The organism is Lactovum odontotermitis (assembly GCF_054658595.1).
Genome location: NZ_BAAGGQ010000018.1, coordinates 1 through 42,407, shown reverse-complemented (window position 1 = coordinate 42,407; position 42,407 = coordinate 1). Strand labels below are relative to the sequence as shown.

At 46.5% G+C, this 42,407-nt stretch carries 36 protein-coding genes and 1 tRNA gene; 30 read left to right on the top strand and 7 right to left on the bottom strand.

Going from position 1 to position 42,407, the window contains the following annotated elements; translation table 11 throughout:
• Positions 1-141: 141 nt before the first annotated feature.
• From ACYQ2E_RS09440 to ACYQ2E_RS09390, 11 genes are all read left to right on the top strand, one after another.
• Positions 142-1,626, top strand: a complete 1,485-nt coding sequence (locus ACYQ2E_RS09440; protein WP_460017818.1) for a glycosyltransferase — start codon at positions 142-144, stop codon at positions 1,624-1,626.
• A gap of 9 nt (positions 1,627-1,635) precedes the next feature.
• The gene (locus ACYQ2E_RS09435) at positions 1,636-3,261 is read left to right on the top strand and encodes a glycosyltransferase family 4 protein (RefSeq protein WP_460017817.1); all 1,626 of its coding nucleotides are present in this window, start codon (positions 1,636-1,638) and stop codon (positions 3,259-3,261) included.
• Positions 3,262-3,299: 38 nt separating this feature from the next.
• Entirely contained in the window at positions 3,300-4,916 is a 1,617-nt protein-coding gene (locus ACYQ2E_RS09430) for an O-linked N-acetylglucosamine transferase, SPINDLY family protein (protein WP_460017816.1), read from the top strand.
• A gap of 14 nt (positions 4,917-4,930) precedes the next feature.
• On the top strand, positions 4,931-6,619 hold the full coding sequence (locus ACYQ2E_RS09425) for an O-linked N-acetylglucosamine transferase, SPINDLY family protein (protein WP_460017815.1): 1,689 nt from the start codon (positions 4,931-4,933) through the stop codon (positions 6,617-6,619).
• 41 nt (positions 6,620-6,660) lie between these two features.
• Complete coding sequence (locus ACYQ2E_RS09420; RefSeq protein WP_460017814.1) at positions 6,661-7,434, top strand: CatB-related O-acetyltransferase; 774 nt, start codon at positions 6,661-6,663, stop codon at positions 7,432-7,434.
• Positions 7,435-7,872: 438 nt separating this feature from the next.
• Positions 7,873-9,486 (top strand): GW dipeptide domain-containing protein, encoded by a 1,614-nt coding sequence (locus ACYQ2E_RS09415; RefSeq protein WP_460017813.1) that lies wholly within the window; start codon positions 7,873-7,875, stop codon positions 9,484-9,486.
• A gap of 161 nt (positions 9,487-9,647) precedes the next feature.
• Positions 9,648-10,667 carry a heat-inducible transcriptional repressor HrcA gene (gene hrcA / locus ACYQ2E_RS09410; RefSeq protein WP_460017812.1) on the top strand — a complete coding sequence of 340 codons (1,020 nt, stop codon included), beginning with the start codon at positions 9,648-9,650 and terminating at the stop codon, positions 10,665-10,667.
• A gap of 33 nt (positions 10,668-10,700) precedes the next feature.
• On the top strand, positions 10,701-11,297 hold the full coding sequence (gene grpE / locus ACYQ2E_RS09405; protein WP_460017811.1) for a nucleotide exchange factor GrpE: 597 nt from the start codon (positions 10,701-10,703) through the stop codon (positions 11,295-11,297).
• Between the two features lie 77 nt (positions 11,298-11,374).
• Positions 11,375-13,228 (top strand): molecular chaperone DnaK, encoded by a 1,854-nt coding sequence (gene dnaK / locus ACYQ2E_RS09400; RefSeq protein ID WP_460017810.1) that lies wholly within the window; start codon positions 11,375-11,377, stop codon positions 13,226-13,228.
• 139 nt (positions 13,229-13,367) lie between these two features.
• Entirely contained in the window at positions 13,368-14,192 is an 825-nt protein-coding gene (locus ACYQ2E_RS09395) for a DUF4064 domain-containing protein (RefSeq protein WP_460017809.1), read from the top strand.
• Position 14,193: 1 nt separating this feature from the next.
• Complete coding sequence (locus ACYQ2E_RS09390) at positions 14,194-14,655, top strand: hypothetical protein (RefSeq protein ID WP_460017808.1); 462 nt, start codon at positions 14,194-14,196, stop codon at positions 14,653-14,655.
• Here ACYQ2E_RS09390 and ACYQ2E_RS09385 read toward each other — a convergent pair.
• Together ACYQ2E_RS09385 and ACYQ2E_RS09380 are read right to left on the bottom strand one after the other, a co-directional pair.
• The gene (locus ACYQ2E_RS09385) at positions 14,648-15,868 is read right to left on the bottom strand and encodes a hydroxymethylglutaryl-CoA reductase (protein ID WP_460017807.1); all 1,221 of its coding nucleotides are present in this window, start codon (positions 15,866-15,868) and stop codon (positions 14,648-14,650) included. The genes ACYQ2E_RS09390 and ACYQ2E_RS09385 overlap by 8 nt on opposite strands.
• A complete protein-coding gene (locus ACYQ2E_RS09380; protein ID WP_460017806.1) occupies positions 15,858-16,955 on the bottom strand; it encodes a thiolase family protein in 1,098 nt (365 codons plus the stop codon). The genes ACYQ2E_RS09385 and ACYQ2E_RS09380 overlap by 11 nt, the downstream gene beginning before the upstream one ends.
• A gap of 58 nt (positions 16,956-17,013) precedes the next feature.
• Between ACYQ2E_RS09380 and ACYQ2E_RS09375 the strand changes: the two genes are divergently transcribed.
• Positions 17,014-18,129 (top strand): hydroxymethylglutaryl-CoA synthase, encoded by a 1,116-nt coding sequence (locus ACYQ2E_RS09375; protein WP_460017805.1) that lies wholly within the window; start codon positions 17,014-17,016, stop codon positions 18,127-18,129.
• On the opposite strand, the gene ACYQ2E_RS09370 is transcribed toward ACYQ2E_RS09375, so the two are convergent.
• Positions 18,117-18,944 carry a putative RNA methyltransferase gene (locus ACYQ2E_RS09370; RefSeq protein WP_460017804.1) on the bottom strand — a complete coding sequence of 276 codons (828 nt, stop codon included), beginning with the start codon at positions 18,942-18,944 and terminating at the stop codon, positions 18,117-18,119. The genes ACYQ2E_RS09375 and ACYQ2E_RS09370 overlap by 13 nt on opposite strands.
• Positions 18,945-18,966: 22 nt before the next feature.
• On the opposite strand from ACYQ2E_RS09370, the gene ACYQ2E_RS09365 reads away from it, so the two are divergent.
• Both ACYQ2E_RS09365 and ACYQ2E_RS09360 read left to right on the top strand, forming a co-directional pair.
• The gene (locus ACYQ2E_RS09365) at positions 18,967-19,587 is read left to right on the top strand and encodes a copper homeostasis protein CutC (protein WP_460017803.1); all 621 of its coding nucleotides are present in this window, start codon (positions 18,967-18,969) and stop codon (positions 19,585-19,587) included.
• Positions 19,588-19,671: 84 nt separating this feature from the next.
• Positions 19,672-21,411, top strand: coding sequence for a septation ring formation regulator EzrA (locus ACYQ2E_RS09360; protein ID WP_460017802.1), 1,740 nt, complete (start codon positions 19,672-19,674; stop codon positions 21,409-21,411).
• 55 nt (positions 21,412-21,466) lie between these two features.
• Here ACYQ2E_RS09360 and ACYQ2E_RS09355 read toward each other — a convergent pair.
• Positions 21,467-21,539: transfer RNA gene (locus ACYQ2E_RS09355), tRNA-Thr, on the bottom strand.
• 646 nt (positions 21,540-22,185) lie between these two features.
• Between ACYQ2E_RS09355 and radA the strand changes: the two genes are divergently transcribed.
• From radA to ACYQ2E_RS09320, 7 genes are all read left to right on the top strand, one after another.
• Positions 22,186-23,529: a DNA repair protein RadA gene (gene radA, locus ACYQ2E_RS09350; protein WP_460017819.1), complete on the top strand. Its 1,344-nt coding sequence runs from the start codon at positions 22,186-22,188 to the stop codon at positions 23,527-23,529.
• 114 nt (positions 23,530-23,643) lie between these two features.
• Complete coding sequence (locus ACYQ2E_RS09345; protein ID WP_460017801.1) at positions 23,644-24,720, top strand: PIN domain-containing protein; 1,077 nt, start codon at positions 23,644-23,646, stop codon at positions 24,718-24,720.
• 235 nt (positions 24,721-24,955) lie between these two features.
• Positions 24,956-25,321: a PadR family transcriptional regulator gene (locus tag ACYQ2E_RS09340; protein ID WP_460017800.1), complete on the top strand. Its 366-nt coding sequence runs from the start codon at positions 24,956-24,958 to the stop codon at positions 25,319-25,321.
• Between the two features lie 19 nt (positions 25,322-25,340).
• Positions 25,341-25,685, top strand: a complete 345-nt coding sequence (locus ACYQ2E_RS09335) for a DUF1048 domain-containing protein (protein ID WP_460017799.1) — start codon at positions 25,341-25,343, stop codon at positions 25,683-25,685.
• 1 nt (position 25,686) lies between these two features.
• Positions 25,687-26,031: a DUF1048 domain-containing protein gene (locus tag ACYQ2E_RS09330; protein WP_460017798.1), complete on the top strand. Its 345-nt coding sequence runs from the start codon at positions 25,687-25,689 to the stop codon at positions 26,029-26,031.
• A gap of 77 nt (positions 26,032-26,108) precedes the next feature.
• Complete coding sequence (locus tag ACYQ2E_RS09325; protein WP_460017797.1) at positions 26,109-26,918, top strand: ABC transporter ATP-binding protein; 810 nt, start codon at positions 26,109-26,111, stop codon at positions 26,916-26,918.
• Positions 26,915-27,673 carry an ABC transporter permease gene (locus ACYQ2E_RS09320; RefSeq protein WP_460017796.1) on the top strand — a complete coding sequence of 253 codons (759 nt, stop codon included), beginning with the start codon at positions 26,915-26,917 and terminating at the stop codon, positions 27,671-27,673. Before ACYQ2E_RS09325 ends, ACYQ2E_RS09320 begins: the two co-directional genes overlap by 4 nt.
• 56 nt (positions 27,674-27,729) lie before the next feature.
• On the opposite strand, the gene ACYQ2E_RS09315 is transcribed toward ACYQ2E_RS09320, so the two are convergent.
• Positions 27,730-28,233: a GNAT family N-acetyltransferase gene (locus tag ACYQ2E_RS09315; protein ID WP_460017795.1), complete on the bottom strand. Its 504-nt coding sequence runs from the start codon at positions 28,231-28,233 to the stop codon at positions 27,730-27,732.
• Positions 28,234-28,334: 101 nt separating this feature from the next.
• Here ACYQ2E_RS09315 and gltX point away from each other — a divergent pair, with 101 nt between their 5' ends.
• Positions 28,335-29,786 (top strand): glutamate--tRNA ligase, encoded by a 1,452-nt coding sequence (gene gltX / locus ACYQ2E_RS09310; protein WP_460017794.1) that lies wholly within the window; start codon positions 28,335-28,337, stop codon positions 29,784-29,786.
• Positions 29,787-29,888: 102 nt separating this feature from the next.
• Positions 29,889-31,253: an MATE family efflux transporter gene (locus ACYQ2E_RS09305; RefSeq protein WP_460017793.1), complete on the top strand. Its 1,365-nt coding sequence runs from the start codon at positions 29,889-29,891 to the stop codon at positions 31,251-31,253.
• Between the two features lie 66 nt (positions 31,254-31,319).
• Here the strand turns inward: ACYQ2E_RS09305 and ACYQ2E_RS09300 are convergent, their stop codons facing one another.
• Entirely contained in the window at positions 31,320-33,602 is a 2,283-nt protein-coding gene (locus ACYQ2E_RS09300; protein ID WP_460017792.1) for a Xaa-Pro dipeptidyl-peptidase, read from the bottom strand.
• Positions 33,603-33,741: 139 nt separating this feature from the next.
• Between ACYQ2E_RS09300 and gla the strand changes: the two genes are divergently transcribed.
• Positions 33,742-34,605, top strand: coding sequence for an aquaglyceroporin Gla (gene gla, locus ACYQ2E_RS09295; RefSeq protein WP_460017791.1), 864 nt, complete (start codon positions 33,742-33,744; stop codon positions 34,603-34,605).
• A gap of 47 nt (positions 34,606-34,652) precedes the next feature.
• On the opposite strand, the gene ACYQ2E_RS09290 is transcribed toward gla, so the two are convergent.
• Positions 34,653-35,384: a CPBP family intramembrane glutamic endopeptidase gene (locus ACYQ2E_RS09290; protein WP_460017790.1), complete on the bottom strand. Its 732-nt coding sequence runs from the start codon at positions 35,382-35,384 to the stop codon at positions 34,653-34,655.
• Between the two features lie 157 nt (positions 35,385-35,541).
• On the opposite strand from ACYQ2E_RS09290, the gene ACYQ2E_RS09285 reads away from it, so the two are divergent.
• The 6 genes from ACYQ2E_RS09285 to ACYQ2E_RS09260 all read left to right on the top strand — a co-directional run bounded on the left by ACYQ2E_RS09285 (position 35,542) and on the right by ACYQ2E_RS09260 (position 42,170).
• Entirely contained in the window at positions 35,542-36,225 is a 684-nt protein-coding gene (locus ACYQ2E_RS09285) for a CppA N-terminal domain-containing protein (protein WP_460017789.1), read from the top strand.
• The gene (locus tag ACYQ2E_RS09280; RefSeq protein ID WP_460017788.1) at positions 36,215-37,144 is read left to right on the top strand and encodes a serine hydrolase domain-containing protein; all 930 of its coding nucleotides are present in this window, start codon (positions 36,215-36,217) and stop codon (positions 37,142-37,144) included. The genes ACYQ2E_RS09285 and ACYQ2E_RS09280 overlap by 11 nt, the downstream gene beginning before the upstream one ends.
• Positions 37,145-37,263: 119 nt before the next feature.
• The gene (locus ACYQ2E_RS09275; RefSeq protein ID WP_460017787.1) at positions 37,264-37,833 is read left to right on the top strand and encodes a hypothetical protein; all 570 of its coding nucleotides are present in this window, start codon (positions 37,264-37,266) and stop codon (positions 37,831-37,833) included.
• Positions 37,834-38,031: 198 nt separating this feature from the next.
• The gene (murC, locus tag ACYQ2E_RS09270; RefSeq protein ID WP_460017786.1) at positions 38,032-39,363 is read left to right on the top strand and encodes a UDP-N-acetylmuramate--L-alanine ligase; all 1,332 of its coding nucleotides are present in this window, start codon (positions 38,032-38,034) and stop codon (positions 39,361-39,363) included.
• A gap of 120 nt (positions 39,364-39,483) precedes the next feature.
• On the top strand, positions 39,484-40,668 hold the full coding sequence (locus ACYQ2E_RS09265; protein WP_460017785.1) for an acetate kinase: 1,185 nt from the start codon (positions 39,484-39,486) through the stop codon (positions 40,666-40,668).
• Between the two features lie 314 nt (positions 40,669-40,982).
• Positions 40,983-42,170, top strand: coding sequence for an acetate kinase (locus ACYQ2E_RS09260; RefSeq protein ID WP_460017784.1), 1,188 nt, complete (start codon positions 40,983-40,985; stop codon positions 42,168-42,170).
• Positions 42,171-42,407: the final 237 nt, after the last annotated feature.

Here is a 42,407-nt window from a genome sequence, read left to right as displayed (position 1 = left end):
TATATAAACTATATTGATAAGAAATTTCTCCACGTAAATCAAATTTATTCTCTCCTTTTTATCTGGTTTTAGAAGTCAATTCAATTTTCATTGAATCTATTTATAAGATAATCAGAGAATTAATGAACAAATGAGGTACCCATGAACTATTTTTTAAATGAGAATATTTTCACATTGAATTCCGGAACAGAATTTTCCGCAATTAAGCGCCTGCAGTTGTTCAAGAAAAATGGTCAGTCTGCACAGATTCTGACACGCAATTATAATACTAATAGTATGACTGACATTGAGCGCGCTGGTCTAGAACCATCTGATGTACTTAATATGTACGATTATTTTCAAGAAGTTGCAAATCAGCCTGAAATTGATGTCAACATACGTTATACCAGTGTGATTGATAAGAATCTGTATCATATTGAGGGACTTGATTCAAACGAGTCGCTGATTAAACATTATGGCAGGACGATTGCCAAGTCTGCTACTGTGGGGCTTATAAATTCTATAGACTGGTATAACGATAATATGGTTGTTGTGGCACGTGACATTTGGGATCGTCGCGGGTTTAAATCTTCTACGCAGTATTTTCACCCGGATGGCTCACAGGGGCCGCAGATTTTTTTTAATGCTAACGGGCAGCCAAAAATAGAGCTGATGCATATGAATATTAATGGTGCTTTGGCATCAACCTGCTGGAAACTTTTGGGCTATCAGGGGAAAGTTTGGAGCTTTAACACAGAAGAAGATTTTTTTGCTTTCTTCGCATCAGAATTAGCTAAGAAAGAGTCTTCCAGCTTCATTTGTGATTGCCCTTCTCTAACAGGTGCTTTACTAAAAATTGAAGGTGCAGCTGGTAAGTGGCAATATTTGCACAATATACACGATACCATAGATTATCAGGCTGCTCTCTCTCGTATCGCGGATAAGGTGGATGGCTTGATTGTACCAACCAGGCAGCAAAGGGAAGAAATTCAGAGACATTATAAATTTAAACTTCTTCTGGTTCTGCCGGACACTTATGCAGAAAAAGCAGCGGAATCCCCCCCTCTTTCACAGCAGCGCGAGCAGACGATTGTTTGTCTAGGTCCTGTTGCTTCAAATAAATGTTCCATTGATGCAGTGGATGTGCTGGCCATGGTTCATGAAAAGTTACCGCTTGTGAGGCTGAGTTATTATGGTTATGCTTCGCCTGCGGATTATGGGCAGCAGCTGGAAAAACGTGTGAAGGAACTGGGATTAGATGGCTTTGTTGACTTTCCAAAGTACAAGAGTGAGTCTGCACTGTCAAAAATTTTGCCAAAGGCTGGTGTTCTACTCAATATTTCAGATGGTGAAGCTTTCGGCATGAGTGTTTTGAAAGGAATGAGCTATGGCACACCGGTTATTGGTTACAAGGTCAAATATGGTTTGCCGGTTCTAATTACCAGTGGCCAGGAAGGGGAACTTGTACCATTTAGGAACCTGCAAGCTGTTGCAGCTGCAATTGTCAAACTATTGAGCCAGCCGGAATTACAGTTAGCTTATTCCAGGGCGGCTTATGAGCGCGCTCAGGCGTTCAGTGCTGAAAAAGCATGGCAAAAGTGGGATTCAACCCAACAGCTCGTGAATAATCTCTTTATGAAAGTGTAGGATAATTTTGTGAATTTTTTTATTAACGGAAGCTTTAGTAAACAGAATTCCGGGATTGAGCACGCCCAGTTAAAGCGTGCCCAGCTTTTTCGCAATCATGGCGAGCCATTTAAGCTAGTCTTTAGAGACTGGAATCCGCGTCTGCATTATTTTCTAAGTGAAGCTGGTGTGTCAGATGGTGAGATACTCTGCATGTTTGACTTCTTTCAGCGCTCTGAACAAATTGAGGATAAAATTCTGAATGTAGAAGATATTGACTTTGGGATTGACAACCTTTCCTACATTGAGGTGGAGAGGGAAACAACATATTTTGTAAAGAGAGATCAAACGCTAGTGGCACAAGTACGTTGTTTTCGGGATGAAGATAAGCTTCAGCATCGTGTATCATTAGTAGAACTTTTTGATGATTTTGGTAATCTTTATCGAGTTGACAATTATGATTCCCGAGGGTTTCTATCACTGGTACAGTGGTATACACCTGACAATAAGATTGGAACAGAAGTCTGGTATGATACCAGCGGAAAGCCAGTGCTTGAAACTTTCAACAAGATTGACGGTACTGGTCAGCTGGTTAAGACGGGTTGGCGCCTTACGTATGATGAAAATGGTGCAGTTTATATGTTCAGCAATATAGACGAACTGACTTTACATTTTTATAATCTGATTAATGCGAAATACTGGTCTGATGAAAAGTTGAATGTCTTTGTTCTGGATCGCACACATTTAGGAGACTGGTCATTATTGCAGCTGGAACGTCCTGCTTATACAGTATTGCACCTGCATAATGGTCATACAGGGGATTCTCAAGACGTAGTGCATTCTATCATGAATAATTGGTATGAATACGGCCTCACGAATATGAATCGTTATGATGCGGTAATTTCTGCAACGCAAAAGCAAACCAATGACATCATTGCACGATTCGATCCAAAGTGTCACATGTTCACAATTCCAGTTGGCGTAATTCCGGATGAAGTCTTTAGGGAGCCGCATGTGTCAATGGATGCGCGTAAGAAACATTCGGTACTGGTGACAGCTCGTGTGGCACCGGAGAAACGAATCGGCATGATTATCCGCGCAATTGGTGAAGCACGCCGGACAGTTCCTGATATTACACTTGATTTTTATGGCTTCGTTGATCACGGGAATAATGATGCAGCCCAAAAAGCAATTGATAGGGCAATCAAGGATTACAAAATGGAAGAGGCTGTTCGTCAACACGGCTATTCCGGAGATGTGTCAAGTTTACAAAGAGAATACCAGATTTATGGACTCTTTTCCACCATGGAAGGCTTTAATCTCTCACTGATGGAAGCTCAGAGTCATGGGATGGTTGCAGTAACAAACGATGTCAATTACGGGCCGAACGAGCTGACGGTTGATGGTGAGAACGGCTATATTGTCGGGTTTAATGATGTGAAAGCTTTCTCAGAACGGCTGGTCAAGCTCTTCACCGACGAAGAACTTCTGCAGCGTATGTCAGATTGTGCCTATGAGCTGTCTTTACGCTATTCTGAGGCCAGTGTCTGGAAAGCTTGGCGGGCGTTGCTTGACGATGCGAGCTCTAAGAAGTTCAGCTACATATCTGATATTACTAGAGGACTCGGTAATCAGATGATTAATGGCAGAGACTAATCCAAAAGTCTCCTGCTCAATCTAGATCAGGAATCACTATGAAAAATGATTTGCGCAAAACTTGTGATAACTCGATTTATCTCAAAAAGTTAAAATTAGCGGATGAAAGCTATGAAGCAAAAGAATATAAAGATGCGATTATCTTATATAACGAACTTTTTTCTTACTTGAATGAAGATTTCGCTCATGATTTACGTGAGCTCTATCGAAAATTAGCGGATTGTTATTATGCTTTGGAAGACTGGTCTCAGGCCCGGCTCTTTTATGAGCGCACGCTTGACTACTCAGACCGGAATTCCGCTATTTTTGCGCGTTTAGCATCATTGTATTATGCTTATGATATTGAAAAAGCCATTCCATATTACAAAGCGTCATTGAGGTTAAAGGCAAATGAAGCGACTTTCGGCAATATGTGCCTCTCAATCTTAAAATCTGTTAACTATAATCAGACAAAAATCAAGGAAGTGTTTGAATCAGGTGTTGACAAAATACGTCCTTTTGTCATGGGGAGGCAACGTCCTTATGAACATGTAAAAAGAGCCAAAAAAGTCGGGGAGAAGTTAAATGTTGCTTACCTTTCATCTGATTTTTATAGCCACGCCATGATGGAGTTTGTCCTTCCTCTTTTAGAGAATCACGATCAGACAGCTTTTAATTTTACTCTTTATTCCTGCAAAGCAATCAATGATACCACTACGAAAAGAATTAAGGAGACCGGTATTAACTTTGTGGATGTTTCTGACAGGACTGGCGCTCAAATCGCCCGTCGTATCTACAATGACCGAATTGATATCATTGTAGATCTAGGCGGACATACCCATGCCAGACGCGTCAATGCACTCTTTTTCACTCCAGCTCCCATCCAGATGCAGTATCTAGGATTTGTCAACACTTTGGGCATGAAAGAAATTGATTACATCTGGGCTGATGAATTTATGATTCCAAAAGACAAAGCAAACCTGTATACTGAAAAACCTTTCTATTTAAAATCCGGAATGCACCGCTTTGACTTTAATATGTCGGTGGAAAATTTCCCTGAAGTGGCGCCGCTTCCGTGTCTTGGAAATGGTTATATTACTTTCGGCAGTTTTAATGACATGTCGAAAATCTCCTTTACAACTTTAGATTTGTGGGCAAAACTCCTTCAACGTGTTGGAAATTCTAAGTTATTGATTTATCGTACGAAAAACTTGGAACAGGACAAAAAAGACTGGTTTGTTCAAGAATTTAAGAAACGCGGCATTACTAAAGATAGATTGATTTTAAGCAACGAAGTTTTCCCGTCACTCTTTTCCGCTTATTCGCAGGCAGATATCGGACTTGACACGACACCATACGGCGGATTAACCATCACGATTGAGCAGGCCTATATGGGACTTTCTGCAGTGACACTGGTAGGAGAGGGTATGCAGTCCAGAGGCACTGGCGCTGTGAACCGAGCGCTTCATCTTGAAGAGGAGCTGAATGCCTATTCGGAAGAAGAATATATCGAAAAGGCCAGTGCTCTGTCGCGAAATATTGAAAAATTAAACCTGATTCACACTGGCCTTCGGGAAAGATTGACAAGTTCGCCGCTTTTCACCGATCGTCGCGGTTTTGCACATGAAGTTGAAGATGGCTATCGCCATATTTGGACAAGGTATTTAAATTCGTAAAGAAAGCAGGGAAAATGACAACGAGCGAAGAAGAACGCCTGAAAAAACGCTGCAATGATCTGGAATTTCTGACGCTTATGCAGGCGGCGGACAAGATTTACCGGCATCAAAATCAGATGGGAGATAAAAAGCGCTCAAATGAGCGTGCAATTGAGATCTACCAGCTACTTTTTAGTTATATTGATGATAGTTTTGCTTGGGATAAGAGTGAACTTTATCGTAAGATAGGCAATTGCTACTATGCCATGGGCGACAGAGACCATGCCCGTATAAATCTGGAAAAAACGCTGAATTATTCGACAACAAATGCTGCAGTGTACAAACGTTTAGCTTCTATTTTTTATGCTTTTGATCAAGATAAAGCCATCGAATACAATAGCCGCGCGTTCACTCTGGACAATAATTTCGCGAATTACAGCAGCCGGAATTTCTTAACTCTTCAGACGGATGCTTACACGCCCAGGGGGGTACGAGAGAAGCTGGAAGAATATGCCTCAGGATGGCCGAGAAAATTTGCAGCCAATGGAACAGTTTATACACATGAACGATTAAAAGTGCGGGGTAAACTGAAGAAAGATAAAAAACTGCGGATTGCTTATCTTTCCTCAGACTTTTATAGTCATACTATGATGAGTTTTATCATTCCTTTGCTTGAACATCATGACAGGAGCAAATATGACATTACACTTTATTCAACGGTAACGCAGAAATATGACAAGGTCACCACTCGAATCATGAAACTCTGCAGTCGCTTCATAGACTGCTCGAGACTGAACAATTTTGAACTTGCTCAGCGGATTTATGAAGATGAAATCGATATTTTAATTGATTTGGGCGGCTTTACATATGGTCATAACCGCAGTTTTGCTTTGCTTTTCAGACCGGCCCCCATTCAGGTTCAGTATTTGGGTTTTCTGGGCACTTATGGATTTAAAGAAGTGGATTATATCATGACTGATAAGTATACAGTGCCCAAAGGCAGTGAGGATTTGTATACTGAGACGCCGATGTACATTGAAGCGGGCATGGAGCGGTTCGGTTTCATGCGGAAAACTGAGCTGCCTGATATTACTCCGCTGCCGATGGAGAAAAATGATTATGTCACTTTTGGTTCTTTTAATGACATTGCCAAGATCACAACAACAACCCTGCGTTTTTGGTCAAAGCTGATGGAAGCTGTGCCGACGGCGCACCTCCTGATTTACCGCTATGGTACACGACTGACACCAGACAAAATCGAGCAGCTTTACCAGCGTCTGGAGAATTTGGGAGTTGCGCGCGAACGGGTTGCGTTCTGTAAGGAGAAGCTGGATCCACATTACAAAGCTTATGATCTGGCTGATATCGGCTTAGATTCCATGCCGTTCGGCGGCTTATCGATTACGATTGAAGCACTGCACATGGGCCTACCGACGCTTTGCTGTCCCGGTGAAGCTTTTGCCTCACGCGGTACTGGGCGTGTCAATAAGATGTTAGGCATTGACGGCGTTTTCAATGCTTCTGACGAAGAGGACTTTGCGCGTAAAGGAGCGGTACTGGCGGCAGATTATGGGAAAATGCGTTATTATCGTGAAAATTTACGTAAAATCGTGCAGGCTTCGCCATTGACACAGGATTTGGACGGTTTTGCACGTTCAGTCGAGGCAGCCTATGTCAAAGCCTGGTGCAAATATGTAGACGAAAATTCCGCTGATAATAAATAACACAATTGCCCTATTCTGTAACGAATAAAACTGGAGATAAAATGGAACACCAAATAGAAGTAAGTGAAGCGCTCATCTCTCTTTTGAAGAGTAAACATATTTATGTACAGCGAGATCTTAACTACAATCGCTTTACTGGTTTTGTTCGTTTTGACGATAGTCTTGAAATTGAAGCTTACTCACAAATTTGCTACTCACGCGGACGGCTTTGGAGCATGGGAACGAGCTCTTATTCATATGGCAGTTCACTGCCATATTCTACACAAGTGGGCAGATTCTGTGATTTGTCTTCGAATATTTCAGTCTTCCCTTACGGACGTCATGATCCGCATCGTTTTACAATGTCGCCGATTGGTCTTTCTAATTATAGTGAAAGGGGTATTGTTCCAATGCAGAGAGGGATAGAGCCTAACGGCGGCTTTATACCAGCGCCTTTTGTTGAACAAAGACCGCCAATCGTAATTGGACATGATGTCTGGATTGGAGATGACGTGCGTATCCGGCCGGGAATTCATATCGGAAACGGCGCTTATATCGGAACGGGAGCTATTATTACTAAAGATGTCCCTGCTTACAGTATGGTTGCAGGAAATCCTGCGACTGTACATAAAAAGCGTTTTTCAGACGATGTGATTGATCAGCTTCAAAAGCTGGAGTGGTGGAACTATCCGTATTGGAATTTTAAGAATATTCACGGTGACGAGCCGATTTGGTCATTTATTGGTAAAATGTATGACTTGATTCATTCGGGGAAGATTCAGAAACATCAGCCGGAGAAATTGACGGCGAAAGATCTTCTACAGTTTGTAGAATGATTAAAAGAGTTTTGATGATGAAAAACTCACTCGGGAGATTTCCAGGTGAGTTTTTTGTTTTCTGCTTAAAAATCTGATTATAATTTTTGAAATCTTTACTTTGGTGTTATATAAGAGAGATATGAAAAACGATTTAAGCAGGAAGTGCGAGAACTCAATTTTCCAATTTACCTGAAAAAACTGAAACTAGCCGATGAAACATATACAGAAGAAGAATATAAAGATGCAATTGTTTTATACAATGAACTCTTTCCTTTTTCTTAAAGAACTAGGCAAATGGGAATAAATATAGGTGTTATTCTCAACGTTTGTGGTTTGTTGTATGAGAGCTTGATATAAAAAATTACAAATAAGTAATGGAAATGAGTTGACAAAGAATGGATGGCGATATAAAATGAAAACGTAACCATATAAATCTGGAATTTTTAGGAGGGATTTATGAAAAAGAAATTCTTGAGGCGTCTGATTGTATCTGTAGCAGCTGTTCTTGCTCTGGGAGGTGGAAGTTTTCTAGAACAGAGTCTATTCAGCAGTCATGACGTTGTAAAGGCAGCAACAACTGCCACTTACCCTTGGCCTTATTCATATGTAGGGCAGACGTCAGTAACTTATAAGGCAAAAGTGGTGACACAAGTCGATGGTCTGTTTACTCCGAGTTTGAGTGCTTCAGATCAGGTTTTGACAACCTCAAGTTATTATGGACAATCTGGATTTGTGGATGCAGAATGGGTAAACGGATCCGTTACTTGGGTGCGGATTGAGTTTATGGATGAAAATAAATTCTGGGTTGATAAGCATTCATTGGCACCAGAGCCCTTTTCATATACGGGCCAAACATTTGCAAATTATCAGGCAAAAGTGGTAACCCAAGCCGATGGTCTATTTACTCCAAGTTTAACTGCTTCAGACCAGGTTTTGACAGCCTCAAGTTATTATGGGCAAACCGGAACCGTGACTGCAGAGTGGGTAAATGGCTCCGTTACTTGGGCGCGGATTGCTTTTTCAGATGGTAGATCTTTTTGGATTGATAGACATTCACTACAAAAATCATACTATCAGGAGAGTGCAACCAGCTACACAGTTGATATGTCAGACGGTGAGTATTGGAAAGACTACATCACGAGCGGAACAAACACGGGTGCGCGTTTCTACACAATCAAAGCTGAAAATAAAAGCGCGATTAATGGTCAATATTATCCTTTGTTTAGCGGAGAATATGGTGATTATTCACATGTAGCGAGCCTCTCAAATACTCAAGGAGGAGTGTACTTTTTAGCGACTAAAGAGAAACAAGTTTCGGCGGGTGGATTTCTCGATACGGCAGTTTATTGTACTCCTGATAATGTTCACTGGTACTGGATTAATAAAAGTGCTTTTAGTGATGATGAATCCTTTAGTCATGATGGAATAACAGCGCATGCGAGCCTGAAAGGAACGGGAACTAATGGGGCAATAAAATGGTATGTCAGTCCGACAGATCCTTTGGCAGCTCAAATAAAAGCGGCGGTTGCACAATGGAATGTTTGGCTGCCAGGTACTTTTGAAGCAAGTCCTTCATCTTCGGCTACGAATGTCAATATTAATATTGATGAAGTAGACCTTGTAAAAACTTATAACTCTACCAATTACATGAACTACTGGGCTATGACGTATATGAATTGGGATTATTATCTTTCAAATGGTTTGATTGTGCAAGGCTCACAAAAAGTACAGATACTGTTAAATAATGGGGCAAGCACTTCAGGAGAAAATAATTTGGTTGCTCAAGCGTCCAATGATAGCCAAGGAGTAACTAACATTATTGAACATGAGATTGGTCATGCACTTGGACTTGATCATTCGAACGACTATCTCCCGACAAACAATTTGATGAATAGTTTTAGTAATGGGACAAGAGATTCAATGAATACCCTTTCTCAGCAACAGCTCAATGTTCTTAAGCTAATTCGCGGTCCGCTTAATTGGACTTATACTGGAATGACGAATAAGACAGCAACCTTAAAAGCAATGAATCCTGATATAGGCACTAGTCAGTCATTCAGCTGTAATTAACAAAATTACAAATATCAAAATTTAAATTAGCACTCTTGTTATTTGAGTGCTAATTTTCTTGACAAAGCGATTTTTCTTTGATATAATAAAAACATAGATTAGCACTCGGCCAAAAAGAGTGCTAATATGATGGTTCGATTGTCATGTGAAAGGAGGTTGTCATGCTTACAGACCGGCAAAAAGAAATTCTGGAACTGATTATCTCTCTGTATGCGCGCGAGCATACGCCAGTCGGCTCGAAGACGCTGCTGGATGCGGTGAAAGCCAGTTCGGCGACGATTCGCAACGATATGAAAGCGCTGGAAGAGCTGGGGCTGATTCAGAAGGAGCATACTTCAAGCGGCCGTGTACCTAGTATCGCCGGCTATGAGTATTACGTGAAAAATGACCTGCATCTGGAGAAAATCAGCGAGAGCGAGCTTTTCCATGTGATGAAAGCTTTTGACGGCGAATTTGTAAGGCTGTCGGACCTGCTGGAAACAGCGGCGAACACGCTGGCAAAATTGACCAATTTGAGCAGTTTTGTACTGAATGTCCCCCAGAAGGAACAAGAGCTGCAGAACTTCGAACTGGTGCTGATTGACGCCCATTCTGTCTTGGCAGTTTTCACTTTGTCGACGGGTGAGGTACGAACCAATCAGTTTGTCCTGCCGCGCTCTTTGAGTGAAAATGATTTGCTGATTATCAAGCGCATCGTCACGGAGCGCCTGCTCGGCAAGAAAATTCTTGACATCCACTACAGCCTCCGCACGGAAATTCCGCAGATTGTCAGCTCCTACTTTGTCAGCCCGGCCACGACAGATGTTCTGAAGGTCTTTGAAGTTATCTTTGATAAGATTTTTGATGAAAATGTTGTGTCTGCCGGCAGGGAGAAGCTTCTGACCAAATCTCAGGACTTTGCCAATGACCTGCTGATTGCCCAGGAGATTCGCCAGATTACGGACAACGATGAGCTCAGGACCGTCAAGTTTGATGACGCAAGCATTTTCAACGGATTGACCTTGATTGCCCAAAAATTCCTGATACCTTATCGGGGCTTGGGAACGCTGGCGCTGGTCGGCCCGGTTGAGCTCGATTACCGGCGGGTGATGAGCATAGCAGATTTGACCGCCAAAGTGCTGACCCTGAAGCTGACGGACTACTACAGGTATCTGGACGGAAATCATTACGAGATTCATTAGCATTGGGGAAAAGAAAGCTGCGCTGAAAACAAAATGACCGAAGAAAATAAAAAGTCCGAAAAACATACCCGGCCGCTGGCTGGAAGATTTAGAAGGAAAAAAATGACGGAAGAAGAAAAAAAAGACAAAGCTGTTGAAGAAACAGCTGCTGAATCCGAAGAGATTCTGGAAGAAGTCGTTGAAGAAGACCTGGACGTCCTTGCTCAGGTTCAAAAAGAGCGCGATGAGCTGGAAGACAAGTATCTGCGTGCGCATGCCGAGATGCAGAACATTCAGCGCCGCGCAACCGAAGAGCACCAGACCATGCTGAAATACCGCTCGCAGGATTTGGCCAAAGCCATTCTGCCGGCCCTGGACAACCTGGAGCGCGCCCTGGCGGTTGAAAGTCTGACAGACGACGTTCGCCGCGGCCTTGAAATGACGCAGGAGAGCTTAATCGCCGGACTCAAACAAGAGGGAATCACAGAGATTCCGACAGACGGCGAGTTCGACCCGAACTTCCACTTGGCAGTTCAAACCGTTGAAGCCGACGATGAACATCCGGCCAACCACATCCAGCAGGTCCTGCAGAAAGGCTACCAGCTGCATGAACGTGTCCTGCGGCCGTCAATGGTTGTCGTAGCACAATAAAATCTTGACCGCAATGTCATTAAACTATGAACGAGTATTAAAAATTACAATCGTTTTAAAGAAAGAGGAAATAAATTATGTCTAAAATTATTGGTATTGACTTAGGTACAACAAACTCAGCCGTCGCTGTTCTTGAAGGAACCGACGCAAAAATTATCGCCAACCCAGAAGGCAACCGCACCACGCCATCCGTTGTCGCATTTAAGAACGGTGAAATCCAGGTCGGCGAAGTCGCAAAACGCCAGGCCATCACGAATCCGAACACCATCAGCTCAATCAAGCGTCACATGGGCGAATCCGGCTACAAAGTAGAAGTCGAAGGTAAATCTTACACGCCACAGGAGATTTCTGCCATGATTCTGCAGAACCTGAAAGCCACAGCAGAAGCTTACCTCGGCGAAAAAGTTGACAAGGCTGTCATCACAGTCCCTGCCTACTTCAACGACGCACAGCGTCAGGCCACCAAAGACGCAGGTAAAATCGCAGGCCTTGAAGTTGAGCGTATCGTCAACGAGCCAACGGCCGCAGCACTGGCTTATGGTCTTGACAAACTTGACAAAGACGAGAAAATCATGGTCTTCGACCTCGGCGGCGGTACATTTGATGTCTCCATCCTTGAGCTTGGCGACGGCGTCTTTGAAGTAAAGGCCACAGCCGGTGACAACCACCTCGGCGGTGATGACTTCGACCAGAAGATTATTGACTGGATGGTAGCTGAATTCAAGAAAGAAAACAGCATTGACTTGTCTCAAGACAAGATGGCACTCCAGCGTCTGAAAGATGCCGCAGAGAAAGCCAAGAAAGACTTGTCTGGTGTCACTACAACCAACATCAACCTGCCATTTATTACAGCTGGCGCTGCAGGCCCGCTCCACTTAGACTTAACGCTCAGCCGTGCAAAATTTGACGAATTGACAGCTGATTTGGTGGAACGCACTCGCATTCCAGTGCAGAAAGCCTTGTCTGATGCTGGGATGAAAGCTTCTGACCTGGACGAAGTTCTGCTCGTCGGCGGTTCAACCCGTATTCCTGCCGTTGTGGAACTGGTCAAGAAAGAAACTGGCCATGAGCCGAACAAATCTGTTAACCCTGATGAAGTCGTAGCCATGGGCGCAGCCATTCAAGGCGGTGTCATCCAAGGTGACTTCGGTTCAGATATCGTCCTGCTTGACGTAACGCCTCTGTCGCTTGGTATTGAGACCATGGGCGGCGTCTTCACGAAGCTGATTGACCGCAACACGACAATCCCTACTTCGAAGAGTCAGGTCTTCTCAACTGCCGCTGACAATCAGCCTGCCGTTGACATCCACGTGCTTCAGGGTGAGCGTCCAATGGCCGCTGACAACAAGACGCTCGGACGTTTCCAGCTGACTGATATTCCAGCCGCACCACGCGGTATTCCGCAAATTGAAGTTTCCTTCGACATTGACAAGAACGGCATTGTGTCTGTACGTGCCAAAGACCTCGGCACTCAGAAAGAGCAGACTATCGTCATCAAGTCTAACTCCGGTCTGACCGACGAAGAAATCGAGAAGATGAAGAAAGACGCTGAAGTCAATGCTGACGCGGATGCTAAGCGTAAAGAAGAAGCTGATGTCAAGAACGAAGCTGAGCAGGTCATCTTTGCCACTGAAAAGACCATCAAAGAAACTGAAGGCAAAGGCTATGACACAGAGCGTGACGCGGCTCAAGCCGCTCTGGACGAGCTCAAGAAAGCTCAAGAGTCCGGAAATGTTGACGACATCAAGTCGAAACTCGAAGCTCTGAATGAAAAAGCGCAGAGTCTGGCAGTTAAGCTCTATGAAGATGCTGCCAAGGCACAGCAAGCTCAGCAAGGAGCTGCTGACGGTGCCGCTGCAGGAGCTGCAGATGCTGAGAAGAAATCAGACGACGACAAAAACGTTGACGGCGATTTTGAAGAAGTAAAATAATCTTTGAACATGTAAAATCTGAGTGAACTCAATTTGAGGACGCTCAGATTTTTTGCTTTGTGAAAAAAATCATGAAGATTGTAGGTTCAAGCTTCATGTGCTATAATTATATATTAAGAAATTATAAGGAGGGCAACTTATGTCCGCAAATAAAATTCTGGCGCTGATTGGCTCAATTTTCGCAACAATTTTTGCAATATTTTACTTTTTCATCGGTTTTGTGGGCGGTTTAGGAGCGCTGGCAGGGAACAGCTACAGATACAACTACTCTGATTATAGCGACTATACCTATAATACTATTTATGCCGTCGTAGGCGTCTTGTTCGTGGTAATGGCAATTATTGCTGTGGTAGCTGCGATTATTAACTGGGTGGCTTTCGCACATTTGGACACAGCGAAAGAAAAGCCGTGGAAAGTTTATTTCCTTGTGATGGGGATTTTATCCTGTCTCACGGTTTTTGGACTTGTCACAGCCTTCGAACTCATCCCAGGCGTTCTGTTCATCCTAGCTTTTGCACTCAAATCTTCAAAAACTGAGACCCAGCAGCCGCTTACGGCAGTTTCGGCCGCGCCTGCTGAGGAAGTGATTGCTCCGAGTCCGCATATTAATGAAACCAGTCCTGAATTGACTTCATTATCGGACGCGGACACTGCAGAAACTTCTGTGGCTGCAGCTGCGGCCGTGTCTGAAGCTGAAACTAGCCTTGTACCAGAAATATCAGAGCCCATCGAAGACAAAGAAAAAGAACTTCCCTCTGCTCCCGAAGAGCTTGAAATAGCAGAAGTTCCAGAGGCAGCTGAAGCTGAAATTGAAAGCGAAGCTGTTCCTCTTATATTATCATCAGTATCAGAAAGCGAAGTCGCATCTCTTGAGCCGAAAACAGACATCGCCTCTGAATCAGCAGAAAAAGAAGCATCGTTCGAATGGACCGAAGCCGTTTCCGATTCTGAAAAAGGAGAATAAAATGAGCACAAATAAGATTATGGCGCTGATTGGCAACATCCTGCTGACCCTGAACAATTTCATCGGCCTGCTCTGCATTGGCTTCGGCTTCGCAGTATTTGCGAACCTTTCAACCCTTAATACAAATTCTTTTTTGTCAAACGGCGACCAGCTCATCATGTCGCACGGTAACATCATTTTTTACTCAGCCGCAGATGACCTCACATCACGCTTTTCGCTAAATGAATACGTACCGGCAATTCTTACGATCCTCGCCGTCGTTGTCACAATCGTTGTGATTGTCAACATCTTCACCTGGATTGCCTTCGCCAAGATGGAAGGCCCGCACGGACGCGGCTGGAAAATCTTCCTGCTCATCATGGGCATCCTGAACATCGGCTCCTTCTTTGCCGGCATCTTCTTCATCCTCGCCTTCGCACTGAACTCGACGAAAAAGCCAGTAGAAAACACAACAATTAACTAACCGTTGTGTCCTCATTCCTTATTTCTTTAAGCAAACGCTGCGCTGTCTCAGTATTCATGAGCGCAGCCTTTTTTAATGCCCTGGTCAGACGCTCAATCTCTGAGCCCGCGGCCCCAACAGACAAAGCCAAGCTCCGGGCTTGAAGCGACATATGACCCGCCTGAATCCCCCTAGTTACCAGTGCCTTAAGTGCAGCCAGATTATTGGCCAAACCAACGCTAGCAATGATGCTGGCGAGTGTCTCAGCGTTCGGATTGCCGAGCAGCTCATGACTGGCTCTGGCTTTGGGAAGCACGTGCGTGGCGCCGCCTGCCGCGGCAATCGGCAAAGACAGCGTGATGACACCGACCAGCTCATCATCTTCGATGAACCAGCGGCTAAAGGCCTGATGAGAATCCTCAGCCGCATAAATAGCAGCCGCAGCTCCTCTGGAATCATTGCCAGTAGCGAGCACCACCGCCTCAACGCCGTTCATGATGCCTTTGTTATGAGTGGCGGCACGAGCCGAGTCGATTTGAGCAAAATCAGAAGCTTTGCCAACTTTTTCAGCGACAGACCAGCCGATTTTGTCCAGCGGAATCCGAGTTTCCACCGTTGTCCGGCAGTGACAGTTCTCGTTGGTCAGAATCGCGAAGAGAATCTTTTCGCTCGGGAAAACTTCACGGAAGTAGCCGGCAATGGCCTCGAGAATGGTATTGATGATGTTGGCGCCCATGGCGTCTTTTGTGTCAAAAGTAAAATCTACAGATAGATAGTTTTTGTATGCTTTACAGCTGAAATCCTTTAGCCCGCCGCCGCGTTTGTAAATACTTGGATAGGCAGATTCGGCAATCCGGAAGATTTCTGTCTGCTGTTTTTCGACATTTTCGGCAAGTTTGTCCGTATCAGGAACATCATAAAAGACAATTTGCCCTGACATGAGCCGCTCGCTGCGAGTGGTTGTGAATTCACCGCACAATTTGGCGCCGTTGTTGGCCGCAGCAACGACCGAAGGCTCTTCAGTGGCCATGGGAACGGCGTAGTCTTTGCCGTCAACCCTGATGAAGCAGACACCCAGCGGGATTTCAATCGCTGAAATCTGATTTTCCGTCAGATTCCCGGCAATCTCCGGCTCCAGCGCCGTATTTTCAAAAATCTGCCGAGTTTCAGCAGATAATTTAAGTGCGTCAAGCCGCTCTGTAAGCGACATTTGGTAGAATTTTCTATCCGGCATAATGTGGATTCTCCAGAAGAACGGCAATTCCCAGACCGCCGCCGATGCAGAGGCTGGCAATGCCATAGTGCTCGTTGTTGTCAACCAGCTGATGGCTCAAAGTGACCAATAAGCGTGCGCCGGAAGCTCCCAGCGGGTGACCGATGGCAATGGCGCCGCCCTTGACATTGACTTTGGCGCGCTCAAGACCCAGCTCCTGCTCGATAATGAGGCTGGAGCCGGCAAAAGATTCATTGATTTCAAAGCGGTCAATCTGCTCTTTGGACAGATTAACTTTTTCCAGTAATTGTGTGATGGCTGTGACTGGGGAGACGCCCATTCTTTCTGGGGCTGTGGCGATTTCTACGGATTCTTTGATGACGGCCAGATAATCTAGATGGCGCTCGTCCGCATATTCACGGCTGGCCAGGAGCAAGGCTGCGGCCCCGTCGTTGACTGAGGAAGCATTGCCCGCAGTAATCGTGCCGTCCTCGGCAAAGACGGTACGCAATTTGCTGAGTTTTTCAAGATTGCTGTCCGCCCGCGGGCCTTCGTCCGCTTTGAGGTCGCCCAGCGGGATAATCTCTGTCGAGAAATCGGACTGGAGCGCCTTTTGATGCGACTCGAGCGCGAGCTGGTCTTGGGCTGCGCGCGTGATGCCGAACTCCTGGTTGAGCTTTTCGACCGTTTCGCCCATGGGGATGTCGAAGAAAGCGTCGGTCAGGCCGTCAATCTGCATGGTTTCAGCATTTGACATGGATTCGGTGCCGCCGGCGAGGACAATTTTTGCCTCGTCAAGCGCGATGGACTGACGTGCCAGGAGCACTGCTTTGAGGCCGGAGCCGCAGACTTCATTGATGGTAAAAGCCGGCACTTCATCGGAGAGACCAGACTTGATGGAGATTTGGCGGGCAATGTTCTGGCCCAGGCCTGCCGTCAGAACAGAGCCGAAAATCGCTTCATTGATGTCAGATTTAACAGCAGCATGGCGCTCAATCAGCGCTTTGGACACAGCTGTCGCGAGCTCGACGCTGCTTAAGTTTGACAAGGAACCATTATATTTGCCGAACGGTGTACGCAGGGCATCTAAGATAATAACATCTTTCATAGAACTCTATTATAACACATCCGAGAAAATGCCGTATTAGTTGTGCTATAATCAAGGTATGCAAATAGGAATCGACAAAATAAGTTTTTATATACCGAATCGCTACATTGAGATGACCGATCTGGCCGAGGCGCGCGGCGTAGACCCGGCCAAGTTCCATATCGGGCTGGGACAGGACCAGATGGCAGTCACGACAGCGAGCGAGGACATCATTACTTTGGCGGCCAATGCGGCAGAGCAGATTTTGACCGCTGAGGATAGGAACGCGATTGATTTAGTCATCGTAGGCACCGAGTCCAGCGTGGATGAATCCAAAGCCGCAGCAGTTGTCCTGCATGATTTACTCGGCATTCAGCCCTTTGCCAGAGCCTATGAAATCAAAGAAGCCTGTTACGGCGCCACTGCAGCCCTGCAGCAGGCCAAGCAGTACGTCGCAGCCCATCCTGAGCGTAAAGCCCTGGTCATTGCCAGCGACATTGCGCGTTACGGCCTGAACTCGGGCGGCGAGCCCACACAAGGTGCAGGCGCTGTGGCCATGCTGGTTTCGGCCAATCCTGGAATCTTAGCGCTGGAAAACGACTCAGTGCCGCTGACGCAGGATATCTATGACTTCTGGCGGCCGACCGGCGAAGCATTTCCCCGCGTCGAAGGCAAATTGTCCAATGAGACTTATATTAACAGTTTTGCGCGCGTCTGGGAAGAGTACAAACGTCGGACAGGTCTTGATTTCAGCGATTTTGCCGCGCTGGCTTTCCATACACCTTACACCAAAATGGGCAAAAAAGCCCTGCAGCCTTTGACAGATGATGCGCACTTGTTTGCAGAATTTGAAAAAGCGATTGCTTACAATCGCCGAGTGGGAAATCTTTACACCGGTTCACTTTATCTGAGCCTGATTTCGCTGCTGGAGAATTCTTCAGATTTGACGGCCGGCGACCGCATCGGACTGTTCAGCTATGGCTCAGGCACAGTGGCCGAATTTTTCAGCGGGAAACTGGTCGCAGGATTTGAGAAAAATCTCAGGACTGAGGCGCATCGCCAGCTGCTGGATTCACGGCAGTCGCTGACAGTTTCAGAGTATGAGCGAATTTTCAGCTCAACGGAAATCCTGCCGAGCAGCGAAAAGTTCAGTCTGCGTGAAATTACAGACGGCGTGCGTTTTTATAACAACTGACTAATTAGGAGCTGCAGATGAACTGTGGCTCTTTTTGGCGGATTCTGCATGGCGTTGGCCTTAACATCCTCAGAAACCGCCCATTCTAAGGGGCTCATTGCCAGGAAATCTGTTCTCAGCTTTTCCGGGATGTCATATTCATAATAGATTTCGTGCTGCTGGAAATCTGGAAATTCCTGTGCAAAACGTGCAATCACGGCAGAGTTGTCGTGGTCAGCCGGCAGTCCGTAAACTTGGCGCAATTCCTGCAGGTAAAGCTTATCAGGCACGACCTTAATTAAACGGCCGTCCGCGGCCAGAACCCGCTTGAATTCCGCGTAATTCGACGGGGTCAGGATATTCAGGACAGTCGACATAGAATTGTCCGCAAAGGGCAAATTGGTCAAATCAGACAAACTAAGAAAACTGTCCATATCCAGCTCAGTGGCCATCTCAATCCCGTCTTTGGCAATGTCGAAGGCGAATTTAGCGCCAGTACCAAACTGTAAAAGCTGCAGAAAACTGCCTTCGCCCGTACCGACATCCAGCAGACTATCACCGCTCAGATAAGGCTGTATCTCCGCCAGCAGCCCATCGTACATGCCGCTCTGAATCAGGCGGCGGCGCGGCTCAAACATCTTCCGAGTATAATGACGCGTGTCTGGCGCCGTCTGCAGAAAATTGACATAACCCTTTTTATTCAAATTAAAAGTGTGGCGCGAAACACAGACCAGAGAATTGCCGATTAAAGTCAAATTTTCACGGCAAATCGGGCAGCGAAATTTTGTCACATTTTTGTTAAGGAAAAGTCGTGCTTTTTCAATCTTTTTTAGCATAAAACTATGATACAATAATTTTATGATTATACGCGAATTTTGTGCCGAAAATTTTACTGATATTCCGCGCGCCGTTCTGGCTGGTGCTGAGCGCATCGAGCTTTGTGACAATTTGGCCGTGGGCGGAACAACCCCGTCTTATGGCGTGATTGCTCAGACGGCCGATTATTTGAAAGACTCGCAAAGTCTGCTGGCCGTGATGATTCGTCCGCGAGGCGGTGATTTTGTTTACAACTCACACGAATTGAAAATCATGGAGCTGGACATTCTCAAAGCAGTTGAAGCTGGGGCTCAAGCTCTGGTTTTCGGCGCTCTGACCGAGGAAAATGAAATTGACGCAGAAGCAATGAACACGCTGGTTATTGCCAGTCAGGGGCTTCCTGTCACTTTCCACATGGCTTTTGACGAAATCGAGGAGCCGTTTGCAGCAATTGATTTGCTGGCCGAGGCCGGGATTGCCAAAATTTTAAGTCACGGCGGACCATTAACAGAGCCTTTGAATACGAACTTGCTTAAAGAGTTAATTCGCTATGCTGACGGCCGCATTGACATCATGATTGGCGGCGGAGTGACTGCGGAAAATTCAGCCGAATTAGCCGAATTGACGGGTGCAACTTTTGTTCACGGCACGAAAATTATTTGAGGAAAAGGTCTGACTTATTAGACAATTTTCTTAAAAACTATGCTATAATTGAACTAATACAGATTCATCAGGGAAAGAATTTTTATGTCAACCACTATAATTATTGTTTTAGTTATTATCGCCGTTTTGATTGTCGGATTTTATGTTTATTCGATGATTCGCCGCCGCCAGACGGAAGGACTCATCATTGCACTCGAGGAGCGCAAAGAGGAGCTTTTTGACTTGCCTATACAAGATGAGTTTGATAAAGTGAAATCAATGCACTTGGTGGGGCAGTCGCAGAAAGTTTATCGCGAGTGGCATCAGAAATGGGTGGACTTGTCGCAGAACTCTTTTGCCGAGCTGGAAAATAGCATTTTTGAAGCTGAGCAGCTCAATGACAGTTTCCGCTGGGGCAGAGCGAAAGACTCTGCGCTTGAGGCTGAGTCGCTGATTAAGATGATGGAGACTGACGCGGATGCAATCCGCAACGGCCTGAATGAATTGATGGAGCAGGAGCGTTATAATTCCACGAAGATTCAAGATGCGCTGGACATGTACGACAAGCTTCGTAATCACATTGCTGACAATGCGGAACATTATGGCTCGACGATTGGCATGATCGAGGAATCACTCAGCAATATTGAAACTGAGTTCAATCAGTTTGTAGAGTTAAACTCCAAAGGGGACCCTGTTGAGGCGGCGGAAATTCTGGAAATTGCTGAGGAGCATACCATCGCTTTGAATAACATTACTGAGCGCATTCCCGAAATCATCCATCTGGTCGATGATGACTACGAAAAGCAGCTGACCGAGCTGGAAGAGAATTATAAAGATTTTACCGAAAAGAACTACAAGTTCCCGGAAACTTTCAATCTTGAGCAGTCCATTAAAAATGTCCGCAGCCGTCTGAAGGAAACCAAAGAAAACCTGGAGCGTTTTGAGCTGGATAGGGCGGAGAGCCTGCTTCAGGAGACCAAGCAGCAGATTAACGGCCTTTATGACATTTTTGAAAAAGAATACAGCGGCCGTAAGAGTTTTGAGAAAAATGCGCCGATTCTTAAGCCCTATATTGAGCACACGCGTGAGAATAACCGCAGTCTTCTGCTGGAGATTGACCATGCATTGCAGGCTTATATCTTACCAGATAACGAGAAAGCCGGCGTTCGCACGTCTCAGCTGCGTTTGGACGACTTGGAAGTTGAAGCAGATAATATTCTGAAACTGAAAGACAATCAAGTTCAAGAACAGCCTTATTCAATGATTAACCGACGTGTCAATGCTGTTATCGCCGCGCTTCAGGAGATTGAAGAGCAGCAGCTGCAAGTCAATGAGAAAATCACCTCGCTGTCGCAAGATGAGAAAAAAGCGCGTGAAACAGCACAAGATTTGGACACACGCATTCGCATGATTAAGCGTTTCGTTGAAAAACGTAACTTGCCGGGACTTCCGACAGCTTACCTGGACCTATTCTTTACCGTCAGCAGCCAAGTTGAAAAACTCTTCAAAGAGATGGATAAAGTCCGCATCAACATGGAAACCATCAAACACATGACAGATTTGGCAAAAGAACAGCTTGACCGCCTCAAGAATGAAACCGACAAGCTGGTTGACAACGCAGCATTGGCAGAACAGCTCATGCAATATGCCAATCGTTTCAAATCAACCAATTCGAATGTGGCAAATGCCATGGAACGTGCATTAATCCTATTCGAGCGCGATAGAGATTATACCGCTTCATTCAATACTATTTCCGCCGCAATTGAAGAAGTTGACCCAGGAGCAACAGAGCGTATCGTCAATGTTTACGAGAGCACAAAGACCGTTCCTGAATATCGTCTATGATAAAAAACCTGTCAGTTCTGACAGGTTTTCTAGACTTATTGAAATGATACTAATTTGCCATTGATGTGAATCGAACACACGACCTTCACCTTACCATGGTGCTGCTCTACCGACTGAGCTACAACGGCGATATGCGAGTGTAGACCGCCGAATGGCAGTTACACTGGGTATGTAGTTTTACGTCCGCCCTCAGTCGGTGAGCAGCGAGAAGATGATTTGCTTCGCAAATCTTTATCCATTACCTCGAAGCGGTGCTTCGAGCTCTACCGACTGAGCTACAACGGCTATATAGTGTGGACTGCCGAGTTGGAGTTCACACTGAATATTTAGTTTTACGTACGCTCACAGTCGGTGAGCAGCGAGTGGATGATTTGCTTCGCAAATCTTTATCCGGAACCTCGAAGCGTTGCTTCGAGCTCTAGCGACTGCAGCTACAACGGCGATATAGTGTGAAACTGCCGAATGAGCGCTCTACATTGAGTATTTAACTTTAAGTAGCAGCGAGCGGAATCTTTATCAGTGCTTTGAGTTCCACCAACTGAACCGTAACGGCTACATAAATTGCTTCAATGAAGCTACTTGTCTATTTTATCAAAATATTTTTTTCTGTCAAATTTGAAACTTTTTGTTGAGATTTTTGATGGAAATTTTGTAACATTTATGTATATTTTACGTATTATTAATTAAGGGGCTGATACGGAGTACTTTATCCGAACGCTTGTCACAACTAGTATTCCAAAGGAGAGAATTTTGCCGAAATCTAAATCAAAATCAATGTTTGTCTGTCAGAACTGCGGCTATAAGTCGCCGAAGGAGCTTGGGCGCTGTCCGCATTGCGGGGAATGGGCTTCTTTTGTTGAGGAAGTTGAAGTTAAAGAAGTGCCAAATGCCCGTAAGACGCTGTCAGGTGAAAAGTCTCGGCCGATTAAGCTGGGTGAGGTCAACAGAGAGGATGTTCCTCGTGTTGAGACAGACTTGGATGAGTTTAATCGTGTCTTGGGCGGAGGTGTTGTACCGGGTTCTCTGGTGCTAATTGGCGGAGACCCGGGAATCGGAAAATCAACGCTGCTCTTGCAGGTTTCAGCTCAACTGGCGACTCGCGGTGAGGTGCTCTATGTCAGCGGCGAGGAATCCGCGCAGCAGATTAAGCTGCGCGCTGAGCGTTTGACAGATGACAAGGAGGCGGATTTCTATGTCTATGCGGAAACAAATATGGCCGCGGTACGTCAGGAAATTGAGCGCTTGAATCCGAATTTCCTGATTATTGATTCAATCCAGACAATCATGTCGCCGGAGATTGAGTCCACTCAGGGCAGCGTTTCCCAGGTGCGGCAGGTCACAAATGAGCTCATGCAGATTGCTAAAATGAACAATATTGCCGTCTTTATTGTCGGCCATGTCACGAAAGAGGGCACGCTTGCAGGCCCGCGGACTTTGGAGCATATGGTGGATACGGTTTTATATTTCGAGGGCGAGCGCCAGAATTCTTTTCGGATTCTGCGGGCGGTGAAAAATCGTTTCGGCTCAACCAATGAAATCGGAATTTTTGAAATGCAGACCAGCGGCCTGCGCGAAGTCCTTAACCCGTCAGAAGTTTTTCTGAGTGAACGCTTGGAGGGCGCAACTGGCTCAGCAATCGTAGCTGCGCTTGAGGGAACACGGCCGATTTTAGTGGAGATTCAGGCGCTGACGACGCCGACCTTGTTTGGCAATGCCAAGCGAACTGTCTCAGGCGTGGACTATAATCGTGTTGGTCTGATTTTGGCAGTACTGGAAAAGCGGGCAGGGCTTCTCATGCAGAATCAGGATGCTTTCCTCAAATCTGCCGGCGGTGTCAAAATTGATGAACCAGCCATTGACTTGGCGATTGCGGTCGCACTTGCTTCTAGCTACAAAGACCAGCCGACAAATCCGTCAGAATGCTTCATCGGAGAAATCGGACTGACCGGCGAAATTCGTCGGGTTGTGCGTTTGGAACAGCGCATCTCGGAAGCAGCCAAATTGGGCTTTAAGAAAGCTTACGTGCCGAAATCGGCGCTGGACAATCTTAGTATTCCTAAAAGCATAAAGGTTATTGGGGTTGAGACAATTTCCGAGGTTTTAAAACTCATTTTCTAAGCTTATTGCTTATATTTCCAGCACAGGAGCTTAGGTCAAATATCCGCTGCGAGGTGTGATATAATAAACAATATACTATTTTAATTTAAGTATAAAAAGAAAGGATTTTTTACTATGAGACGTATTATTGTGTACGTCCTAGCGGCAATTATCGGCGCATCTGTCGGAATCACAGCCTTTCCAGAGGCTTGGGAACTGATTGGACAGCAGCACGGCTTTTGGAATCATCAGTGGTTTAACGGAATTATTGGTGCATTTATTTTTCTAGTAATCATATTTTTCCTGATGAATTCCATTTTGGCTGGGCTTAAGCGGCTTGATAACATAGTTGCAGGACTCAATTTGTCAAAAAGTATTTTTACTGTAGTAGGAGTAATTCTGGGCTTGCTTCTAGGCCTTTTGATTAGTCTTCCCATTTCGATGCTGCATATTCCAGTTTTGTCGAATGTTTTGGCGGCACTGGTTATCATAGCACTGGGATATTTGGGCTATGTCATTTTTTACCGGCGAGGCGAGGATATTGCTCGAACAATTTTCCGTCAAGGTAAAAGAATTAATGCTGCAAACGATGACGAAAATGCTGATGTAAGTAATGATACAAAGACTGATAAAAATATTAAACTTCTTGATACCAGCGTTATCATTGACGGCCGCGTCTTTGACATTATTAAAACTGGCTTTTTAGACGGGGAAATCATTGTGCCGAATTTTGTTTTGCTGGAATTACAGACTTTGTCGGATTCTAACGATGTCCTCAAGAGAGCCAAAGGGCGGCGCGGGCTTGATTTGGTCAATAGCATCCGGGATGAAATCACTATTTCTGACCTGGATTATAAAGATTTAAAAGAGGTTGACACCAAGCTTTTGCGCTATGCTGTTGAACAAGGAGCAAAGCTTGTCACGAACGACTTCAATCTGAACAAGCTGGCCGAGATTCAAGGGGTCAAAGTGCTGAATATAAATGACCTGGCCAATGCGGTCAAGCAGCAGGTCATGGTTGGCGAAGATTTATCAGTGGTCATTGTGAAGGAAGGGACTGAGCGCCATCAGGGAATTGCTTATCTGCCTGATGGAACGATGGTGGTCATTGAGGACACGGACCGTTTAATCGGCAAAACTGTTTTGTCAACGGTTACGAAAGTTTTGCAGACAAGTGCCGGCCGTATGATTTTTGCGGAAGTTAAAAGATAATTCTTCCAGAAGTCGGGAACTTGTTGCTTTGGAAAAAGGTTGAAAAGCTCAGAAAATGGGCTTTTTTCATTATGCTGTGAAAGCTTGTGCTTCAAGCGATAATGGGCATTTTCTCGAAAAGGACTATTTTGTGATACATATTAGTTGACAAGATTAGTACTCTGTGTTATTATGTAGCTGTAGTTAGTAATGCAGAATATCATTACTACAAAATACTGAGAAAGGTAACGAAATTATGGAAGACATCACAGAAATGCTGAAAGGCTCACTTGAGGGCTGTGTACTTGAAATCATCAGCCGCGGCGAGACTTATGGCTACGAGATTACTCAAAAGCTGCGTGAACTTGGGTTCACAGACATTGTTGAGGGAACTGTCTATACGATTACGATGCGGCTGGAAAAGAATGGCTTGGTTATGATTGAGAAGCGCAAGTCAACGCAGGGACCGCCGCGTAAGTTTTATACGCTGAATGAGGCTGGAAGGGCAGAGCTGAAGAAGTTCTGGAAGAAATGGGACTTTGTTTCTGGAAAAATTGAGGAACTGCGTATGCCTGCTCATCAGTCAGTTGAATATGGAGTCATACAGAATACTGAGAAGTAAAAAGAAAGAGTGAATAATAATGGCTGAAAAAAGAAATATTATTGACCGTGCGCTTGGTCTTGAAGAAAAGAAAGTCTGGCGAGAGTTTGAGGCGCGGGCGAAGGCATTGCCGGACGGCTACTATGAAGATTACAAGCAGATAAAGAAGTATCTCTGGGTGAGCGGACTGACGAAGTGGGAAGATTTCAAGTTTGTTTTTGACCATATTCTGGACTTGCTTGAAGAGGTGGCGTCTGAGGGAAGAAAGCTGACAGACGTGACGGGTCCTGATGTGGCGGCTTTTCTGGATGAAATGGTTGATAGTCAGACAAAGACTTGGGAAGAGAAGCAGCGTGAGAAGCTGAATAAGAGAGTTGGTGATTAAAATGGCAATGTTGGATACGATTTTTGGTAAAAATTGGCGCGAGGAAAAGAGAGAGTATCGTGAGCTCCAGGCGCGTGTGAAGGCTCTGCCTGCGGATTATCAAACGACTTATAAGGCGATTGAAAAATACAGCTACAATACGGGGCTAGTGGGCAATGACTGGCAGAGGTTCTTTGATTTGCTTGAGTTCTTTGAAGTTTCAGCAATGGATGGTTTGCCGGTCAAAAATGTTGTCGGCGCTGATGTGGCCGAATTCTGTGATGTTTTCTTTGATAAAGAATCCGGAAATGTCAACTGGCTGGATAAGCATCGCAAGACACTGAATGATTATTTTGCTAAGAGATGAAATCATCTCTTAATTTTACGGCAGGTAGTCAGTAATACTTATATTCAGTAGCATAAAGTAGCAAGGAAAATAGAAATATGGAAAACATAATTGAAGTCAGAGGACTAAAAAAATCCTTTACGACAAAAAAATCAACAAAAGAAGTTCTGACAGGTGTAGATTTAACCGTTGAAAAAGGTGAAATCTTCGCGCTGCTCGGCACAAACGGCGCAGGAAAAACCACAATGATTAACATGATGACAACGTTGATGAAGCAGGACGAGGGAACAATCAGAGTCAATGGTTTTGATACACTGAGGGAAGCAATGAAGGTACGCCAGTCTTTCAGCCTAACCGGCCAATTCGCGGCTGTGGATGATATTCTCACTGGACGTGAAAATTTAGAGCTGATTGCGAAGCTGAGAAAGGTCAAAAATCCGAAAAAAGTCGCGCTTGAGATGCTTGAGAAGGTCAGCCTGACAGAAGCGGCGGATAAGGCTTTGGCGGCGTATTCGGGCGGGATGCGACGTCGTATTGATATTGCCATGTCGATGATTGGCGCGCCGGAGGTGATTTTCCTGGATGAGCCGACGACAGGTCTGGACCCGGAGGCTCGCATTGAGGTTTATAAGCTGATTGAGAAGCTTGCCGACAGCGGTACGACTTTCTTCCTGACGACGCAATACCTGGAAGAGGCAGAGAAATTAGCCAACCACATTGCGATTCTGCACGAGGGGCGAATTGTGGCAGAGGGAACGTTTGACGAGCTGAAGAAACTGATTCCAGCACCGAAAATTGAGATGGTTGAAAAACAGCCGACACTTGAAGACATTTTCTTGAATATTGTCTCCAAACGAACAGCAGAACCAGAAGCGACACAGAACACAGAAAGTGAGGCCGTGAAATGATAAGAGACACTATGATTTTATTCGGCAGAACCATGAAGCATATTACCCGCAGCGCGGATACGATTATCACGACGGTCATGATGCCGGTGGCTTTCATGCTGCTCTTTGTCTACGTCTTCGGCGGCTCGATTAAGCAGTCACTAGGCAGTGGTACTGCATATATTAACTACTTACTACCGGGAATCCTGATAATGGCCGCAGCTATGGGCACTTCCTACGTGGGCTACCGCCTTTTTGAAGACCGCCAGAAAGGCATGTTTGCCCGAGTCAAATCAATGCCGATTAAATCTTCCAGCTTCCTCTGGGCGCATGTGCTGACCTCACTGATTTCGAACCTGATTTCATTCGCGCTCATCATCGTTCTGGCGCTCATCATGGGCTTCCGCACAGGCGCGAACCTAGGCGCCTGGCTCGGCGTCATTGCCCTGTTTCTCCTCCTGACCCTAGCCTTGACCTGGCTCAACGCCATTCCGGGGATTTTGGCAAAATCAATGACAGGTGCGAGTGCATTGGCTTATCCGCTGACATTTTTACCGATGCTGTCATCGGCCTTCGTACCCACTGAGACAATGCCTGGGCCTGTGCGCTGGTTTGCGGAGAATCAGCCTCTCACTTCCATTACGAATGCCATTCGGAATTTGCTGAATCAGCAGCCAGTCGGTCAAGGCGAGCTTTGGACAGCGCTGCTCTGGATGCTTGTTATAACAGTGATTAGCTTTATCGTCGCAAATTATTTATATAAAAAGGCAGTTTAGGCAAATGTGTACAAAAAAATCCGGACAAATCGGATTTTTTTGTCTGGTTTGTTAAATCATATTTTCGCGAGGTTAAGCACCATGTTGTACCAGGTTTCTCCGCCCAGCTGGGAAGCTGAGAGTCCTTCGTTGACAAAGCCTTTTGCCTCATAAAATGGAATGAGAGAGTCAATACAAGTCAGGCTGATGATTTTGAGGTTTTCCTTTGCCTGGGCACGCTCAATAAAGTTCTGGAGCAAATCAGAGGCCAGCTGCCGGCTGCGGTACTTAGGGAGAACAGCTAGGCTGAGGACTGTCTGAACTGTGTCTTGTCTTGAGTTTGCCTGAGTTTCTATGAAAAGTCGGTCGTCAATGTAACGCGTCTTGATTGTCGGGCCGAGGCAGATTCCCGCAACTGCACCATTTTCCGTATGAGCGACTAGGAAAGTGTCAGGAATGAGCCGGATTTTGTCGCGGAAAGTCTGCTCTGACATTGCTTCGCTGGCTGGAAAGCTGCTGCGCTCAACATTCAGGATGCCTGCTAAGTCACTTGTTTTGGCTGTGTCAATTTTGAATTTCATGATAGATAATTATAACATTTACCTGAGAAATGCTTCATTTTCAATCCGTCTGAATTTATGGTAAAATAGCATGAGTTTATGAGATATTCAAGGAGAATCAAATGAGCGATAAGATTCGTGTGCGTTATGCGCCGAGCCCAACAGGTCTGCTGCATATTGGTAACGCACGTACTGCACTGTTTAACTATTTGTTTGCCCGTCATTTCGGCGGCACTTTTATCATTCGTATTGAAGACACCGACCGCAAGCGTCACGTGGCGGACGGCGAGCGTTCGCAGCTGGATAATCTGCGCTGGCTGGGCATGGACTGGGATGAGTCGCCCGAGACCCACGAGCATTACCGCCAGTCTGAGCGTTTGGACATTTATCATCAATATGTCGAGCAGCTTTTGGCCGAGGGCAAAGCCTTCTATAGTTATGTGACGCCGGAGGAGCTGACAGCGCTTCGCGAGGAGCAGGAGGCAGCACATATTGCCCCCCACTACGTGAATGAGTACGCCGGCATGGATGAGGAAGCCCGGAAAGCTTATGTGGCCGAGCGTGAGGCTCAGGGTATTGTACCGACTGTCCGCATCAAGGTGCACGAGACACGGGTGTATGCCTGGGACGACATCGTCAAGGGTCATACCAGCTTTGAGGGCGGAAATATCGGCGGTGACTGGGTGATTCAGAAGGCCGACGGTTACCCGACTTATAACTTTGCGGTGGTGATTGATGACCATCTGATGGAGATTTCGCACGTTTTGCGTGGAGATGACCATATTGCCAATACGCCGAAGCAGCTGATGATTTATGAGGCGCTGGGCTGGGAGCCGCCGGTTTTCGGACATATGACGCTGATTATCAATACGGAGACGGGCAAGAAGCTGTCAAAGCGCGACACGAATACGCTGCAGTTCATTGAGGATTATCGGGCGAAGGGTTATCTGCCGGAGGCGATTTTCAATTTCATCGCCTTTCTGGGCTGGAATCCCGGCGGCGAAGAGGAAATTTTCAACCGTGAGGAGCTCATCAAGCTGTTCACGCCGGAGCGTTTGAGCAAGGCGCCGGCTTCGTTTGACCAGAAAAAGCTGGACTGGATGGACGGCGAGTACATCAAGAAGGCGGATTTGGCAGATGTCATGGCCTTGACGAAGCCTTTTCTGGAAGCTGCTAACCGTTATGATGCGCACGCCGAGGAGCTGGTCAAGCTTTATCAGCCGCAGCTCAAGTACGGCGAGGAAATCGTGGAACTGACGGATTTCTTCTATAAGCCCTTCCCTGAGCTCGGAGAAGCTGAGCAGGCTGTCATGGCAGAGGATACTGCTTTGACTGTTGTCAAGTCATTCTACCAGCATGTTTCTAGCCTGTCAGAAGCTGAGTTTAAGGCAGACTTTATCCTGCCCTTATTTAAGGAAGTGCAGAAGGAGACGGGCGTTAAGGGGAAGTCGCTCTGGATGCCGATTCGCGTGGCAACGACGGGTTATGTGCATGGGCCGCAGCTGCATGAGGCGCTGGAGATTCTTGGCCGTGCTGAGACTTTAGAGCGTCTGGAAAATGCGGTTAATCATTGATTGAAATAGAGATGGGACTTGTTTTTGCGGCAAGTCCTGTTTTTTGTGAAAATAAATCGATAAATATTTTGCTTTTCAAGGCTTAAATGGTAGAATAAAGGCATGCACGATCTTACCACTGGCAGCATTTTCAAAGGCATTATTTTATTCACTGTTCCTTTACTTATCGGCAATTTTTTCCAAGTTTTTTATTCGACCGTTGACACGCTGATTGTCGGGCAGACGCTGGGTCCTATGGCTCTGGCTGCGGTCGGCGCGACCGGCGCGATTAACTTTTTAATTGTAGGCTTTGCGCAAGGCATGACGGGCGGTCTTGCCATTATTATTGCGCAGCGTTTTGGGGCGAAAGATATTGACGGTGTGCGGCGTTCTTTTTACACGGGGCTGCTTTTTACGGTCTTGATTTCTCTGGTTCTGGGCATTATTTCCTCGATTTTTCTGCAGCAGATTCTGGAGCTGATGCAGACGCCGGCAGATTTGATTACAAACAGCCGTAACTTCATGTATTTCGGCCTGGGCGGCATGATTGTGCCGAACCTTTATGCCTATCTGGCCAATGCGCTGCGCTCTCTGGGAGACTCGAGAACGCCGCTCTATGCGATTATTCTGGCATCTGTGCTGAACATCGGACTTGAGTATCTGTTCATTTTGGGACTGCACGCAGGCGTCTGGGGCGCGGGACTCGCGACCTTGATATCACAAGCTTTCTCCGTGGCCTTCCTGATTATTTATATCAAGAAAAAAGTGCCGGATTTTCACTTCAATCGCAGCGAGATGCACCCGGGCAAGGAAGAAATCAAGGAACACGCCCGGCTCGGCTTCCCGATGGGCTTCCAGTCATCTATCATCGCCATCGGCTCCATTACGCTGCAGGTGGCGCTCAACATGCTGGGCGAAAATGCAGTGGCGGCAAATTCGATTGCTTCAAAGGTCGACCAGTTTGCCATGCTGCCGATGATGTCGTTAGGCCTTGCCATGGCCACCTTTGCAGGGCAGAACTATGGTGCTAAGCGCTACAAGCGTATTAACGAAGGCTTACGGAACGCACTATTAATGGGCGTTATATGGTCGATTGTCTTTGCCGTGCTGCTGCAGACTTTCCATTTTTACGTTACCACAGCATTTATTACGCGCTCAGCTACCAGAATCATTGATTTGACGCAGATTTACTATCGGGCAAATTCCACATTTTATTGGCTGCTGGCCATCCTTTTCATTACGCGAAGCACCTTACAGGGTCTGGGCAACGCGAAAATCCCTACAATCTGCGGCTTCATGGAGCTGGGAATGCGCGTGATAGTCGCGATTATCGGCGTTTCTATGATGAGTTATGATATTGTTGTTTTTGCTAGTCCAATGGCTTGGCTTGGTTCGACCTCGGTGCTGATTCCCACTACAATCCGTATGTACCGCTCTTATAAATCGGCTAGGGATGGTGAAGATTTATGGACAAGAGAAGCAGTTTAGTGAAAAAATTCCATATTTATTAGAATTAAAAAGTGAGCTTTGATTTGCTCACTTTATTGTTTAGGTCTAATTCGGCAATATCAGTTTCGACTGGGAAAGGTCAATTTCGTATGTGGCCTCACGGTTATCACGGACAGTGTGCTCAAAGTCGGTGCTGTAAATCAGGAGGCGCAGTTTATCCGCTGCATCAAGACTGTAAATGGTCGGAAGCAGCGGAATTTCCACGGTCATCCATTCGCCGGGCTGGACAGGACGGATGCTGAGGAGTCCTTCACGGTTCTGGAGGTTGAGGAAGCCTTTGCTGATGACTTGATAGGGGCTTGGACGCAGCGGGATTTCGAGCAGGTGTTCTTGCTTGAAGAGGCGTCCGCGGTCAAGGCTGAGCGGCTCGATTGGAACGGGTGCATCAGGCAGGCGTTTTTTTGTACCAAAGTCGAGTAATTGTACGGAAACGAGTCCTTTGCTGTCGTTGATTTTGAGTTTCAGTTCAATTTTTGCTGTGCCGTTGATGGTCAGTGCAGACGGCAAACTAAGGTCAAGTACGGCGGCGTTGTCGATGATTTTTCCTTCGAAGAGTTCGTTCTTGAAGGTCTGGAAATTCTGACCGTATCGGACAAAATCAGCGTGTTTGTATGAATTCTCGAAGCTGACGTGATGGTCGCCCAGCGGAATCACCGTCTCATCAGATTTCTCCCAAGCGTCAACGCTTGTCCAGTGCTCGTATTGACCGTTTTCCTGCAGGACGACAGCGGGCAGCTCCAGATTCAGCGGTCTGCTGAGCAGTTTGGCTGAGAAGTAAGTATTAATGACTTCTGTAAAGTCAATTGACTGCCAGTTATGAATCGGCAGGTGCGCACCGCGGTGCAGAAAGGCATGTTTGCGCGCGCCAGCGGGCAGCGACTTCCAGTAGTTCAGCGCCTGGTCAGTTGTGACGTTGAAATCCTGCAGACCATGCAGAATCAGCACATCGGCCTTGACATTGTGCACATTGGGCAGGTAGTTTCTATCTTCCCAGAACTGATTATAATCGCCGCTTGAACGCTCCAAATCTCTGGACATTTCAGCCAGTTGTGTCTGATATTTAGAGTTGCCGGCCAAATAATCTGCGCCAGCCATGTTCCGTGAATAGGTGAGCTCGGCCAGCGAATCTAAATCCTCACCTGGGAAACCGCCAGGTGAGCGCACAAGCCCCCCTTCGCGATAATAATGGTACCAGCTGGAAATGCCTGCCTGCGCGAGAATGACTTCTAGCCCGTCAACGCCTGTAGTCGCTACTCCGTAGGACATAGTACCCAGATAGGACTGTCCAGTCATCGCGACCTTGCCGTTGGCCCAGTCCGCCCGGATTTCCTTGTCACGCTGACGCGAAGTGAAAGCCCGCGCACGCCCGTTCAGCCAGTCAATCACGGCTTTCATCGAGTAAATCTGCTGATAGTCGCCGGAGGTCTGGAAGCCGTCGGAGTCCTTGGTGCCGACGCCTGCCACGTAAATGGAGGCAAAGCCGCGGGCCAGGAAGTAGTCGTTGAGTGAATAGGTCCAGCTGTGGGTGAAAGTCTGCTCGGCCTCATTAACAACTGCTTCAGCGGGCTTTTTCTCGTAGCCTGGGTCTTTCGGCAGGCGCGCTGTGACAGAAATTTCGCCTGGTGTCTTTTCAGCTAAATCTCCTTCCATTTTGTGCAGCGCCTTGTCGCTGGCTGCGTCGTTCATGCCGGTGTGATAGGGACTGGCGGTCATGACGGAGGGAAGCTCGCCGTTGAAAACTGGGCGATGGATTTCTACGTAGATGAGGTCGTATTCGCCGCGATTCTGTGTGTCAAGCGGTGTTTCTACCCAGATTTTCTCGCGTTTGACGCTTGATGTATCAAAAGTCGCCAGCGCCTTGTCGTTGAAGAAGTGGTATTGGTTGTCGACCGGCAGCAGGCCTTCGCTGACCCAGTACTCAACCAGGGTCATGCCAGTTTTGCGCCGGGACAGTAATAACAGGTAGAGCGCGGAAATCAAGTTTTCGGACGAAAGTTCGCCATTTGTGCGCGGTAAGTTGACAGTTTTGGCAAATTCGTCTGCTTTCTCGACTTCAAACTCAAAATTCACAACGAAATCTTGCAGTTGTAGTGCAATTGTCCAGAAAATATTCCAGTTTAGAGTCTCGTCAGATTTCAGAAAATCTGTCAGATTCAAATCAGTCGTGGCTTGCAGCGCGCGGTCGTCAATTGGCGCTTTGTCCAGAAATTCTTTCAGGATAGTTTTTGTGTCGCTTGAGCTGGAAAGTTTAAAGCCGAGGGTCTCAAGCTCGGCAAGCTTCTCCGCCAAAGTCTTTTCGACGATTGAAAAATGATTAAAATGTACCATGTTTTGTTCCATGCTTTCGTTCTTTATTGTTATAATTTTACCATAAATACGGCAAAACGCTTACAATTGCTGATTCCTGACATATCTTGATAATTTTGTTATACTTAAAAACGATACTAATTCGGAGGCTTTATTTAAATTGGATTATTCTTGGACTGTGAAGTATATCACAGAGTTTATCGGCACGGCTTTTCTGGTTATTCTGGGAAATGGCGCGGTGGCGAATGTTGAGTTAAAAGGAACGAAGGCGCATGGGCAAAGCTGGCTGATTATCGGCATCGGCTATGGTGTGGGCGTGATGGTGCCGGCGCTGATGTTCGGAAATGTTTCGGGCAATCATATTAATGCGGGTCTTACGCTGGGCTTGGCTGTGGCGGGTCTTTTTCCCTGGGCGCATGTTCTGCCTTATCTGATTGCGCAGCTGCTGGGCGCTATCGCTGGGCAATTGCTGGTCGTGGCTGCCTACTTGCCTTATTACCGCAAGACAAGCAATCCGAATGCGATTCTGGGCTCATTTTCAACGATTTCGGCTGCAGATGACGGCAGCAAGGCTTCACGCAAAGTGGCAACCATCAATGGCGCGCTGAATGAATTTATCGGCTCATTTATCCTGTTTTTTGGTGCAATGGGCTTGACACGGCTTTACTTTGGTGCGGAGACTATTCCATTTATCACAAAAGCAATGTCCGGCAGCGGGGCAAATCTGTCCGACCTGGCAAATGTCGCGCAGACAAAGATTTATGCCTTTCCGGGTCTTGCAATTGCGCACATGGCTTTAGGTTTTCTTGTCATGGTGCTGGTCGCGAGTCTCGGCGGTCCAACAGGGCCAGGACTTAATCCCGGCCGTGATTTCGGACCGCGCCTGGTGCACTGGCTTCTGCCGAAATCGGTGCTTGGTCAGTCTAAAGGCGACAGTAAATGGTGGTATGCCTGGGTACCGTTCGTCATGCCGATTTTGGCCGGTATCAGCGCAGTCATGCTTTTCAAGGTAATCTATCTGTAAAATAAAAAAATTCAGCGTGAAAGTTGAATTTTTTTATATCAGAAAGACTAAAGAATCTGAGTCAGGAAGAAAACGACACCGCCGAATGTATTCAGTAACATATGAATGGACATATTCAAGTAGAAATTTCGGTATTTGTAGTAAAATCCAGTCAGAATAATTGCGTAGAAGCCGTAGACGAACAAGCTCGGCAGGTCACTCGGCCCGTGCGCAGCCGTGAAGAGAACGATGGAAACCAAAGCCGCCCAGTTTTTATGATTGGGCAGGAGAATCTCGAACGCGCCTACCCGGAAAACCAGTTCTTCAAAGAAGCCGGCCAGCATGATTGTCAGGAAGTAGATGAGAAAAGGAATCTGCAGAGCCAGTGTGTCCAGCGCCTGCTGGTTATCTGTTGCGACAGACGAATTTGTCAGAATTATTGTGATGATGTTGACCACAAAAGCTGAAAAATAAAGCATCAGGAAGCCGATAACCATGCGTCCCCAGCGGAAGAACTTCCAGCTGAAAGGCGGAATCACGTCGTATTTTCGGGCCGCACGATAGGCAAGCCAGACGAAAGTGCCGACAACAGCTGCCCAGATGAGGATTTCAATGCAGTCACCGACAAGATTTCTTCCAGTATTTTGATTGATTCCCATAAAGATTTGCAGCAGAAGCATAGGAATCTGCGAAGCCAGCAGCAGCCAGAACCAGCGGCGGAAACGCTGCGTCAAAACACACAGCAGGATGATTCCAACGACAATCACGACAAAAATAATCAGAGAAAGTATTGAGTTCATAAGTAGATTATAGCAGAAAAGCTCGAAAATTAACAAAATGCATTTTTAGCCAGAGGAGGGCCAAAATTTGATAAAATATAGAATAAGTTAACTATAAGTTGACATTTTTCCAAATATTTAATTTTTAAGAAAATCAAGTGCCTGATGAGGAGGTAAAATGAAAGCAGAGAAAATTCTTCCGGTTTACCGTATTTACAATCGTGAAACAAATCTGAAGTTTTTCAGAGATGTTCTCGGCATGAAAGTGTTGCTGGAAGACGGCCCGATGGTAGAATTGGGCGGTCATAAAGCTGGTGAGACGCGCATTTTGCTGGAAGAGACACCAGAAGAGAATTACCGCCTGTCGGCAGATAGAGTCAAGAAGCATCACCGAACGGTATTGCTCGCCAGTGCAGCAGAAGTCGCTTCTATTTTCCGGGAAAATAAGGCCGCCAAAGCAGTTGAACTCCAGGGAGCGAAAGGCTTTTCAGTTATTTCCCCGGAGGGAGATGAATTCTGGCTGATAGAATCGATGCAGTTTGAGGGCAAAGAAGCCCAGGGACTGTCAGATTTTTCTGTGGCTGAGGTAGAATTAAATGTGGCTAGCGTCACAGCAGCGAAGCAAGATTTTGAAATATTTGATGAAATTGCAGATAAGTTTAAACTGACATTTGCAGAGCGGGCACCAAGTAATCTTGAGTACACCTGGGACATTGAAGCCATCCAGATTCAGCTCCCGAAAGAAGCAGATTTTAACCAGCTATTCGATAGATTTTCTGCTTTTGCGCCTTATCTGGACCCGGAGCGCGACCTTTTGTCGGTCGCTTTACCAGAAGGAATCGAGCTCTGGCTTGAAAAATGAATTTCTTGAACGCGTGAATTCCTATTTGAATCAAGGGATTTTCCAAAGCTGTGAATTCGCGCTTATTCGCGGCGCAAAAGCCGAAGAGTATTTTTTCAATGCTTCAGCTGATGGGAAAGCGGGGCAGCTCTGGGATTTAGCTTCTGTGTCAAAGGCTGTCGGTGTCGGAACGGTGCTGATTGACAAAATTTTGGCGAATGAAATCGAACTGGACGCTACTTTGCAGAGTTATTATCCGGCCTGGCACGAATCGACGGTGACGATTCGCCAGCTCTTGACGCATACGAGCGGGATTAATCCTTTTATTCCTCATCGCGACCAGCTGGATGCGGCGGGTTTGACGGAGGCTATGAATCAGCTGGAAGTCAGTTCTGACAGGGCTTTTAAGTACACAGATGTGAATTTTATTTTACTAGGCTTCATGCTTGAGCAGCTGGAGGGTCAATCTCTGGCAGAAATTTTCCAAAAAAGGATTTTTGAACGCTGGCAGATGACAGAGACCAGTTATGGGCCGGTTGAAAATGCGATTCCGACGGTGGAGAATCGGCCGGCGGGAATTGTTCATGACCCGAAGGCTCGGGTTCTTGGTGTGCACTGCGGCTCGGCGGGGCTTTTTAGCAGTCTGTCTGATTTGGAGAGGTTTGTGCAGGGCTATTTTGCGGATGACAAGTATTTACAGCTGCTGGCGAATTTTGCTGAGTCGGGGGATAAGGCGCGCAGTCTGGCCTGGGATTTGCTGCCGGGCGGCTATTTGCTGCATACTGGCTACACGGGGACTTTTGTTTTAATGGATTTGCGTGCGCAGTCGGCGATTGTTTTTCTGTCGAATCGGGTTTATTATCGTGACGAGCGGCTGAAATGGCTGAAGGACAGGGATTTGCTGATTTTGGACTTTCAAAATTTTCTTGCAAATGTTTAAGTGATTTCATTAAATTTACTGATTTTTTTCGGAAAAATCAGCGTTTGCCTTGACAAAGTTTTTCATATAGAGTAAAATTAGAAAAGATCATTTAAATCGGGGATTATAGGGGTTTGGCTATGACAATAAATTTTCCACTTTATCCGGATGAAATGACATTTCCGCCGGACAATAGGCCGCTGATGAATAATCAGCAGATTTTCACGCGCCTGCCGAGCCGTAATCAAGAAGAGTCCTTGACGCGTCTGATGGGCTTCGGCGATGTACAAAGTATACCTTCAAAATTGCCTCAGAGCCAGCGTACAACTTATAATTCTGTCAAGCGCCCTCTCGGCTCCCCGGAGGCGGCCGAGCCGGTGAATACTTACGAGCGCAGCCATCGCCGTACGGCTGTGGAAGAGTCGAAAGAGAGAGCGAAACGTGCAGCGGTACAGCCGCGGCGTCCGAAAGGTTATGTTTATCCGACGGAGCGCGTGCGTCCGACCTTGCACTCGAAAATTGAAGAGAAGCCTAGAATCAATGAAGAGCGTCTGCATGAGTACCAGAAGCGCAAGGAGATGAATGTCTCCAGCAAGGTGACCTTTGACAGCGCCAGCGCTGAAAAAGCGATTCAGGGTGACCTTTTCTCCAGAGAGGCAACAGATTATTTCAAGCAGAAACGAGAAAGTCTGTTTGACCGCGGGGTCTAAAATAAATCATAAAACAGCCGAATTTCTATTCGGCTATTGATATGGCCAAATACAGATAAATGCTACAAAAGTCGAACATTTGTACAAAAGCTGTTTTGAGCTGTGAGTGAATGCTATTTAAGCTGAGCTCTTGAGCGGATGCTATTTAAGCCCGAGCTCTTGAGCGAATGCTATTTAACGAAAGGTATCATACAATACATGTCAAAAACTTATCACTTCACCGGAATTAAAGGCGCGGGCATGTCTGCGCTGGCGCTTCTGCTGCATCAGATGGGCAAAAACGTTCAGGGCTCGGATGATACAAAGTATTATTTTACCCAGCGCGGCCTTGAGCAGGCGGGGATTCCGATTCTGCCTTTCAGCGCGAAGAATATCAGGCCTGAGTATGAGCTGATTGTCGGCAATGCTTTCCGGGCGGATAATAATGTGGAAGTGGCTTTTGCAGAGCGTAATAATTTTCCGTTTAAGCGTTATCACCAGTTTTTGGGCGAATTCATGCAGAATTTTATTTCAATCGGTGTGGCGGGTGCGCATGGAAAGACGTCAACTACGGGCATGCTGAGCCATATTTTGTCAAATCTGGAAGACACGTCTTATTTGATTGGCGACGGGACGGGGCAGGGGCACAAGGATGCCAAGTATTTTGTCTTTGAATCGGACGAGTATGAGCGCCATTTCATGCCTTATTATCCGGAATACAGCATTATCACGAACATTGACTTTGACCATCCGGATTATTTCCATGATATTGACGATGTTTTCTCGGCTTTTCAGGATTATGCCAATCAGGTCAAGAATGCGGTTTTTGCTTTCGGCGAGGATAAATATCTGCGCAAGCTGAAAAGCAAGACGCCGATTTTCTACTATGGTGTCGGCGAGGATGATGATTATCAGGCGCGCGACATTGTCAGAACGACGACGGGCTCGACTTTCACGGCTTATTTCCGAGGTGTGCGGTTAGGTGAGTTCACGTTGCCGGCTTTTGGTAAGCACAATGTGATGAATGCGTTGGCGGTGGTTGCGGTGCTGCATCAGCTTGGTGAAGACATGGCGAAATCTGCGGAGTATCTGGCTACGTTCAAAGGCGTGAAACGCCGTTTTTCCGAAAAGAAAATCAACGATATTGTGATTATCGACGATTTTGCCCATCATCCGACGGAGATTGAGGCGACGCTGGATGCGGCCCGCCAGAAGTATCCGGAGCGCGAGATTGTGGCGGTTTTCCAGCCGCATACTTTTACGCGGACGATTGCGCTGCTGGATGAGTTTGCGGAGGTTTTGAACCACGCGGATTCGGTTTATCTGGCCGAGATTTACGGCTCTGCGCGCGAGGTTGACCATCATGATGTGAATATTCATGATTTGGCCGATAAGATTCAAAAGCCGGCCAAGGTGATTCCTGAGAATGATATTTCGCCGCTGCTTAATCATGACCAGGCGGTCTATGTCTTTATGGGCGCGGGTGATATTCAGAAGTATGAGTATGCTTTTGAGGAATTGCTGGCGCAGTTGACAACGAACACACTGTAAAATTCGACATTTATTTGAAGATTGTCCAAATTATAAACTGTTTTGAACCGCGTCGCGGTTCTTTTATTTGTCGCATTGTGATAAAATAAGAGAATAACATTTGAAAGAAGATTATTGAAAATGACCAAAACACTTGCAGTTAATGCCGGAAGTTCATCGCTGAAGTGGCAGATGTATGAGATGCCTGAGGAAAAAGTGATTGCGAAGGGGCTGATTGAGCGTATCGGCCTGCCGGATTCTGTTTCGACCGTTACCTTTGGGGAGACGAAGGACAAGCAGGTTTCTGATATCCCTGACCACAAGACGGCGGTGAAGATTCTGCTGGATGATTTGAAACGTCTTAAGATTGTGGCGGATATCAATGAAATTACGGGTATCGGGCACCGTATCGTCGCTGGCGGCGAAGATTTTAAGGAGTCAACTCTTGTTACTCCGGAGGTTTTGGACAAAATTGAGGCGCTGTCGCCTTATGCGCCGCTTCATAATCCTGCCGAAGCAGCAGTTATGCGGGTCTTTGACGAGGTTCTGACGGAGGCAACTTCGGTGGCAGTGTTTGACACGGCTTTCCACACGACCATGCCTGCCAAAGCTTACCGCTACCCAATGCCTAACAAATACTATGATGAGTATTCTGTCCGCAAATACGGGGCTCACGGGACTTCACACATGTATGTGGCTGGTGAGGCTGCAAAGCTCCTGGGCAAGCCGATTGAGGAGACGAAGATTATCACGGCGCATATCGGCAACGGCGGCTCAATCACGGCGGTGAAGGGCGGCAAGTCTGTCGATACGTCAATGGGCTTTACGCCGCTGGGCGGTATCATGATGGGCACGCGCTCCGGCGACTTGGACCCGTCAATTCTGCCGTTTATCATTGAGCGTGATTCTGAGCTGAAGGACGCGCAGGATGCGATTGACATGCTGAACAAGCAGTCCGGTCTTCAGGGCGTGTCCGGCATTTCATCAGATATGCGCGATATTATTGATAATATGGATAAAGATGCCAATGCGAAGCTGGCCTTTGACATGTATGCGGACCGGGTGAAGAAGTTTATCGGTCAATATCTGGCGGTTTTGAACGGGGCGGATGCGCTGGTCTTCACGGCTGGTGTCGGCGAGAATTCGATTCCATTCCGCGAAGCGGTGCTGGACGGGCTGGATTGGCTTGGCATCAAGGTTGACTCCAGTAAGGATGTTTTCGGTGCGACGGGTGACATTTCCCTGCCCGAATCTCGCGTGCGTATTTTTGTGATTCCGACGGATGAGGAGCTTGTGATTGCACGCGATGTTGAGCGACTGAAGTGAGCGCAGCGAATGTAAGGAGCTCAATTGAGGGAGGCTTTGACGCACTGCGACTCGACTAGGTGCTTCAGCGCTGTAGCGAGAGTGGACAGCAGTCACTTGTGTAGGGTGCAGACAATTTCAGAAGCTTCAGCTTCTAGAAATTGCTAGAGCTTTAGCTCCATGTGCGTCACGACCGAGCGACTGAAGAAATAAATTTTGATTATGACACTTCGAGGAATCGGAGTGTTTTTCTAATTTCAGGTGAGATTTTGTTTTCGCCCAAAAATATGATAAACTTAAATCTATAAATAAACGCTTTCAGAAGGGACTAGAAAATGGTAAAAACACTCGCAGTCAATGCAGGTTCATCGTCTTTAAAATGGCAGCTTTTTGAGATGCCTGAGGAGCGCGTCATTGCTAAAGGAATTTTTGAGCGCATCGGTCTGCCGAACTCACGCTCAACCGTCAAATTCAATGGTGAGTCGCATGAACGTGCCATAGATATTGTTGACCACAAGCAGGCTGTCCTGCTCTTAATGGACGAGCTGATTCATTTTAATCTAATCAATGATTTCCGCGAGATTACGGGAATCGGCCATCGGGTTGTGGCCGGCGGCGAAAACTTCAAGGAATCAACAGTCATCACGCCCGAGGTTCTGGAGCAGATTAAGTCGCTTTCAAGTCTTGCGCCGCTGCATAATCCGGCAAATGTGCTCGGTATTGAGGCTTTTCAGCGTCTTTTGCCGGAGGCATTGGCAGTGGCGGTTTTTGACACGGCTTTTCATACGACAATGCCCGAAGAGGCCTACCGCTACCCGATTCCGACAAAATATTACGAAGACTTTGCGGTTCGCAGGTATGGGGCACATGGGACTTCTCACAAATATGTGGCATATGAGGCTGCCAAGGTGCTCGGCAAGCCGCTGAATGAGTTGAAATTAATCACAGCGCATATCGGCAACGGCGCTTCAATCACAGCGATTAAAAACGGCGAATCCATTGACACATCGATGGGCTTCACGCCGCTGGCGGGAGTGATGATGGGGACGCGCTCGGGGGACCTCGACGCGTCAATTATCCCTTATCTGCTTGAGCATTGTGAGGATTTGAAGTCAGCACAACAATTAATTGACGAATTGAACAATAAATCCGGCATCCTTGGTGTGTCCGAACTGTCCAGCGACATGCGCGACCTTGAGACGGCAGTGGCTGAGGGCAATGCCAAGGCCATTCTGGCCTATAAGATGTTTGTTGACAGGTTGAAAAAGTTCATTGCCCAGTATTTCGGTGTGCTGAATGGCGCTGATGCACTGATTTTCACTGCCGGAATCGGTGAAAATGATACAGATGTCCGGCGTGATGTGGTGGCGGGCTTGTCCTGGTTCGGCATGGAACTGGTGCCGGAGCTGAATGTCCGTGGGGCGAACGGGATTATCTCGACTCCGGAGTCAAAGGTGAAGGTGCTTGTCATTCCGACCAATGAGGAATTAATGATTGCCCGGGAAGTTGAGCGATTGAAATAAGATGTGAGGCACGCCCGTTATGAAGCGTAAAGATTTAGGAAATTGAGGTTCTGCCGTAAGGCAGGTTCTCAATTTATCTAATCTTCTAGCTTCAGGCGTGCCGAACTCAGTTGAAATAAGATGTGAGGCACGCCCGTTATGAAGCGTAAAGATTTAGGAAATTGAGGTTCTGCCGTAAGGCAGGTTCTCAATTTATCTAATCTTCTAGCTTCAGGCGTGCCGAACTCAGTTGAAATA

Bases quoted from the DNA above. Each gene is read 5' to 3' on its own strand.
- ACYQ2E_RS09440 (WP_460017818.1), top strand. From the start codon at position 142: ATGAACTATTTTTTAAATGAGAATATTTTCACATTGAATTCCGGAACA.
- ACYQ2E_RS09430 (WP_460017816.1), top strand. From the start codon at position 3,300: ATGAAAAATGATTTGCGCAAAACTTGTGATAACTCGATTTATCTCAAA.
- ACYQ2E_RS09425 (WP_460017815.1), top strand. From the start codon at position 4,931: ATGACAACGAGCGAAGAAGAACGCCTGAAAAAACGCTGCAATGATCTG.
- ACYQ2E_RS09420 (WP_460017814.1), top strand. From the start codon at position 6,661: ATGGAACACCAAATAGAAGTAAGTGAAGCGCTCATCTCTCTTTTGAAG.
- ACYQ2E_RS09415 (WP_460017813.1), top strand. From the start codon at position 7,873: ATGAAAAAGAAATTCTTGAGGCGTCTGATTGTATCTGTAGCAGCTGTT.
- hrcA (WP_460017812.1), top strand. From the start codon at position 9,648: ATGCTTACAGACCGGCAAAAAGAAATTCTGGAACTGATTATCTCTCTG.
- grpE (WP_460017811.1), top strand. From the start codon at position 10,701: ATGACCGAAGAAAATAAAAAGTCCGAAAAACATACCCGGCCGCTGGCT.
- dnaK (WP_460017810.1), top strand. From the start codon at position 11,375: ATGTCTAAAATTATTGGTATTGACTTAGGTACAACAAACTCAGCCGTC.
- ACYQ2E_RS09395 (WP_460017809.1), top strand. From the start codon at position 13,368: ATGTCCGCAAATAAAATTCTGGCGCTGATTGGCTCAATTTTCGCAACA.
- ACYQ2E_RS09390 (WP_460017808.1), top strand. From the start codon at position 14,194: ATGAGCACAAATAAGATTATGGCGCTGATTGGCAACATCCTGCTGACC.
- ACYQ2E_RS09385 (WP_460017807.1), bottom strand. From the start codon at position 15,868: ATGCCGGATAGAAAATTCTACCAAATGTCGCTTACAGAGCGGCTTGAC.
- ACYQ2E_RS09380 (WP_460017806.1), bottom strand. From the start codon at position 16,955: ATGAAAGATGTTATTATCTTAGATGCCCTGCGTACACCGTTCGGCAAA.
- ACYQ2E_RS09375 (WP_460017805.1), top strand. From the start codon at position 17,014: ATGCAAATAGGAATCGACAAAATAAGTTTTTATATACCGAATCGCTAC.
- ACYQ2E_RS09370 (WP_460017804.1), bottom strand. From the start codon at position 18,944: ATGCTAAAAAAGATTGAAAAAGCACGACTTTTCCTTAACAAAAATGTG.
- ACYQ2E_RS09365 (WP_460017803.1), top strand. From the start codon at position 18,967: ATGATTATACGCGAATTTTGTGCCGAAAATTTTACTGATATTCCGCGC.
- ACYQ2E_RS09360 (WP_460017802.1), top strand. From the start codon at position 19,672: ATGTCAACCACTATAATTATTGTTTTAGTTATTATCGCCGTTTTGATT.
- radA (WP_460017819.1), top strand. From the start codon at position 22,186: ATGTTTGTCTGTCAGAACTGCGGCTATAAGTCGCCGAAGGAGCTTGGG.
- ACYQ2E_RS09345 (WP_460017801.1), top strand. From the start codon at position 23,644: ATGAGACGTATTATTGTGTACGTCCTAGCGGCAATTATCGGCGCATCT.
- ACYQ2E_RS09340 (WP_460017800.1), top strand. From the start codon at position 24,956: ATGGAAGACATCACAGAAATGCTGAAAGGCTCACTTGAGGGCTGTGTA.
- ACYQ2E_RS09335 (WP_460017799.1), top strand. From the start codon at position 25,341: ATGGCTGAAAAAAGAAATATTATTGACCGTGCGCTTGGTCTTGAAGAA.
- ACYQ2E_RS09330 (WP_460017798.1), top strand. From the start codon at position 25,687: ATGGCAATGTTGGATACGATTTTTGGTAAAAATTGGCGCGAGGAAAAG.
- ACYQ2E_RS09325 (WP_460017797.1), top strand. From the start codon at position 26,109: ATGGAAAACATAATTGAAGTCAGAGGACTAAAAAAATCCTTTACGACA.
- ACYQ2E_RS09320 (WP_460017796.1), top strand. From the start codon at position 26,915: ATGATAAGAGACACTATGATTTTATTCGGCAGAACCATGAAGCATATT.
- ACYQ2E_RS09315 (WP_460017795.1), bottom strand. From the start codon at position 28,233: ATGAAATTCAAAATTGACACAGCCAAAACAAGTGACTTAGCAGGCATC.
- gltX (WP_460017794.1), top strand. From the start codon at position 28,335: ATGAGCGATAAGATTCGTGTGCGTTATGCGCCGAGCCCAACAGGTCTG.
- ACYQ2E_RS09305 (WP_460017793.1), top strand. From the start codon at position 29,889: ATGCACGATCTTACCACTGGCAGCATTTTCAAAGGCATTATTTTATTC.
- ACYQ2E_RS09300 (WP_460017792.1), bottom strand. From the start codon at position 33,602: ATGGTACATTTTAATCATTTTTCAATCGTCGAAAAGACTTTGGCGGAG.
- ACYQ2E_RS09290 (WP_460017790.1), bottom strand. From the start codon at position 35,384: ATGAACTCAATACTTTCTCTGATTATTTTTGTCGTGATTGTCGTTGGA.
- ACYQ2E_RS09285 (WP_460017789.1), top strand. From the start codon at position 35,542: ATGAAAGCAGAGAAAATTCTTCCGGTTTACCGTATTTACAATCGTGAA.
- ACYQ2E_RS09275 (WP_460017787.1), top strand. From the start codon at position 37,264: ATGACAATAAATTTTCCACTTTATCCGGATGAAATGACATTTCCGCCG.
- murC (WP_460017786.1), top strand. From the start codon at position 38,032: ATGTCAAAAACTTATCACTTCACCGGAATTAAAGGCGCGGGCATGTCT.
- ACYQ2E_RS09265 (WP_460017785.1), top strand. From the start codon at position 39,484: ATGACCAAAACACTTGCAGTTAATGCCGGAAGTTCATCGCTGAAGTGG.
- ACYQ2E_RS09260 (WP_460017784.1), top strand. From the start codon at position 40,983: ATGGTAAAAACACTCGCAGTCAATGCAGGTTCATCGTCTTTAAAATGG.